The organism is Microbacterium sp. KHB019 (assembly GCF_037285405.1).
In the GTDB taxonomy this organism is placed as follows: domain Bacteria; phylum Actinomycetota; class Actinomycetes; order Actinomycetales; family Microbacteriaceae; genus Microbacterium.
In genome coordinates this window covers 1-57,275 of record NZ_JBBDHF010000002.1, presented here as the reverse complement: position 1 = coordinate 57,275, position 57,275 = coordinate 1, and the positions used below count along the sequence as shown (strand labels likewise).

At 68.0% G+C, this 57,275-nt stretch carries 52 protein-coding genes (1 of these 52 running past the window's edge); 33 read left to right on the top strand and 19 right to left on the bottom strand.

From position 1 onward, the window contains the following. Window positions 1-598: the 5' portion of a MurR/RpiR family transcriptional regulator gene (locus KHB019_RS06665; protein ID WP_230101488.1), read on the bottom strand. 269 nt of this gene lie to the left of the window's left edge; 598 of the gene's 867 nt are visible here — the first part of the coding sequence; the start codon lies at window positions 596-598; the stop codon falls past the left edge of the window. A gap of 149 nt (window positions 599-747) precedes the next feature. Between KHB019_RS06665 and KHB019_RS06660 the strand changes: the two genes are divergently transcribed. From KHB019_RS06660 to KHB019_RS06630, 7 genes are all read left to right on the top strand, one after another. Further along, on the top strand, window positions 748-2,025 hold the full coding sequence (locus KHB019_RS06660; RefSeq protein WP_230101487.1) for an ABC transporter substrate-binding protein: 1,278 nt from the start codon (window positions 748-750) through the stop codon (window positions 2,023-2,025). A gap of 68 nt (window positions 2,026-2,093) precedes the next feature. Next, a complete protein-coding gene (locus KHB019_RS06655) occupies window positions 2,094-3,053 on the top strand; it encodes a carbohydrate ABC transporter permease (RefSeq protein WP_230101486.1) in 960 nt (319 codons plus the stop codon). Further along, a complete protein-coding gene (locus tag KHB019_RS06650) occupies window positions 3,053-3,973 on the top strand; it encodes a carbohydrate ABC transporter permease (protein WP_230101485.1) in 921 nt (306 codons plus the stop codon). Before KHB019_RS06655 ends, KHB019_RS06650 begins: the two co-directional genes overlap by 1 nt. 16 nt (window positions 3,974-3,989) lie before the next feature. After that, window positions 3,990-5,021, top strand: a complete 1,032-nt coding sequence (locus KHB019_RS06645; protein ID WP_337458435.1) for a serine hydrolase domain-containing protein — start codon at window positions 3,990-3,992, stop codon at window positions 5,019-5,021. Window positions 5,022-5,111: 90 nt separating this feature from the next. Continuing rightward, window positions 5,112-5,936: a transporter substrate-binding domain-containing protein gene (locus KHB019_RS06640; protein WP_230101483.1), complete on the top strand. Its 825-nt coding sequence runs from the start codon at window positions 5,112-5,114 to the stop codon at window positions 5,934-5,936. Window positions 5,937-5,973: 37 nt separating this feature from the next. Next, the gene (locus KHB019_RS06635) at window positions 5,974-6,771 is read left to right on the top strand and encodes an amino acid ABC transporter permease (protein WP_337458434.1); all 798 of its coding nucleotides are present in this window, start codon (window positions 5,974-5,976) and stop codon (window positions 6,769-6,771) included. After that, window positions 6,768-7,523: an amino acid ABC transporter ATP-binding protein gene (locus KHB019_RS06630; RefSeq protein WP_230101481.1), complete on the top strand. Its 756-nt coding sequence runs from the start codon at window positions 6,768-6,770 to the stop codon at window positions 7,521-7,523. The genes KHB019_RS06635 and KHB019_RS06630 overlap by 4 nt, the downstream gene beginning before the upstream one ends. Before the next feature lie 13 nt (window positions 7,524-7,536). On the opposite strand, the gene KHB019_RS06625 is transcribed toward KHB019_RS06630, so the two are convergent. From KHB019_RS06625 to KHB019_RS06605, 5 genes are all read right to left on the bottom strand, one after another. After that, window positions 7,537-8,622 (bottom strand): ABC transporter ATP-binding protein, encoded by a 1,086-nt coding sequence (locus KHB019_RS06625; RefSeq protein ID WP_230101480.1) that lies wholly within the window; start codon window positions 8,620-8,622, stop codon window positions 7,537-7,539. Then, window positions 8,619-9,413 (bottom strand): ABC transporter permease, encoded by a 795-nt coding sequence (locus tag KHB019_RS06620; protein ID WP_337458433.1) that lies wholly within the window; start codon window positions 9,411-9,413, stop codon window positions 8,619-8,621. Before KHB019_RS06620 ends, KHB019_RS06625 begins: the two co-directional genes overlap by 4 nt. Then, window positions 9,410-10,336, bottom strand: a complete 927-nt coding sequence (locus KHB019_RS06615; protein ID WP_443193195.1) for an ABC transporter permease — start codon at window positions 10,334-10,336, stop codon at window positions 9,410-9,412. Before KHB019_RS06615 ends, KHB019_RS06620 begins: the two co-directional genes overlap by 4 nt. Beyond that, window positions 10,333-11,478, bottom strand: coding sequence for an ABC transporter substrate-binding protein (locus tag KHB019_RS06610; RefSeq protein ID WP_230101478.1), 1,146 nt, complete (start codon window positions 11,476-11,478; stop codon window positions 10,333-10,335). The genes KHB019_RS06615 and KHB019_RS06610 overlap by 4 nt, the downstream gene beginning before the upstream one ends. A 137-nt stretch (window positions 11,479-11,615) precedes the next feature. Beyond that, on the bottom strand, window positions 11,616-12,131 hold the full coding sequence (locus KHB019_RS06605) for a GNAT family N-acetyltransferase (protein ID WP_230101477.1): 516 nt from the start codon (window positions 12,129-12,131) through the stop codon (window positions 11,616-11,618). Window positions 12,132-12,179: 48 nt separating this feature from the next. Between KHB019_RS06605 and KHB019_RS06600 the strand changes: the two genes are divergently transcribed. Continuing rightward, window positions 12,180-13,013, top strand: coding sequence for a sulfite exporter TauE/SafE family protein (locus KHB019_RS06600; RefSeq protein ID WP_337458432.1), 834 nt, complete (start codon window positions 12,180-12,182; stop codon window positions 13,011-13,013). Between the two features lie 111 nt (window positions 13,014-13,124). Here the strand turns inward: KHB019_RS06600 and aspS are convergent, their stop codons facing one another. Next, window positions 13,125-14,906 carry an aspartate--tRNA ligase gene (aspS, locus tag KHB019_RS06595; RefSeq protein WP_325470826.1) on the bottom strand — a complete coding sequence of 594 codons (1,782 nt, stop codon included), beginning with the start codon at window positions 14,904-14,906 and terminating at the stop codon, window positions 13,125-13,127. A 139-nt stretch (window positions 14,907-15,045) separates the two neighbouring features. On the opposite strand from aspS, the gene KHB019_RS06590 reads away from it, so the two are divergent. Both KHB019_RS06590 and KHB019_RS06585 read left to right on the top strand, forming a co-directional pair. Beyond that, complete coding sequence (locus KHB019_RS06590; RefSeq protein WP_325470827.1) at window positions 15,046-15,411, top strand: DUF5684 domain-containing protein; 366 nt, start codon at window positions 15,046-15,048, stop codon at window positions 15,409-15,411. Next, complete coding sequence (locus KHB019_RS06585) at window positions 15,412-16,035, top strand: histidine phosphatase family protein (RefSeq protein WP_230101473.1); 624 nt, start codon at window positions 15,412-15,414, stop codon at window positions 16,033-16,035. It abuts the gene before it with no gap. 7 nt (window positions 16,036-16,042) lie between these two features. Here the strand turns inward: KHB019_RS06585 and KHB019_RS06580 are convergent, their stop codons facing one another. Continuing rightward, window positions 16,043-16,942, bottom strand: a complete 900-nt coding sequence (locus tag KHB019_RS06580; protein WP_337458431.1) for an NAD(P)/FAD-dependent oxidoreductase — start codon at window positions 16,940-16,942, stop codon at window positions 16,043-16,045. 52 nt (window positions 16,943-16,994) lie between these two features. Here KHB019_RS06580 and KHB019_RS06575 point away from each other — a divergent pair, with 52 nt between their 5' ends. From KHB019_RS06575 to ccsB, 5 genes are all read left to right on the top strand, one after another. Then, a complete protein-coding gene (locus KHB019_RS06575; RefSeq protein WP_325470829.1) occupies window positions 16,995-17,399 on the top strand; it encodes a helix-turn-helix domain-containing protein in 405 nt (134 codons plus the stop codon). 98 nt (window positions 17,400-17,497) lie between these two features. Next, the gene (locus KHB019_RS06570) at window positions 17,498-18,079 is read left to right on the top strand and encodes a TlpA family protein disulfide reductase (protein WP_325470986.1); all 582 of its coding nucleotides are present in this window, start codon (window positions 17,498-17,500) and stop codon (window positions 18,077-18,079) included. Continuing rightward, a complete protein-coding gene (locus tag KHB019_RS06565; protein WP_230101470.1) occupies window positions 18,076-18,828 on the top strand; it encodes a cytochrome c biogenesis CcdA family protein in 753 nt (250 codons plus the stop codon). The genes KHB019_RS06570 and KHB019_RS06565 overlap by 4 nt, the downstream gene beginning before the upstream one ends. Window positions 18,829-18,865: 37 nt before the next feature. Next, complete coding sequence (resB, locus tag KHB019_RS06560) at window positions 18,866-20,551, top strand: cytochrome c biogenesis protein ResB (protein ID WP_337458430.1); 1,686 nt, start codon at window positions 18,866-18,868, stop codon at window positions 20,549-20,551. A gap of 9 nt (window positions 20,552-20,560) precedes the next feature. Beyond that, complete coding sequence (gene ccsB, locus KHB019_RS06555) at window positions 20,561-21,562, top strand: c-type cytochrome biogenesis protein CcsB (protein WP_337458429.1); 1,002 nt, start codon at window positions 20,561-20,563, stop codon at window positions 21,560-21,562. 6 nt (window positions 21,563-21,568) lie between these two features. On the opposite strand, the gene KHB019_RS06550 is transcribed toward ccsB, so the two are convergent. From KHB019_RS06550 to KHB019_RS06540, 3 genes are all read right to left on the bottom strand, one after another. Continuing rightward, on the bottom strand, window positions 21,569-22,156 hold the full coding sequence (locus tag KHB019_RS06550) for a 2'-5' RNA ligase family protein (protein WP_230101467.1): 588 nt from the start codon (window positions 22,154-22,156) through the stop codon (window positions 21,569-21,571). Window positions 22,157-22,251: 95 nt separating this feature from the next. After that, a complete protein-coding gene (locus KHB019_RS06545) occupies window positions 22,252-24,216 on the bottom strand; it encodes a YhgE/Pip domain-containing protein (protein WP_337458428.1) in 1,965 nt (654 codons plus the stop codon). Continuing rightward, a complete protein-coding gene (locus KHB019_RS06540; RefSeq protein WP_337458427.1) occupies window positions 24,213-26,990 on the bottom strand; it encodes an efflux RND transporter permease subunit in 2,778 nt (925 codons plus the stop codon). The genes KHB019_RS06545 and KHB019_RS06540 overlap by 4 nt, the downstream gene beginning before the upstream one ends. A gap of 149 nt (window positions 26,991-27,139) precedes the next feature. On the opposite strand from KHB019_RS06540, the gene KHB019_RS06535 reads away from it, so the two are divergent. Then, on the top strand, window positions 27,140-27,772 hold the full coding sequence (locus KHB019_RS06535) for a TetR/AcrR family transcriptional regulator (RefSeq protein WP_230101464.1): 633 nt from the start codon (window positions 27,140-27,142) through the stop codon (window positions 27,770-27,772). A 26-nt stretch (window positions 27,773-27,798) separates the two neighbouring features. On the opposite strand, the gene KHB019_RS06530 is transcribed toward KHB019_RS06535, so the two are convergent. Both KHB019_RS06530 and KHB019_RS06525 read right to left on the bottom strand, forming a co-directional pair. Continuing rightward, complete coding sequence (locus KHB019_RS06530; RefSeq protein ID WP_337458426.1) at window positions 27,799-28,776, bottom strand: o-succinylbenzoate synthase; 978 nt, start codon at window positions 28,774-28,776, stop codon at window positions 27,799-27,801. 37 nt (window positions 28,777-28,813) lie between these two features. Next, entirely contained in the window at window positions 28,814-29,830 is a 1,017-nt protein-coding gene (locus KHB019_RS06525) for a GNAT family N-acetyltransferase (protein WP_337458425.1), read from the bottom strand. Between the two features lie 74 nt (window positions 29,831-29,904). Between KHB019_RS06525 and KHB019_RS06520 the strand changes: the two genes are divergently transcribed. From KHB019_RS06520 to KHB019_RS06475, 10 genes are all read left to right on the top strand, one after another. Then, window positions 29,905-30,246 carry a PadR family transcriptional regulator gene (locus tag KHB019_RS06520; protein ID WP_230101461.1) on the top strand — a complete coding sequence of 114 codons (342 nt, stop codon included), beginning with the start codon at window positions 29,905-29,907 and terminating at the stop codon, window positions 30,244-30,246. 2 nt (window positions 30,247-30,248) lie between these two features. After that, window positions 30,249-31,247, top strand: coding sequence for a permease prefix domain 1-containing protein (locus tag KHB019_RS06515; protein ID WP_337458424.1), 999 nt, complete (start codon window positions 30,249-30,251; stop codon window positions 31,245-31,247). A 38-nt stretch (window positions 31,248-31,285) separates the two neighbouring features. After that, the gene (locus KHB019_RS06510; RefSeq protein WP_337458423.1) at window positions 31,286-32,185 is read left to right on the top strand and encodes a 1,4-dihydroxy-2-naphthoyl-CoA synthase; all 900 of its coding nucleotides are present in this window, start codon (window positions 31,286-31,288) and stop codon (window positions 32,183-32,185) included. Between the two features lie 18 nt (window positions 32,186-32,203). After that, window positions 32,204-33,340: an AMP-binding protein gene (locus KHB019_RS06505; RefSeq protein WP_337458422.1), complete on the top strand. Its 1,137-nt coding sequence runs from the start codon at window positions 32,204-32,206 to the stop codon at window positions 33,338-33,340. 66 nt (window positions 33,341-33,406) lie between these two features. After that, window positions 33,407-34,198, top strand: a complete 792-nt coding sequence (locus KHB019_RS06500) for a class I SAM-dependent methyltransferase (protein WP_337458421.1) — start codon at window positions 33,407-33,409, stop codon at window positions 34,196-34,198. A 70-nt stretch (window positions 34,199-34,268) separates the two neighbouring features. Then, window positions 34,269-35,510, top strand: a complete 1,242-nt coding sequence (locus tag KHB019_RS06495; RefSeq protein WP_337458420.1) for a sensor histidine kinase — start codon at window positions 34,269-34,271, stop codon at window positions 35,508-35,510. Continuing rightward, window positions 35,507-36,142, top strand: coding sequence for a response regulator transcription factor (locus tag KHB019_RS06490; RefSeq protein ID WP_337458419.1), 636 nt, complete (start codon window positions 35,507-35,509; stop codon window positions 36,140-36,142). Before KHB019_RS06495 ends, KHB019_RS06490 begins: the two co-directional genes overlap by 4 nt. A 95-nt stretch (window positions 36,143-36,237) precedes the next feature. After that, window positions 36,238-36,999, top strand: a complete 762-nt coding sequence (locus tag KHB019_RS06485; protein ID WP_230101454.1) for an ABC transporter ATP-binding protein — start codon at window positions 36,238-36,240, stop codon at window positions 36,997-36,999. After that, window positions 36,996-38,474, top strand: coding sequence for an ABC transporter permease (locus KHB019_RS06480; protein ID WP_337458418.1), 1,479 nt, complete (start codon window positions 36,996-36,998; stop codon window positions 38,472-38,474). The genes KHB019_RS06485 and KHB019_RS06480 overlap by 4 nt, the downstream gene beginning before the upstream one ends. A gap of 139 nt (window positions 38,475-38,613) precedes the next feature. Further along, complete coding sequence (locus KHB019_RS06475; protein ID WP_337458417.1) at window positions 38,614-39,270, top strand: 2-phosphosulfolactate phosphatase; 657 nt, start codon at window positions 38,614-38,616, stop codon at window positions 39,268-39,270. A 155-nt stretch (window positions 39,271-39,425) separates the two neighbouring features. On the opposite strand, the gene KHB019_RS06470 is transcribed toward KHB019_RS06475, so the two are convergent. Continuing rightward, entirely contained in the window at window positions 39,426-40,553 is a 1,128-nt protein-coding gene (locus tag KHB019_RS06470; protein ID WP_337458416.1) for a Gfo/Idh/MocA family protein, read from the bottom strand. Beyond that, window positions 40,550-41,392 carry a sugar phosphate isomerase/epimerase family protein gene (locus tag KHB019_RS06465; RefSeq protein ID WP_337458415.1) on the bottom strand — a complete coding sequence of 281 codons (843 nt, stop codon included), beginning with the start codon at window positions 41,390-41,392 and terminating at the stop codon, window positions 40,550-40,552. Before KHB019_RS06465 ends, KHB019_RS06470 begins: the two co-directional genes overlap by 4 nt. A 60-nt stretch (window positions 41,393-41,452) precedes the next feature. Here KHB019_RS06465 and KHB019_RS06460 point away from each other — a divergent pair, with 60 nt between their 5' ends. Then, a complete protein-coding gene (locus tag KHB019_RS06460; protein WP_230101449.1) occupies window positions 41,453-42,064 on the top strand; it encodes a TetR/AcrR family transcriptional regulator in 612 nt (203 codons plus the stop codon). A 168-nt stretch (window positions 42,065-42,232) separates the two neighbouring features. Here KHB019_RS06460 and KHB019_RS06455 read toward each other — a convergent pair whose 3' ends face one another. From KHB019_RS06455 to KHB019_RS06445, 3 genes are all read right to left on the bottom strand, one after another. Then, window positions 42,233-42,721, bottom strand: a complete 489-nt coding sequence (locus KHB019_RS06455) for a SprT-like domain-containing protein (RefSeq protein WP_230101448.1) — start codon at window positions 42,719-42,721, stop codon at window positions 42,233-42,235. 34 nt (window positions 42,722-42,755) lie between these two features. Then, window positions 42,756-43,283 carry a hypothetical protein gene (locus tag KHB019_RS06450; RefSeq protein WP_337458414.1) on the bottom strand — a complete coding sequence of 176 codons (528 nt, stop codon included), beginning with the start codon at window positions 43,281-43,283 and terminating at the stop codon, window positions 42,756-42,758. 77 nt (window positions 43,284-43,360) lie between these two features. Further along, window positions 43,361-44,221 carry a spermidine synthase gene (locus tag KHB019_RS06445; protein WP_230101446.1) on the bottom strand — a complete coding sequence of 287 codons (861 nt, stop codon included), beginning with the start codon at window positions 44,219-44,221 and terminating at the stop codon, window positions 43,361-43,363. A gap of 160 nt (window positions 44,222-44,381) precedes the next feature. Between KHB019_RS06445 and KHB019_RS06440 the strand changes: the two genes are divergently transcribed. The 6 genes from KHB019_RS06440 (at window position 44,382) to rpoC (ending at window position 56,689) form a co-directional block, all read left to right on the top strand. Further along, entirely contained in the window at window positions 44,382-45,677 is a 1,296-nt protein-coding gene (locus tag KHB019_RS06440) for a sugar ABC transporter substrate-binding protein (RefSeq protein ID WP_230101445.1), read from the top strand. Window positions 45,678-45,756: 79 nt separating this feature from the next. Then, a complete protein-coding gene (locus tag KHB019_RS06435; RefSeq protein WP_230101444.1) occupies window positions 45,757-46,740 on the top strand; it encodes a carbohydrate ABC transporter permease in 984 nt (327 codons plus the stop codon). Beyond that, on the top strand, window positions 46,737-47,570 hold the full coding sequence (locus KHB019_RS06430) for a carbohydrate ABC transporter permease (RefSeq protein WP_337458413.1): 834 nt from the start codon (window positions 46,737-46,739) through the stop codon (window positions 47,568-47,570). The genes KHB019_RS06435 and KHB019_RS06430 overlap by 4 nt, the downstream gene beginning before the upstream one ends. After that, the gene (locus KHB019_RS06425) at window positions 47,567-49,036 is read left to right on the top strand and encodes a glycoside hydrolase family 3 protein (protein WP_337458412.1); all 1,470 of its coding nucleotides are present in this window, start codon (window positions 47,567-47,569) and stop codon (window positions 49,034-49,036) included. Before KHB019_RS06430 ends, KHB019_RS06425 begins: the two co-directional genes overlap by 4 nt. A 220-nt stretch (window positions 49,037-49,256) precedes the next feature. Further along, on the top strand, window positions 49,257-52,757 hold the full coding sequence (gene rpoB, locus KHB019_RS06420) for a DNA-directed RNA polymerase subunit beta (RefSeq protein WP_337458411.1): 3,501 nt from the start codon (window positions 49,257-49,259) through the stop codon (window positions 52,755-52,757). 56 nt (window positions 52,758-52,813) lie between these two features. After that, window positions 52,814-56,689, top strand: coding sequence for a DNA-directed RNA polymerase subunit beta' (gene rpoC / locus KHB019_RS06415; RefSeq protein WP_337458410.1), 3,876 nt, complete (start codon window positions 52,814-52,816; stop codon window positions 56,687-56,689). Between the two features lie 55 nt (window positions 56,690-56,744). Here the strand turns inward: rpoC and KHB019_RS06410 are convergent. Further along, window positions 56,745-57,275 (bottom strand): integrase core domain-containing protein (locus KHB019_RS06410; RefSeq protein ID WP_337458409.1); only part of this gene is annotated, 531 nt, incomplete at its 5' end.

Here is a 57,275-nt window from a genome sequence, read left to right as displayed (position 1 = left end):
CGATCTCGAGTGTCCGGCCCGAATGCGAGATGGCGATCGCGACGTCGTGCTCGGTCAGCAGAGCGGCGCCGGTGAGGGCGAGGTGCTGATCCGTGCGCGCCTGCGCGACGAGTCCTGCGCGGTGCAGCTTCTGCTCCAGGTCGTGCGCGGCCAGGCCGCTGGACGCCGTGCCGTAGATGTCGATGCGTCTGGCCGTCCTGATCGCGCGGACGCAGCGTTCGAGGTCCTCCACGTCGATCTGCCTGGCCGTGCGCTCGATCGCGGATGCCTCGGCGAAAGCGATCTTGCGGATGGTGGTGACGGCGTCATCGTCTCGGCTGACATCGCCCGCGGACACCTGGAAGCGTTCGCGATCCGACTCCGTCCTGTCGAGCTCCGTGGCCAGGGCGAGACGGAAGTCCGGGTACCCGGCGAAGCCGAGGCTCTGAGCGAACCGCGCGATGCTCGCAACGGACGTGCCGCTGGCCGAAGCCAGCTGAGTGATGGACTTCTCGACCACGCGGTGGGGCTCGGCGAGCACATGCGTGGCGATCCGCTGCTCGGTCGGCGTGAGCGCGGACCGCCGCTGATGGATCGCGGTCATGGCACTGGTGGGCACGCGCCCATCATGTCAGAAATTGTTTCCAGTCTGTAACTAATTTTCGGAAAGGCTTGATATCTTGGAAGTCATTGCCCAAGGTGGGGGAATGCACGACAGCGTTGTCGCCGCCGAGCTCCAGGCGGTGCTTCATTACCGAGAGGAACCTCATGCGTAATCGCCCGATTCGCCTCGCGTTCACCGCAGGCCTGGTCGTCACGGGTCTCGCCGTGGCCGGCTGTGCACCGGCATCCGATGCCGGCGAGGATGACATCACGCTGAAGATCTGGTCATGGCAGGCCTCGTCGTCGCCCAAGTGGGAGGCGGTGTTCGACGTCTACGAAGAGGCCCACCCCGGTGTGACCATCGAGTTCGAGGGGTTCCAGCCCACCGAGTACAACCAGATCCTCGCCACAGGACTCGAGGGCAGCGACGGCCCTGACCTTGCCATGCTCCGCGCCTACGGCGGCGTGCAGGCGGCGATCCAGTCGGAGCAGCTGGTGCCGATCGATGACATCGTCGATGGACTCGACCAGTTCGACCCCACCGTGCTCCGCGCGGCCCAGGGACGTGAGGACGGCGCCACGTACGGCGTTCCGTTCGCGTACCAGACGATGCAGATGTTCTACAACAAGACCATGTTCGATGAGATGGGTCTTGCGGAGCCGACCGACTGGGACGAGTTCATCGACCTGCAGGAGACTCTGCTCGACGAGGGCGTGACGCCGATGGCGCTCGGCGCTCGCGAGGACTGGGTGCTTCCGATGTTCCACGACATCGTCGGCTCGGCGCGCTACGGCGGCGCCGACTTCGAGGAGAAGGTGCTCAGCGGAGACGTCGATTTCACCGACGCCGACTACGTCGCCTCGCTGCAGATCGTCAAGGACATGCAGAAGTACCTCGACAAGAACGTGAACGCCATCGCCGTCGCAGACGCCGTGCTGCAGTTCACCTCAGGCCAGGCCGCTCAGTGGCCTGGTGGATCGTTCGACCTGCCGACCTTCCAGGATTCCGCTCCCGACACCGAGTGGGGCGTCTACGAGGTGCCGCCGGCGCCCGGCAGCGTCCTCGACCACGCCGTCACCCCCGGCTACGCCGACGGCAGCTTCGGCATCAATGCATCCAGCGACCAGCAGGATGCCGCGGCCGAGCTGCTGAACTGGATGACCACGGCGGAGTTCGGACAGCTCGTGGCCGACGAGGTCGACCAGTTCTCCGCACTGCCCGGCGTCAAGTACTCCGACCCGCTGATGCAGGAGATGAACGAGCAGTACACCGCCAACCCGGCTCCGTACCTGCTGCTCGTCGACTTCCGCTACGGCGACCCGACGGGTACCGCCGTGCTCGGCCCTGACGTCCAGGCGATGTTCCTCGGCGACAAGACACCCGAGCAGCTCGGCACCGACCTGCAGTCCGGTGTGTCCACCTGGTTCACTCCAGGATCCTGATCGACTCCGCATCCTGACCGTTCCCGGTGGCGCCGCTCGCGGCGCCACCGGGAACCGAAAGACATCCCATGGCTCTGACACTCCCTGTGCGCCGGCGTGAGAAGGCAGGGCGAACCCGCACGGGCATCGCTCTGACGACTCCGACGGCGCTGCTGTTCGTCCTCCCGGCCGCTGCCCTGTTCGCGGTGCTCATCCTGTACCCGATGCTTGCCGCGCTGAGCTACTCGTTCTTCGACTGGCAGGGGACGAAGCAGGGCGGGTTCGCCGGCATCGGCAACTACATCACGCTCCTCACGAAGGAGCCGTACGCGTCGGAACTCTGGAACGCGTTCGGACACAACCTGCTGCTGTTCGCCGGCGCCATCGTGTTCCAGAACTCGCTGGGGCTGGGCATCGCGACGCTCCTCCACCGACGCGGCCGCTCGAAGCGGTTCTTCCAGACGATCTTCGCGTTGCCGTACCTGGTCAGCCCGATGGTCATCGGCTACCTGTGGTCGCTGATGCTGTCTCCGCTGTTCGGACCCGTCAACGCGATCCTCCGCGGCGTCGGGCTCGAAGGCTTGGCGCTGCCGTGGCTGGGGGATCCGAACCTCGCCATCTGGGTGATCGTGCTCGTGAGCGCCTGGCAGTGGATCGGCTTCCCGATCCTCCTGTACGGGGCGGCTCTGGGAGGGATCCCGGAGGAGATCGAGGAGGCTGCTTCGTTGGACGGCGCGACGGCCGCTAAGCGATTCCGCTACATCACGCTGCCGATGCTCACACCGACGATCGGCATCATCACCGTGCTGACCTTCATCGGCAGCATGGAGTCCATGGCGATCCCGTTCGCGCTCGCCGGATCCAACGGAGCACCCGCCGGTTCGACCGACGTCATGATGCTGCTGTTCTACCGGACCGCGTTCGAATCGGGGAACCCGAACTCGATCGGCGTCTCCTCCGCTCTCGCGACCGTGCTGTTCATCTTCATCATGGTGATCTCGGTCGTGATCACCTCCTCCATGCGCCGAGCCGAACGGAAGCTGTTCTGATGAGCACCGTCACCGCCACCGCCGTCGACGACGCGACGACCGAAGCCATCGTCTCCGGACGCCCGCCCGCACCGCGTCGACGCCGCCGCGTCCGTTCGGACACGCCGCTCATCGGCCGTGTCTTCGCCAACGTGTTCCTGTGGGCCTACGCGCTCGTCGCGATCGGGCCGCTCCTGCTCATGGTGAACAACTCTCTGCGCAGCCAGCAGCAGATCGCCTCCGAACCGCTGGGACTGCCGTTCCCCGCCACCTTCACGAGCTTCCAGAAGGCCTGGGTCACCGCATCCTTCGACACCTACTTCATCAACTCGATCACCGTCACAGTCGGATCGGTCATCGTCACGACCGTCGTCTCGGTGCTCGCGGCGTACGCATTCGCCCGCGCGAGGGCGAAGTTCTTCCGCGGGATCGAGGCGGTATTCCTGTCCGGGCTCATGCTGCCCGTCCACCTGGCGATCCTGCCGCTGTTCTACTTGCTGGACTCGCTCAAGATGACCAGCAACGTGTTCAGCCTGGTCCTCGTCTACGGCGCTCTCGGCATCCCGTTCACGACCTTCGTGCTGACAGTGTTCTTCCGTGCGCTGCCTATCGAGCTCGAAGAAGCGGCCCGCATCGACGGAGCAGGGCCCCTGCGCACCTTCATCATGATCCTGCTGCCGCTGATCCGCCCGGCGCTGGCGACGGTGATCGTGTTCCGCTTCGTCCCGGTGTGGAACGACTTCTTCTATCCGCTCATCCTGCTTCGCGATCGCGACTCGTACACGCTGCCGGTGGGTCTCACCCGCTTCTTCGGCGAGTACTCGACCGACTGGCCGCAGCTGTTCGCCGGGCTCACGATCGCGACCATCCCGCTGGTGGTGCTGTTCCTGCTCGCGACAAAGCAGATCATCAACGGGCTGACCTCAGGCATGAGCAAGTGACCACGGAGCGTCGGTCATGGTGAACGGCGCGCCGGGGTCGGCATGGGCATCGGTGCGCGTCGTCCGCGCCGGCGCCGAGGAGCAGCGGATGCTCGCCGGTGCGCCGTCTGCGCATGACGCCGGTCCGCTGCGACCGGACCACCTGTTCGACCTGGCGTCGCTGACCAAGGTCTTCACGACCGTGGCCGCGCTGCGGTTCGTGGAACAGGGGCTCATCGATCTCGACGCACCGGTATCCGAGATCGCCGCCGTGGGTTCGGGATCGGATGCCGCTCGCGTCACGCTGCGGCACCTCCTCACGCACTCTTCCGGCCTCCCGCCCGAGTGCTGGCTCTGGCGCGACGGTCTCCTCGGAGACGAGCTCAGGGCGGCAGCGCTGCGCACGGAACTGCGCGCCGTGCCGGGGGAGGAGCACTGCTATTCGGATGTCGGATTCATCGCCGTCGGCGAGATCCTCGAGCGTGCGTCCGGTCGGTCGCTGGAGGAGATCGTCGCCGAGGTCGCCGTCGCGCTCGGCGCCGACTCGCTCACGTGGCGACCGGAGCAGGAGAGGGCGGTCGCCACGGAGGAGCAGCCGCATCGCGGACTCATCCGCGGCGAGGTCCACGACGAGCTCGCGCACGCGCTCGCCCGCCCGTCAGGACACGCAGGGCTGTTCGGCAGCGCGGATGACGTCGCAGCCCTGGCCAGGATGGTCCGCGACGACGGCGATGGTCCGCGCTCGCGCGTGCTGACCTCGGCGAGCGTCAGGCTGATGTCGGCACCGGTCATCCGGGCCGAGGCGGGGTACGGACAGGCGATCGGACTCCGAGTGCGAGACCGTTCGTGGATGGGCGAGGTGGATGCCGTCGGCCACACCGGATTCACCGGGACCTGCTTCGCGGTCGATCGCGACTCGGGCGGTTTCGGCGTGCTTCTGCTCAACCGGGTGCACCCCACCCGGGAGGGAACCGACGTCAGCCTCATTCGCAGAGATTTCCTGCGACCGATCGGCTCCGATGGCGGTGAGAGCATCCGCACCACGGCGGGGAGCGAAACGGAAACGTAACCCGCAAGGTGGGAATTCTGGTCTGCTCCGTGTCAGGATGATCTGCATACCCGTAAGCGGGCCCCACGGCCCCGTCAGTCTGGAGCGGTCATGACCCGTCGCCGTCACCTCGTCCTCGGCCTCGCCCTCGCGGCGACGGCCGCCCTCACCCTGTCGGGCTGCGCCGGCGCGGGCAACGATGCGGGAGGCGACGACGCCCCGGCATCCGGTGGTGACGACTACGGACTCGTCGAGGCGGGCACGCTCACCATCTGCTCTGACATCCCTTACGCGCCGTTCGAGTTCGAGGGCGGCGACAACGGCACCGGATACACCGGCTTCGACATCGATCTGCTCGATGCGATCTCGAAGAAGCTCGACCTGAAGCTGGCTGTGCAGGACGTCGGCTTCGACGCGCTGCAGTCGGGCACCACGCTCGCATCCGGCACGTGCGACCTCGGCGCATCCGCGATGACCATCACCGATGAGCGCAAGGCGAACCTCGACTTCTCCGACCCCTACTACGACTCGCTGCAGTCGCTGCTGGTCCCCGCCGACTCGGACATCAAGACCATCGACGACCTCGATGGCAAGATCGTCGGCGTCCAGCAGGGCACGACCGGTGAGGCGTACGCGACCGAGAACGCGCCGGGCGCGGAGCTTCTGCAGCTCCCCTCCGACGGCGAGCTGTGGCCGGCGATCCAGGCCGGCACCATCGACGCGATCCTGCAGGACCAGCCGGTAAACATCGAGCACGAGAAGGCCGACCCGAACTACAAGATCGTCGAGGAGTACGACACCGGCGAGTCCTACGGCTTCGCCTTCGCCAAGGGCGAGAAGACCGCCCTGCTCGACGCCGTCAACACTGCGCTGCAGGAGCTCCGTGACAGCGGCGACTACGACACGATCTACGACACGTACTTCTCCGCCAACTGAGTTTCGCGCAGGACGGTAGATCGGGAGGACCTTGCCGATGGCGTTGAGGCGCACTCAGAAACAGAAGCTGTACCGCTACACGGTGTACGCGATCCTCATCGCGCTTGCGGTGTGGGCGCTGGCGACAGCCAACTGGGCGCGGCTCGGTCCGCTCTTCTTCAACCCCGAAGTCGCGCTCAAGATGCTTCCGGGCATCATCACCACCGGGCTGGTGAACACGCTGTGGTTCACCGCTATCGCGTTCCTCGGCGGGTTGCTGCTCGGCGTCGTGCTGGCGCTGATGAAGCTCTCCGTGATCGCGCCTTTCCGGTGGATCGCGACGGTGTGGATCGAGCTGTTCCGCGGCCTTCCAGCACTGTTGACGATCTTCGCGATCGCGTACATCCTGCCCATCGCCATCGGCGTGCGCAATCAGGATCTCGGCGGTCCGGTGGTGCTCGGGCTCGTCGGCCTGATCCTCGTCGCCTCGGCGTACATGGCCGAGACGATTCGCGCCGGGCTCCAGGCCGTGCCGAAGGGGCAGACCGAGGCCGCGCGGTCGCTCGGCATGTCGCCGATGAAGACCACGTTCTGGATCGTCATCCCGCAGGGCTTCCGCATCATCATCCCGCCGCTGACGAACGAGTTCGTGCTGCTGCTCAAGGACACCTCGCTGCTGTTCATCGCCGGAAGCTTCATCTGGTCGAAGGAGCTCACGACCTTCGCCCGTGACGCTACGACGCAGAACGGCAATGGCACCCCGCTGATCATGGCAGCGCTGCTGTACCTGATCGTGACCATCCCCCTCACGCGATTCAGCGCGTGGCTCGAGCGACGAATGGCGAGGCAGCGATGAGCACGGATCTGATCGACGTCCACGCCCCGGCCATCGAGGTCCGCGGGCTGGTCAAGAGCTTCGGCGACAATGAGGTGCTCAAGGGCATCGACCTCACGGTCACCGGCGGCGAGGTCGTCTGCGTGATCGGGCCGTCGGGTTCTGGCAAGTCGACGCTGCTGCGTTCGGTGAACATGCTTGAAGAGCCCACCGGCGGCAGCATCCTCGTCGAGGGCATCGACATCACCGACGAGGACATCGACATCGACCGCGTGCGCACCCGCATCGGCATGGTGTTCCAGAGCTTCAACCTGTTCCCGCACCTCGACGTGATGGGCAACCTCACGCTCGCGCAGCGGCGGGTGAAGAAGCGCTCGAAGGCCGAAGCCGAGCGGGTCGCGCACGAGATGCTCGCGCGCGTGGGGCTCAGCGAGAAGGCCGACGCGTACCCCGGCCACCTCTCCGGTGGTCAGCAGCAGCGTGTCGCGATCGCGCGTGCGCTGTGCATGAACCCCGACATGATGCTGTTCGACGAGCCGACGTCTGCGCTCGACCCCGAGCTCGTCGGCGAGGTGCTGCAGGTCATGCGCTCGCTCGCGGATGACGGGATGACGATGCTCGTCGTCACGCACGAGATGGGCTTCGCCCGCGAGGTCGGATCCCGCCTGATCTTCATGGACGGCGGACACATCGTCGAGCAGGGCGACCCGCGCGAGGTGCTCGCGAACCCGCAGCATCCGCGCACGCAGGACTTCCTCTCGCGCGTGCTCTAGCGCCGTCTCGCGGTCAGGCGCGCGGGCGGACGGCGACGGGGACCGGCTCGATTCCGAGCCAGACCCGGTCGCCGAAGGCTGGATGCTGGTGCGCGTCGTGCTGCACGCGGACCAGTTCGCCGGTGTCGGTCTTGACGAGCGTGCGGCGGATGCTGCCGAGGAACGTGCTCTCCTCGACGACGCCTCCGGTCGCGGCATCCGCCTCGCCGGTGAACCGCAGGTTCTCGGGGCGCAGGTGCACCTCGACCTCACCGATCGCGGGAGTGTTGACGGGGAGTGCGCGTCCCCACACCGTGACCGTGTCGCCGGAGGCCGTGCCCGAGACGACGCTCGACAGCCCGACGAACGCGGCGACGTGGGCGGTCGCGGGGCGCAGGTACAGCTCCTCGGGGGAGTCGATCTGGTCGATGCGCCCGGCATCCATCACCGCGATCCGGTCGGAGACGGCCAGCGCCTCCTCCTGGTCGTGCGTGACGAACACGGTCGTGATGCCCAGACGCAGCTGGATGCGGCGGATCTCGTCGCGCAACTGCACGCGCACCTTGGCATCGAGCGCCGACAGCGGCTCGTCGAGGAGCAGCACCCGCGGCTCGGTGACGAGGGCGCGGGCGAGAGCGACGCGCTGCTGCTGCCCGCCCGAGAGCTGGTGCGGGAACCGGTCGGCGAAGCCGTCGAGGCCGACGAGAGCAAGCGCGTCCAGCGCTCGGCGGCCCGCCGCGGCCTTGCCGACACCCCGGCGACGCAGGCCGAACGCCGTGTTGTCGGCGACGCTGAGGTGCGGGAACAGCGAATACGCCTGGAAGACCATGCCGATGTCGCGCTTGTTGGTGGGGACGCGCGAGACGTTCTGGCCGCCGAGCAGCACGGCCCCGGCATCCGCGTTCTCGAGCCCGGCGAGCACGCGCAGGGCGGTGGTCTTGCCGCATCCGGACGGCCCCAGCAGCGACACGAACTCGCCGGGTGCGATGTCGAGATCGACGCCGTGCAGCACGCGGTTCGAGCCGTAGCTCTTCTCGATGCCCTCGAACTGCACTCGGGTCCCCTCGCCGGCCTCGGCGAGCAGCTGGTTGTCCTTGGTCGCGGGGAGCGCGGTGGTCATGATGAGGCCTTTCGGTTGCCGCGGGCGGCGCGGCCGATGATGAGCAGCAGCAGGAAGCAGAACAGCAGCGCGAGCAGCGTGAAGATCGCGGGCGCGTAGGCGTCCTGCTTGCCGACGACGACCATCGCCGTCTGGAACACCTGCCGGTTCAGGAGGGATGCGATCGTGAACTCGCCGAGCACGACGGCGATCGAGATGAGGGATGCAGACAGCAGCCCCTGACGCAGGTTCGGTGCGAGCACCCTCAGCACGACGGTCGGCCAGCTCGAACCGAGCGAACGGGCGGCCTCGGACAGCGTGCGCAGATCGGCGGCGTCGATGGATGCCTGGATCGAGCGGTACGCGAACGGCAGCACGGTGATGCCGTAGGCGAAGGCGAGCGTCCACGTGCCTGTGCCGAACGCGCGACCGATCTGCAGGTAGATCGGCGAGAGCCCGACGACGAGCACGATCGCGGGGATCGAGATCGGCAGGAGAGCTGCGAACTCGAAGACCGGCTTGAGCGTCGGGAACCGCAGGTTCACCAGGATCATCGTCGGCGCGAGCAGAAGCAGGACGATGACGACCGTGACGAGGGCGAGGATCAGCGAGTTGCCGAGGCCCGTCCAGATCGGCTTGATCGCCGCGGATGCCGCCGGGTCGATCAGTGCGGCCCAGCGCTCGAACGAGAGCCCGCCGTCCTTCCCGCGCAGCGTGTACAGGAACGTCGAGACCAGGGGGATCGCGAAGAAGGCGCCGATCACGATGCCGATGACCCAGCGCGTCACGCGAGAGGGGGCGAGCTTGTTCATGACTGCCACCTTGCAGCCCGCCGCTGGATCAGCGAGTACAGCGCCATCACGACGCCGACGATCACGATCATGCCGAGCGCAAGGGCGCCGGCGAGATTCTCGCGGCCGAGCACGGTCTCGCTGGTGAGCGCGGCGCGGATCTGCAGCGGAACGATCTGCGAACCCTGACTGGCGAGGGCGGCCGCGGTCGCGTACGACGAGAACGCGTTGGCGAACAGCAGCAGGAGGCTCGCGAGGAACGACGGGGCGAGCACGGGGATGCCGATGCGGGTCCAGAAACCCAGACGCGTGCCGCCGAGAGTCAGATTCGCCTCGGACCACTGCGGCTTCAGCGCCGCGAGCGCCGGCATGAACGTGATCACCATGAGCGGCACCTGGAAGTAGATGTAGGGGAAGATGAGCCCTGGCACCTCGTAGAGCCACATGCCGTTCTCGAAGATGTTGAACCCGAACGAGTCGCGCAGCAGCACCGTGATGACACCCTGGGCGCCGATCGTCGCGATGAACGCGAAGGCGAGCATGACGCCACCGAACTGTGCGAGGACGCCGGCTGTGGCGTCCACGCTCTGGCGCACAGCGCCCTGCGGGTTCATGCCGAGCATGGCGTAGCAGACGAGGGCACCGGCGACCGCGCCGATCACGGCCGTGAGCAGCGAGACCCAAGCGGAGTTCGCGAAGGTGGTCAGCACGACGGGGTCGACGAGGGCTGCGACGTTGGTCCACGTGAAGGCGCCGTCTCCGCCTGCGAATCCGGAGCCGATCGCGAGGATCGTCGGTACGGCCAGGAACAGCAGGACGTACGCGCCGAACGGCACCAGTCCCAGCCATGCCCAGGAAAGGCCGGACCGCCGGACCGGTTGATCCGGCCCGGCGGTGGTGGGGGCGGATGCCGCAGCATCCACCCCCTGGATCAGAGTGGTCACTGGACGGCCGCGGCCCACTTCTCGCCGAGCAGGGTGCCGGCTGCCGTGGACTGCGCCTCGGTCGGGACGACCGTCTCGGCTGGGACCTCGGGGAGGGCCGCTGCGAGGTCGGCGTCGATCGTGCCTGCCTCGGTCATGGCCTCCATGCGAGCCGGACGAGCGCCGCCCTTCAGCCACAGGTTCTGCACGTCGTCGCTGTAGAGGAACTCCTGCCACAGGCGGGCCGCCGCCGGGTTCGGGGCATCCTTGTTGATGGCCTGGTTGTAGTACGAGGCGTAGCCCGTGCCGTCCAGGACGACGACCTTCCAGTTCTCGTTGTCAGCGCCGGCAGCGGCGTTCAGGTAGTCCCAGTCGAAGACGACAGGGGTCTCGCCGCTGGTGATGGTGGCGGGCGTGACGTCGACCTTCAGGAAGTTGCCGGCCTTCTGCAGCTCCCCGAAGTACTCGATGCCGGGGGTGAAGTCGTCGAGGTCGCCGCCGGACTGAACCGCCGCGAGGCCCACAGCACCGAAGGCGGAGCCGGCCTGCGTCGGGTCGCCGTTGATCGCGACGGCGCCCTTGAAGTCGGCACCCTTGAGATCGTCGAGCGAGGTGGGCTCGTCGAACTTCGAAGCGTCGTAGCCGATGGACATGTACCCGCCGTAGTCGCCGACGAACAGGCCGGTGGGCTCCTTGAGCGCGTCGGGGATCTCGTCGAAGTTCTCGACCGTGTAGGGCGCGAACATGTCGGTGTTCGCCAGCGCGACCGCGAGGCCGAGGTCGAACACGTCGGGCGCGGTGTCCAGGCCCTGGTTCGTCTCGGCGGCCGTGATCTCCTCCTGGCTGGAGACATCAGGGGAGGCCTCGTTGATGGTGATCTCGGGGTAGCGCTCGGCGAACAGGTCGAGGATCTCGCCGTAGTTCGCCCAGTCGCGGGGCAGGGCGATCACGTTCAGCGCGCCCTCGGCCTTGGCTGCGGCCTCGAGGTCTTCGAACGTGCCGAAGTCGGCGAGTGAGGTGGCGGATGCGGCGTCGACGGCGTCGCCGCCGTCCGTGCCGTCTCCTGCGCTGCTGTCTGCCGCGCAGGAGGTCAGTGCCAGGGCGGCGGTGGCTGCCAGGGCGATGCCGGCGACGAGACGCGAGCGGCGGGTAATGGTTGCCATCAGGGTGGGTTCCTCTCGGTGTCCGGCGCGGGCGCGCCGGAATTCGGGTTGCGTCAGGACGCTACGGTGCGAGAGTTACCGGATCGTCCGGCGACGGTGAACGAGAGGTGACGCGGGCGCGAACGCGACGCCAGCGGTCAGTCTCGCGGGACGTTGTATTTGAAGCCCACGTGCGAGCCGACGTATCCGAGGCGCTCGTAGAACCGGTGCGCCTCGGTGCGTGCGGCGTCCGAGGTGAGCTGCACGAGTACCGCGCCGAGAGCGGGAGCCGCGGCATCCGCTACCCAGTGCATGACGGCCGAGCCGATGCCGGATGAGCGCAGGTCGCTGCGCACTCGCACCGCCTCGACGAGCAGGCGGCGCGAGCCGCGTCGCGCCATCCCGGGAATCGAGGTGAGCTGCAGTGTGCCCACGACCGCGACGTCGATCTCGACGACGAGCAGATCATTCGACGGATCGGCGAGGATCTCCTCCAGCGCGGTTTCGTAGGCATCGCGGTCGGTGTCGGATGCGACGTCGCCACGTGCCGCGCTGATCGGGTCATCCGCGAGCAACGTGATCAGTGCGTCGATATCACCGCTCGTCGCGCGGCGCAGGGTCGCGGCGCCGGCGCGGCGATCGAACGGATGCGGCAGCGGAAGAGCGTCGAGCATGATTCCAGTCTGTCATCGCCGATCGCACGTGCGAGGGATACTGGAGGGATGGAGATCGGTGAGCTGCTCGGGCTCGAACAGCTCACCTGGGGGATGCTGATCTTCGTCGTCCTCGCGGCGTTCGGCGCCGGCTGGATAGACGCCGTCGTCGGGGGCGGCGGGCTGCTGCAGCTGCCGGCCCTGCTGCTCATCCCCGGCATCGCGCCGGTGCAGGCGCTCGCGACGAACAAGCTCGCCTCGGTGTTCGGCACCGCGACCAGCAGCGTCACGTACTACCGCCGCGCGAAACCCGACATCCGCACGGCCCTGCCGATGGCAGGAATCGCACTTGCCGGGTCCTTCGGCGGAGCAGCGGTGGCTACCGTTCTGCCGCCGGCAGCCTTCAAACCGATCATCGTCGTGGCGCTGCTGGCAGTGGCGATCTTCACGGTGTTCAAGCCGGAGATGGGGGCGGCGACCAAGCTGCGCTTCGCCGGGCACAAGCACCACATCATGGCTGGTGCTGCCGGCCTCGTGATCGGGTTCTACGACGGGATGATCGGGCCGGGCACCGGCACGTTCCTCGTCATCACGCTCGTGGCGCTGATGGGCTATGACTTCCTGCAGGCGAGCGCCAAGGCGAAGATCGTCAACCTCGCCACCAACGCCGGCGCGCTGCTGCTGTTCATCCCGCACGGATCCGTGCTGTGGCTGCTGGGCGGCATCCTCGCCGTCGCGAACGTCGTGGGCAGCTACCTGGGCTCTCGTATGGCGATCGCGCGCGGCGCGACGTTCATCCGCGTCGTGTTCTTGATCGTCGTCGTGGCGCTCATCGCGAAGCTCGGTTTCGACGTATGGAACGAGAACATCGTGCCGGGGCTCGCCCTGCTCGCGGAGCACTGACCCACCTGCTGAGCCCCCGTCTTATCGCCGAGACCCCGTCGTAGATGCGCGAATACGACGGGGTCTCGACAGCAAGACGGGGGCTCGGCGTGAGAGCTCGGGGAACGAGGCTCAGGCCTCGGCATCCTCCGGTACGAAGTCGACGCCGGCCTCGGCGCGCTGCGCATCCGTGATGGGCGCGGGCGCGCTGGTCAGCGGGTCGAAGCCGTTGCCGGTCTTCGGGAACGCGATGACCTCGCGGATCGACTCGGTCTTCGTCAGGTGCTGCAGCACGCGGTCCATGCCGAGCGCGATTCCACCGTGCGGCGGTGCGCCGAACTTGAACGCGTCCAGCAGGAATCCGAACTGCTCGTTCGCGACCTCGTCCGAGATGCCCATGACCTCGAACACGCGCTTCTGCACATCCTCGCGGTGGATGCGGATCGAGCCGCCGCCGAGCTCGGAGCCGTTGCAGACGATGTCGTACGCGTAGGCGAGCGCCGACCCGGGGTCGGTGTCGAAGGTGTCCGCGAACTCCGGCTTCGGGCCGGTGAAGGCGTGGTGCACGGCCGTCCAGGCGCCGGCGCCGACAGCGACGTCACCGGATGCCACGGCATCCGCCGCAGGCTCGAACATCGGAGCATCCACGACCCACGTGAACGCGAACGTGTCGGGGTCGAGCAGACCCTGGCGGCGCCCGATCTCGACGCGCGCCGCACCCAGCAGCGCACGCGAGTCCTTGGCGGAGCCGGCCGCGAAGAAAACGCAGTCACCCGGCTCGGCGCCGGTGAGCTCGGCCAGACCCGCCTGCTCCTTCTCGGACAGGTTCTTGGCGACGGGGCCGCCCAGAGTTCCGTCCTCGTTGAACAGGACGTAGGCGAGGCCGCGGGCACCGCGCTGCTTCGCCCAGTCCTGCCAGGCGTCCAGCTGCTTCCGCGGCTGCGAGGCGCCGCCCGGCATCCGTACAGAGCCGACGTACTCGGCCTGGAACACGCGGAACGTCGTCTCGGAGAAGTAGTCGGTGGCTTCGACGAGCTCGAGTCCGAAGCGCAGGTCGGGCTTGTCGGAGCCGTACTTCGCCATCGCGTCGGCGTAGGTGATGCGCGGCAGCGGGGTCTGCACCTCTACGCCGATCGTCTTCCACATCGCGGTGATGACGTCTTCCATCATCTCGATGACGTCTTCCTGGTCGACGAAGCTCATCTCGATGTCGAGCTGCGTGAACTCCGGCTGACGGTCGGCGCGGAAGTCCTCGTCGCGGTACGAGCGAGCCATCTGGTAATACTTCTCGATGCCGCCGACCATGAGTAGCTGCTTGAACAGCTGCGGGCTCTGCGGCAGGGCGTACCAGCTGCCGGGGTGCAGACGAGCCGGCACGACGAAGTCGCGCGCGCCCTCCGGCGTGGATCGGGTGAGCGTGGGCGTCTCGACCTCGACGAACTCGCGGGCGTCGAGAACCTCGCGGACGGCCCTGTAGACCTTCGAGCGCAGGCGAAGAGCCGATGCCGCGGACGGGCGTCGCAGGTCGAGGTAGCGGTACTTGAACCGAACGTCCTCGCCGATCATCTCGCTGTCGCCGAGGCCGGTGGAGACCTGGAACGGCAGGGGAGCGGACTCGTTGAGCACCTCGACCTCGGTCGCGATGACCTCGATGTCGCCGGTGGGCAGGTTCGGGTTCGCGTTGCCCTCGGGGCGGCGAGAGACCGAGCCTGTGACCTTCAGTACGAATTCGCTGCGCAGCGGGTGGGCCACCTCTTCGTCGCGGATGACGACCTGGGCGATCCCAGAGGCGTCACGAAGATCGATGAAGGCGACTCCTCCGTGATCACGACGACGATCGACCCAACCCGTGAGGGTGACGGTCTGACCGATGTGGTCGGCTCGCAGCGAGCCGGTCGTGTGAGTGCGAAGCACGGAGATTCCTCCAGTTCAGAAAAGGGAACTCCGCCATTCTACGGGGGCGCGGCCGGGGATCCGCGGGGCGCTGGATGCCGATGGATAGACTCGGCCGCGATGGGCCGTGCCGGACGGCCGCGCGAACAGGGAGTGCGCCGTGGACTGGAATCTGATCAGCGACCAGATCGCCACGACGACGTCCATGTGGCTGTCTCTCGCCCTGTACGTGCTCTACGCCATCACCATGTGGCGGGTCTTCGTGAAGGCCGGGTATGCCGGCATCCTGGCGCTGATCCCGATCGTGAACTGGTTCTTCCTCGTGAAGATCGCCGGTATGTCCGCTTGGCTCGGGCTGCTCTACCTCATCCCGATCGTGAACATCGTGTTCGCGATCATCGTCGCCGTGAAGGAGGGCGCGAACTTCGGCAAGGGCGTCGTGTTCTCGTTCTTCCTGCTGTGGATCTTCCCCTTCATCGGGCACCTCATCATCGGCTTCGGGTCGGCGACCTACCGGAAGGTCTGAATGCCTGCCGAACGACTGCACCTCGTCCGCCACGGAGAGGTCCACAACCCTCGCCGCGTTCTCTACGGGCGGCTGCCGCACTATCGACTGAGCGAGGACGGCCGGCGGATGGCGCGTGCCGCAGCCGAGTACGTCCAGGGGCTCGAGCGGCCAGTGACGACATTGCGCAGCTCGCCCCTCCAGCGCACGCAGGAGTCCGCCGAGCCGTTCAGCGAGATCTTCGGGCTCGTCCCAGCACTCGACGAACGCGTCATCGAGCCGACGAACGTGTTCGAGGGCACGCGGATGAGCCGGTCGCTGCGCGATCCGCGCAACTGGTGGCACCTGCGCAATCCTTCCGTGCCGACCTGGGGTGAGCCGTACCAGTCCATCGCCGTGAGGATGGAGGAGGCGATGAACAGCGCCTGGAACGAGACGGAGCGCGGGGATGCCGTGATCGTTTCGCACCAGGCGCCGATCTGGATCACGCACCTCCACGTCGCGGGCCTCCGCCTTCGCCACGATCCGCGCACCCGGCGCTGCGCGCTCTCGAGCGTCACGTCCTTCGAGCGGGTCGGCGACGTGTGGCGCGAGGTCGGCTACGCCGAGCCTGCGGCCGCCGGCATCGACCTCGGCGCCGTGTAGCAGCGGTTCACGACGACGCGAACTCTTGCACGATTCGCGCCGCGGCCATCTGCCCTGCCGCAGCGGCCTGGATGACGGAGGCCACAGGCCCCGGCAGCGAGGCGCGGTGGGCCAGGTCGCCGGCCGCGAGGATCCCCGGCTCAGAGGTCTGACCGAAGTCATCGATCTCGATGGCGCCGGAGGGCAGCATCCGCAGTCCGCGATCGGCGGCGAAGGAGGCCCGCTGCCGCACGGTTCCTGCTGCGACGAACAGGCCGGCGACGGCGACGTGCGCAGCGGTCGTCGTGACACCCGCACCGTCAGCCTCTGCGGCGACGGACCGCACGAGGCCAGAGTGGATGTCGGCACCCGCCGCCTCCAGCGCCGCGCGGTCCTCATCCGTCGGCTGCTCGTCGAGCGCGAACACGGTGATGCTCCGGACGATGGGGGAGAGCATCGCGACCAGGTGGACCGTGCGCGCGGCCGCCCCGAGGATTCCGATGTCTCGTCCGGCGAACTCGTGGCCGTCGCAGAACGGGCAGGTGAACGCGCGCAGACCCCACAGACCCGCGAGGCCGGGAACGCCTGGGAGGTCGTCCGCGACGCCGGTCGCGAGCACGATGCGGCGCCCGCGCACCGTCGACCCGCCCTCCAGTTCGACGGTGAAGTCGTCGACGACGCCCTCGATGCGCTCGACTCTGGCGTCACGGGCCTCGACGGTGGAGTACTCCGCGAGCTGAGCACGGGCCGTCGCCCGGAACTCCGCCGGCGGGGTGCCGTCGGAGGCGATGATGTTGTGCATGTGCTCAACGGTTCCATTGCGGTACTCCCCGGAGTCGAGCAGCAGCGCTGTGCGGTGCATCCGGCCGAGAGTGAGGGCGGCTTGCAGGCCGGCGGGGCCGGCTCCGATCACGATCGCGTCGTACATGGTGGATCCTCCTGATCTTGCGTTCTCGACCAGTGTGTGACTTCATGTCAACATGAAGTCAAGCGCTACGCATCCCTGGTCCGTCGGCGATGTCGCCGAGCGGTTCGATCTGCCCACGAACGTGCTCCGGCATTGGGAGACAGTCGGGCTGCTGCATCCGGAGCGCGACTCCGCCGGACGTCGCCGGTACGGCGAGGATGAGGTCGTCCGCATCGCGATCATCCAGCGGAGCAAGCGCGCAGGCATGACGCTCGAGCAGATCGGCGTGCTCCTCGACGACGGACGCTCGGGCAGGCACGAGGTTCTGCACGCGCACCTGGACGATCTCGACAAGCGGATGCTGGAGATGCAGCGCTCCCGTGAGATGACCGAGCATGCACTGCGCTGTCGTGCCCACGACATCACGACGTGCCCGCGATTCCGTGCCGGCGTAGATGACGTGCTCGCCCGTTTCTGACGGTGCGCGGGCGCCGGGTTCCTTCCAGATCACCCATAGAAACCCCTGCGTAGACTGGGAATGTGCCCGCTTTCTCGCCGAACCGACGCGCCCGTCGGATGCTCGGAACCGCGCTCGCCGCGACGATCGCCTTCTCTCTGACGGCGTGCGGAACCGACCCCGTCGCCGAGCAGTATCTTTCCGGCGACGGAAAGGGCTACATCTCGGCGGACGGCGCGGTCGAGGAGATCCCCGTCGCGGAGCGCGGTGAACCGGTCGTCTTCAGCGGCGTGACCGAGAACGGCGACGACTTCGACAGCGCCGACATCGCCGGCGATGTCACCGTCGTGAACTTCTGGTACGCCGGCTGCGCCCCGTGCCGCGTCGAGGCCGGTGACCTCGAGAAGGTCTGGCAGCAGTACGAGGCCGATGACGTCTCGTTCGTCGGCATCAACATCTACGACCAGGCCGACACCGCGAAGTCGTTCGCCAAGACCTACGGCGTGACCTACCCCAGCATCATGGACGTCGACAGCGGCGCCGCGAAGCTCGCCTTCGCCAACGCCACGCCGATCCAGGCCACGCCGACCACGCTCGTGCTCGACAAGCAGGGGCGCGTCGCCGCTCGCATCATCGGGCCGGTCGACGGCGCCAGCATCCTCTCGACGCTCGTCAAGGATGCTCTGGCGGAGACGGCGTGAACACGAACGAGCTGATCGGCTCCGGCGCTCTCTGGCTCGCGATCCCGGTCGCGATGCTCGCCGGTCTCGTCTCGTTCCTCTCGCCGTGCGTGCTGCCGCTCGTTCCCGGATACCTCGGGTTCATCGGCGGGGCCGTGGCGCCGAAGACGACGACGGACGCCGCGGCACCGGCGCGCGGCCGTCTCGTGTTCGGCGTGCTGCTGTTCATCCTCGGCTTCAGCGTCGTGTTCATCGCGTTCACAGCGATCGGCGGGGCAGCCGCGGTGTTCTTCCTGCAGTGGGGCGATCTGATCACCCGCATCCTGGGTGTCGTGATCATCGCGATGGGGCTGGTATTCCTCGGGCTCTTCGGCTTCGCGCAGCGCGAATGGCGCATGCACGTCACCTCCAAGACCGGTCTCATCGGCGCACCCCTGCTGGGCTTCGCTCTCGGCATCGGGTGGGCGCCGTGCATCGGCCCGACGCTCGCCGCGATCACGGCGGTGTCGTGGACGCTCGGCGATCCGTGGCGCGCAGGATTCCTCGGCCTGGCGTACAGCCTCGGCCTCGGCATCCCGTTCCTGCTGGTCGCTCTCGGCTTCGGCTGGGCGACGAAGGCGATCGGCTTCCTGCGTCGCCACATCCGCATCGTGAACATCATCGGCGGCGCGCTGCTCATCGCACTCGGCATCCTCATGGTCACCGGCTTGTGGACCGACATCATGTCTCGACTGACGGCGGTGATGGGCAGTGTCATCCTCCCGCTCTGATCCCCGCCCCGATCCTGATACCTCCCAGAAGGATGCCGTGACGAGTTCCGATCCGCTCCGTCCCTCCGACCACATCGACGGCGACGGTGGCTCGATCGCCCAGCCCCGCCTGGACTTCGTCGGCTGGCTGCGCTGGGGCTGGCGTCAACTGACGTCGATGCGCACCGCGATCATCCTGCTCCTCGTGCTCGCGATCGCGGCGATCCCCGGCTCGATCTTCCCGCAGCGGATGGCCGACCCCAACGGCGTGACGCAGTGGCAGACCGACAATCCCGACCTGTTCCCCGTGCTCGACGCGATGGACCTGTTCGACGTGTACCTGTCGCCGTGGTTCTCGGCGATCTACCTGCTGCTGTTCATCTCGCTGGTCGGCTGCGTCGTTCCGCGCATCAAGCACCACATCAAGGCGCTGCAGTCGCGCCCGCCGCGGACGCCCGCGCGTCTGAAGCGGCTCGAGGACTTCCGGGAAACCGTTCGAGAGACGACCGACGCGGATGCCGACGCCGAGGCATCCCGCTCGATCGACATCGCCCAGAAGCAGCTGAAGGCGCTCGGCTACCGCGTCGAGCGCTACGACACCGCAGCCACGTCCGGCCGAACGTACTCGGTGTCCGCCGAGCGCGGCTACTGGCGCGAGACAGGAAACCTGATCTTCCATCTCGCGCTCGTCGGCGTCCTGATCAGCGTCGGGCTCGGCGGCAGCTTCGCCTACACAGGGCAGCGCGTGGTCGTCGAGGGCCAGACGTTCGTGAACACGCTGCTGGACTACGAGTCGATGAACCGCGGACGCTTCGTCGGCGACGACGCGCTCAGCCCGTATTCGATGACCCTCGACTCGTTCGATGTGACCTACCAGGAGTACGGCTCCGCGGCATCAGGGCAAGCGGGCGACTTCTCGGCGAACGTGACCGTTCGCGAGAACGGCGAGTCCCGCGAGGATGCCGTCCGGGTCAACCACCCGCTGGACATCGCCGGCGACAAGATCTACCTGCTCGGCAACGGCTACGCCCCGACGATCACCGTGCGCAACTCCGACGGCGATGTCGTCTACAGCAACTCGGTGCCGTTCCTGCCGCAGGACAACGCGCTCACCTCCCTCGGCGTCATCAAGGTCACCGACGGAATGCCGGAGCAGCTCGGCATCGCCGCTTTCTTCTATCCGAGCGCGGCGAAGCTCGAGAACGGCGCCTACGCATCCGCCCACGGCGATCTGCTCGCACCGCTGCTGACGCTCCGGGTGTACGAAGGCGACCTCGGCATCGACGAGGGCACGCCGAAGTCGGTGTACGTACTCGACACCGAGGAGCTCACGCCCATCGTCGGCGACGGCAGCGATGCCCCGTCGATCGAGCTCCAGCCCGGGGAGTCCGCCGATCTGCCCGACGGCCGAGGATCGATCACCTTCGAGGACGAGTCCCCGGCCGGAGCCGTGGACTTCACGCAGTCGGTCAAGCGGTTCGCCTCGCTGCAGGTGCACCACGATCAGTCGGCCGTGTGGGTGCTCGTCTTCGCGTTGAGCGCGCTGGGCGGTCTCATGCTGGCCCTGTTCATCCCGCGTCGTCGCATGTGGGTCAAGGCGACCGCCGCGGAGGGCGAGGTGCGCCTGGAGTACGCCGGTCTCGCTCGCGGCGAGGATCCGACGCTGAAGGCCGCCGTCAACGATCTGGCCGACGGTCACGCCCGGCTGCTGGATGCCCCTTCCTCCCGAACCACCCGAAAGTAGACTGGGACAATGCCCGACCTCGACTCCCTCTCGATCCTGTTCATCTGGACGGCGATCGCGATCTACGCGGCAGCCTTCGTGGCATACGCGTTCGACCTCGCCCGTCGCTCCGAGGTGAGCGCGGACGCGCGACTGGTCCGCGAGCGCGACGCGATGCTGGTCGGGGCAGGTGCGCCCGCCGCCGGATCCGGCGGCCCATCCGGTGCGGATGCTGCGGACGCGGCATCCGATCTACAGAAGCGGCCCCGTTACGTCATGGCGCGCGTCGGCACGGCGCTGACCGTGCTGGGCTTCCTGTTCCAGCTCGCCGCGACCATCACGCGCGGCATCGCGGCAGAACGCGTGCCGTGGGCGAACCTGTACGAGTTCGCGATGACGGGCACGCTCCTGGTCGTCTTCGTCTACCTGCTGGTGAACACCCGGATCGACTTGCGGTTCCTCGGCACGTTCATCACCGGTCTCGTCGTGATCCTCATGGGCGCCGCGGCGATCAGCTTCTACGTCGGCATCGTGCCGCTGATGGACCCGCTCAAGAGCGTCTGGCTCGTCATCCACGTCTTCGTCGCATCGCTCGGCACGGCGTTCTTCGCCCTCGCATGCGCGCTGTCGGTGCTGCAGCTGATGCAGTCCCGTCGCGAGCGCAAGATCGTCGAGGCCGCCGAGAAGCAGGGCCCCCGGTTCCTCGCCACCCTTCCGGACGCCGACCGGCTGGAGGGCATGGCCTTCCGCTTCGCGATCGTCGGCTTCATCTTCTGGACGTTCACGCTCATCGCCGGTGCGATCTGGGCTCAGGACGCCTGGGGCCGCTACTGGGGCTTCGACGTCAAGGAGACCTGGACGTTCATCATCTGGGTGCTCTACGCCGGATACCTCCACGCGCGCGCGACCCGCGGTTGGCGCGGCAACCCGTCGGCGTGGCTGTCGATCGTGGGGTTCACCGCGGTGATCTTCAACTTCACGATCGTGAACGTGTTCTTCAAGGGGCTGCACGCGTACAGCGGCCTGAGCTGAGCCGCTCTACCCGAGGGGAATGACCTCGGCGTGCTCGACGCCGTCTTCGTACCAGACCAGTTCGGCTTCGGCCACGGTGCAGCGCGGCTGGTCAGCGAGGTCACGTCGTGACGCTCGCTCGAGATCGGCCCAAGCCTCCGGAGCGAGGGTCTTGCCGTAGACGACGGACAGATGGAAGATCCAGTCGTCGAGGGAGAGTTCACCGAGACGGCGGAAGTCGGTTCGGTCGAGCGCGGCCGTGAGAGACGCGTAAGCATCGATGAGGGACGCCGTCCGCGCCAATCGCATGATCACGATCTGCCACGGCGCGGGGAAGGTGTCGATCGCGTCGGCGACGATGTCGATCGGATGCTGCGCCGCAGCCCAGTCGCGAACGAGCGCGGCGACCTCGTCGCGTCGCTCCGGCTCGTAGAATCCCCGCAGCGTGACGTGCTCGGTGTGCGGATGCTTCGTCCCCGACGGAAGAAGCTTCAGCAGTTCGCGTTGCGTCGCCCGGTACTCGCCGGCAACCGGACCCGTAGGCCGCAGCACCAGGTACTGCTGGCCGTCGAGTGAGGCCAGCTGATCGGGGTGGGTCATGAACGGTCGTCGCATCCTCCGACGGTAGCGCGCGCGGGGAGGTGTCGCGTTGTGTCGCGTCATGCGCCCCCACGCGGCGCGAAGGGACACCTCCCGACGGCGAGCGGATGCTACGCCGCGGCGAGCACCGCCTTGGCCGAGGTCGTCCGGCGCAGCGCCACCACGATCGTCGTGACGATCAGCGACAGTACGCCCCACACGATGAGACCTGCGACCGCCGAACCGTTCGCTGCGATCAGCCCGGTGAACGCCAGCGCCGTGGGGAGCGCCGCCCCGATCGAGGCCAGCCAGCCCGGCACCGTCGAGATGAGTCCTGTCGCGATCGCGACGACGCCGACGAGCGCGCTCACCCAGCGCCCTGCGCCTCCGAACACCGCGACGAGTGCCTGGTTGACCGCTGCGAACGCGACGCCGGCGACGATCGCGGTTCCCGCGAACGCCCACCAGGTCGATGCGTCGTAGGAGGCCACGATCTGCACGATCAGCGCGACGAGGACACCCTGTCCTGCTCCGATCGCCGCGGCGGGCCAGAAGCCGCCGAGCGTCAGCCAGGCGGACGAGCGGCGCGACGTCAGCGTGCGGGCAGTGTGTGCGCGCATCACGAGGAATGACGCCAGTCCGCCGAACCACAGCACCACAGCCGCGAGCAACGGGATCGCCGTCGGGCCGAAGATCGTGTTCGCCTGTGCGTTCGAGGTCACCGGGTCGGCGATCACGGATGCCAAGGACGTCGACTCCTGATCGCTGAACGACGGCAGCTGATCGGTGGCCTGGTGCAGGCCGCCGGCGAGCTCCGTGTTCCCATCGGCCAGGTCGCCGAGGCCGGAGGCGAGTTCGCCTGCGCCATCGGCCAATGCCGTGGCGCCCTCGCTCAGCCCGGTCGCCCCAGTGCTGAGCTGCGCTGCTCCGGCCGCCGATTGGTCGACACCGCCGGCGAGCTGGTTCAGGCCGCCCGCGAGATCGCTGGCACCCTGGCCTGCGGTGCGCAGTTGACCGGCCATCGTCTTCGTCGCCTGCGTGTCGAATGCGGAGAGTCCGGTCGCGGTTCCGGCAGCAGCCTGCGAGGCCATGCCGGCCGCGCCCTGCAGCTCGGGCATCCCGTCGGCCATCTCCTGCAATCCGACGCACACGAGGTCGGTGGTCTCTCGACCGACGCAGGCCGCGAGCAGACCGTTCATGCCGGCTGCGAGCTCGTCGACACCCGTCTTGACCCCTGCGGTCGCCTGCTGTGAGCCGTTCGCGGCGGTGAACAGCTGATCGGGCACCAGTCCGGATCGCTCGAGCGCTGCAGCCCCGCTGGTCAGCCCGCCGCCGAGCTCGGCCGCGCCGTTCGCGGCATCCCGCGTCCCCGAGGCGATCGTTCCGAGTCCGGATGCGAGGTCGGAGGCACCGGAGCCCAGCTGAGCTGCGCCGTTCGCGAGCTGCGTCGCGCCGTCCGGGAGCTCGGCGGCCCCGTCGGCCGCCGAGCGGGCGCCGTTCGCGAGCTCGTCCGCGCCGTTCGCCGCCTCACCGATCTGGTCGCCGATGGTCGTGAACCCGACGAGCACGTTCTCCATGGTCGCCTCTGACAGCATCGTGCCCATGGTGTCGGCTGCGACCGAGGCGATCTGCGACGTGATGAGGTCGTCGGCGACGAGACCGTCATCGGGCGTGGTCACCTGGATCGTCGCCTGCTCGGGTGTGCCGCTGCCGCTCGAGATCCGCTGACCGGCCGATGTCGCCGCGGCGGAGAACTGCGACGGGATCGTCACCACGGCCTGATAACTGCCGTCGGCAAGCCCTTCTGCGGCGTCATCCTCGTTGGAGATGACCCAGGTCAGGTTCGAGTCCATGTCATCCGATCCGTCGACCAGGCCGGCGGCGAGCTGACGACCCAGCGGCGTGTACTGGTCGTCGATCGTGACCGGTTCATCGTTGTTCACGATCGCGGCGGTCATGGTGTCGAGTCGCTCGGTCGGGTTCTGCAGTGCCGCGACGAGGATGCCGCCGATGATGGCCGGCAGCAGCAGCACGCCGAGAACGGTCAGCAGGGTGATGGGCTTGCGGGCGCGCGCCCGCTCGATGGAGAGGTTCATGCGTTCACCTCGCGGTTGGAATCGGACGCGGTGGAGTGGTGTGCGGGGGAGAGATCGATGGTGCCGGTGTCGGGCCAGGCGGCCTCGGCGAGGATCGCGCGGGCCACACTCGCATCGGATGCCGTCGCGAACACCGCGAGGGGGCGGGATGCAGCGGCGTGCTGCAGCATGGTCGTCGCCTGATCGCGCTGCCCGCCGGTGAAGCGGTCGATCCCGTCGATCACGACGAGTGCGGATGCTCCGCGCAGAGCCTCGTGCAGGTCGAGGAGCGCGGCATCCGCGTCATCCACCAGCACGGTGCCGACGTGGCGACGAACCCAGGCTGCACGTCCCGGCAGCAGGTGGCCGGCGACGCGGAGCTTTCCGGCATCCGGAGTCAGGCGGCCGGCGATCGCCAGCGCGACCGCGCGGCGCACACGGGCGTCCTGACCGGTCGCGATGACCGCCTCGCCTGGTGCGAGACGCAACGACAGACCCTCGACGATCGGCGCATCCGCGCTGAGCACGATCTCATCCGCGGCCACCACCGAGTCATCGCCCGGCCATGCGGCGAGGTGGCGTTCGCGCTCGACGGCCTCACCCTCGATGTCGACACTGGGCAGGATCTTCTCCAGCCACCTCGGGATCTCCCACGCGCGCTCGCCGAGGATCGCCATGAGGGCGGGAATCAGGGTCATGCGGACCAGGAAGGCGTCGATCGCGATGCCGGCGGCGAGCCCCAGGGCGATCGGCTTGAGCGATGAGTCGCCCTCGGGCACGAAGGCCACGAACACGGCGAACATGATGAGGCCGGCGGCCGTGACGACCTTGGCCGAGCCGGTGAATCCCGAGCGCACCGCGCGCAGCGCCGCTGCTCGCCGTTCTGCACGTGTCGTCGACTTCGACTGGGGGTCGTGCACGAAGTCTTCGCGCATTCGCGAGACGAGGAACACCTGATAGTCCATCGCGAGGCCGAAAAGCACGCCCATGAGGATGATCGGCATGAAGCTGATGATCGGGCCGACCTTCGCCACATGCAGGGCGTCGGCGAGCCATCCCCACTCGAACACGGCGGCGACGACGCCGAACGCGGCGATGATCGACAGCAGATAGCCGAGGGCGGCGGTGATCGGCACCCAGATCGAGCGGAACACGATCGTCAGCAGGATCAGCGACAACCCGATCACGAAGACGCCGAACGGCAGCAGCGCGCCGCCGAGCTGGTCGGAGATGTCGATGGCGACGGCGGTGAAGCCGGTGACCTTGATGTCGATGCCGAACTCGTCGAGCCATTCATCGTGGTGCGAACGCAGCTCGCGGACGAGGTCGCTCGTGGCAGGGTCGTCGGGTGCGGTCTCGGGGATCACCTGCACGATGCCCGTGTCTGCTGTCTCGTTAGGGACGGCCAGAGCGACTTCTTTCACCCCGGGGACGTCTGCGACGGCATCCCCGAGGTCTTCCATCAGCGTGAGCGGGTCGGTCGACGTGACGATCGTTCCGGTCAGTACGAGGGGGCCGTTGAATCCGGGGCCGAACTGCTCGGCCGTGAGGTCGTAGCTCTGGCGCGCCTCGTCATCCGGTGCGAGCACGCCAGCATTCGGGAGCGCGAGATCCAGGCTGAGCGCCGGCACGGCGACGACGCCGAGCCCGACGATGACGGCGAGGGACGTGACGATCGGATGCTTCGTCACCCCGCCGACCCAACGGGAGCTGAAGCCGCGGCGGGGCGCCTTGCCCTTGCGGCCCTTCGACAAGCTCAGGGACCGAGCCGGTCGCCCGACGATGCGGCCCTTCAGGAACCCGAGCACCGCGGGGGTCAGCGTCACGGCGATCGCGACGGCGACGGCGACCGCGACGGACGCCGCGATGCCCATGGTCGTCAGGAACGGGATGCCGGCGAAGCCGAGCCCGATGAGCGCGATGAGCACCGTGATACCGGCGAACACCACGGCCGAGCCGGCTGTGCCGACGGCTCGTGCGGCGGATTCCTCCGGATCCACGCCGTCCCGCACCTGATCCTGGTGCCTCGCCATGATGAACAACGCGTAGTCGATGCCGACCGCGAGGCCGAGCATGAGGGCGAGCAGCGGCGTCGTCGATGACACCGTCGCGAACGCGGTGGCCGCGAAGATCCCGGCCATCGAGATGCCGACGCCGAGCACCGCGGTCAGCAGGGGGAGCCCGGCCACCACGAACGACCGGAACGTCACGATCAGCACGAGCAGCGCGATGACCAGGCCGACCGCCTCGGTGAGCGTCACACCGGGGATCGACATCGCGAACAGGTCGCCGCCGAGCTTGAGCTGCGTGCCGTCCGGCAGCTCGTCGCGCAGGTCGTCGACCATTGCGGTGAGCTCGCTCTTGGTCTCGTCGGACACGTCGGTGGCCTGACCGTCGAACTGCATCTGCACGATCGCGGCCGTGGCGTCCTCGTTCACCATCCCCTCGACCATCTCGTCATACGGAGAAGTGGCGGCGAGCACGCCATCGAGGTCGCCGAGATCCGCGACGGCATCCTCGATCGGCTTCCTGTAGTCGGCATCCGTCACCGCGTCGCCATCCGCTGCCACGACGATGAACTGCGCGTTCGTTCCGCTGACCTGGGGGAAGGAGCGCGAGAGCTGCTCGAGCCCCTCCTGCGCCTCCGTGCCGGGGATGCTGAACGAGTTGTCCGTGCCCTGCTGAAGGACGGCCGCGCCGCCACCGGCCGCGGCGAGGATGATCAACCAGGCGACGAGAACCCGCCACGGGTGACGGAACGACCAGCGTCCGAGCGACGACAGGAGTGTGGACACAGGATCCTCCGAGAGACGCGGATGGGAGAATGGATACAGAGATGTATCCGATACACATGTGTATCCTACGGTGAGTCGAAGGGGCGAAACTGTGCGCCGGATGTGAACATTCGACAGGCGCAGTGCAAGAGTGGGAGGAGGAGGATTCGATGTCGATTCCGTTGACGAGACGCCGTGAGAACACGCGTGCGCGATTGCTGGATGCCGCAGCACAGGTATTCGCCGAGGTCGGCCTCGAGGGCGCCAGCGTCGAAGCGATCTGCGAGCGGGCCGGATTCACCCGCGGAGCCTTCTACTCGAACTTCGAGTCGAAGGACGAGCTGTTCCTCGAACTCGCCTCGACGGTCGCCGAGCGACGTCTGGCTTCCGTGCGCGACCGCATCGACGAGTTCGTCGCCTCCGGAGTGCTCGGCGGTGACGCCGACCCGATCGAGCTCGTGCAGAAGGTCATGGACTCGGGTATCGACGACCGCCTGAGCGTGCTGATGATGAGCGAGATCCGCATCCGGGCGCTGCGTGACGAGACCTTCGGGAAGGCGTATCTCGCCCAGGATCAAGCGATGACCGCGAGCATCGAGGGGATCATCCAGGGCATCGTCGACTCGGGGCTGTTCGCGCTGCGCGTCGACGTGCCGAGCGCAGCGCAGATGCTCATGGTCCAGTGGGAGGGCTGCATGTCTCGCGCCGCCGTGTCCGGATGGGACGGTGAGAGGCTGCATCGCGCCGGCGCCGAAGCGCTCGGCCAGCTCGTCGAGCTGATCATCGCACCCGCCGAGCGCTGAGCTGCAGGACTGCTGAGCGGCAGGAGTCAGGATGCCGCAAGCAGGGCGTGGCAGCGGCGGATGCGTTCGAGCCACCAGTCGCGACGGTTGGCCGGTGCTGCCAAGCGGTCGAGTCGCGCGGCATCCGGCGTGACGCGGCCCACGGGGATCGCGCCGTCGATCGGAGAGAGGTCGGCGACGTCTTCGAGAAACAGCGCCCCGGTGCCTAGGCCGCAGTCGTAGTCGAGCTCGGGCAGGGCGGCCGCCAGGGCCGCACCCTGGCTGAGCCCGATGGCGGTGTCGAGCGCGCTGGAGACGACGGCGGGGAGTCCTGCCTCCGCCACGATGTCGAGCGCTCGCCGGATGCCGCCCAGCGGCTGCGCCTTGATCACGACGAGGTCGGCGGCGCCGGCGCGGGCGACGGCGATCGGATCCTCGGCCTTCCGCACGCTCTCGTCCGCGGCGATCGGGATGCCCATGTACTTCACGCGGGCGCGCAGTTCGGCGAGCTCGTCGACGGTCGCGCAGGGCTGCTCGGCGTACTCGAGGTCGAACTCGGCCAGGGCGTGCAGGGCCCGCTCCGCCTCGTCGACATTCCAGGCGGCGTTGGCGTCGACCCGGATGCGTCCCTCCGGTCCCAGCGCCGCGCGCACCGCGCGGACGCGGGCGACGTCATCCGCCAGCGAATGACCCGGGTCTGCGACCTTGACCTTCGCGGTGCGGCATCCGGGGAAGCGGGCGAGGATCTCGGGCACCTGCGCTGCCCCGACGGCGGGGACGGTCGCGTTCACGGGGATGCGGTCGCGCAGCGGAGCGGGTTGCGGGTTGCAGGCGTAGTCGATGGATGCCGCGAGCCAGACGGATGCCTCGGCATCCGCGTATTCGACGAACGGCGAGAACTCCGCCCACCCCTCCGGGCCCTCGAACAGCACCGCCTCACGGACCGTCACGCCGCGGAAGCGCGTCGTCATCGGCAGCGCGACCACCCGCGCCGTGCTCAGTAGGTCGTTCAGGTCCGGCGTCATGCTGCCATTCTGCCCGTGTCGGCACGCGACGCGAACGTCAGAGCTTCTTCTGGAACTCGCCCATGTGCTCGGACGGGGCGAAGCCGAGAGCCCGGTTGATCGACAGCATGTGCTCGTTCACGCCGGCGTTGTACGTGTAGACCGAGCGGACGGCCGCGGCGTGCTGCTGGAGCATCCGCAGATTCGCGATCTTCACGGCGGCCCCGAGGCGGTGCCCGCGGGCCTCGCGCCGCACGAGCGTGCCCCACTGGTACGCGTTGCCGTCGTCACCCGAGACGACGAGCTGCGTGTAGGCGACGACGCGTCCGGTGCCGTCCAGCGCGACCGTGCCGTAGCTGCGGCGGTTCTGCTGGGCCAGCAGTGCCTCGTTCGCGCGGATCTCGTCGACGTCGACCGAGGTGGGTTCGATGTCGAGGTCGCCGATCGGCGCCTCGGTCTCGACGGCGGCATCCAGTTCGGCCCAGCCGCGTACGACGGCGGTCGGGACGCTGCCGATCCACGAGCGCAGCGTGTAGCCGGTCGAGTGCGCGCGCGCCTGGGTCTCGAGGTCGTCGAGGAGCTCGGCGTCGACGGGCAGGCGAAGACGGCTCTGCACATCTCCGAGCGCCAGGTCGTAGCCATGGCGGCGGGCGAATTCGCGCCCCGGGATGCCGGTGCCGTCGTCCCCTGCCTCGTACGGCCATGATGCGCTGGAGGTCAGGATGCTGCGACCGGCGTCGCGCGCGGCGGACTCGAGTGCGTTGAGCACGGCCGTTCCTGCGCCTCGGCGCCGCAGTTCGGGTGCGACGTGCACGCCGAGGCTCGCGGTGCGGACGTTGTCGCGCAGGGGGAGTGCGAGTCGCGCGCTGGCGACGATCTCGCCGTCGAGACGTGCGAGGTAGGCCCGGCGTTCGATCGTCTGGCTGCGCTGCTGCAGCTCATGCCGTGATTCGTTGCGCGTCCACACGGCGGTTTCAGCGCCGCGGTCCGCGCGCTCAGCCGCGGCGTAGATGTCCCACCAGAGGTCCACCGCCGGGATGTCGAAGGGATCGACCTGGGTGAGTTCGAGCATCATGCAACCGTACCCCGAACGCCCACCCATTAATGGCTCATTGACAATAGTGTGTGTCGCACAGTAATGTGATCGACATGGACGAGACGCTCGAGATTCATCTGCAGGAGGTGCGGCGCGGCACGGTCGTGCTCGCCTGCCTGCAGCTGCTGCGCACGCCCGGCTACGGCTATGGGCTGCTGGAAGACCTCGAACGCCACGGGTTCGCCACAGATGCGAACACGCTGTATCCCCTGCTGCGCCGTCTGGAGAAGCAGGAGTACCTCACCAGCGAGTGGAACACCGACGAGGCTCGGCCCCGCAAGTTCTACCGCACCTCAACGGCGGGCATGAGCCTCGCCGACACCCTCACTACAGAGTGGGCCGCGCTCACCGAGGCGATCGCGTCCCTCACCGACACACCCGAGCAGGAGAGCTGACCATGGCCGGCACACTCACCGAGCGCTACATCGGCGCCGTCACGCGGTCGCTGCAACCCGACGCGCAGAACGACGTGCGCGCCGAGCTCGAGGCATCCATCGCCGACGCCGTCGAGGCGCGCGTCGAGCAGGGCGAGAACCAAGCGGATGCCGAGCACGCCGTCCTCACGGATCTCGGCGACCCAGCGGTGCTCGCGGCCGGCTACGCCGACCGTCCGCTGCACCTGATAGGGCCGGCCTACTACCTCACCTGGTGGAGACTGCTGAAGCTGCTGCTGTGGATCGTTCCCGCCACCGCGATGGTCGGCGTCACCATCGCGAACGCGATCGCGGACAAGCCGATCGGCGAGATCATCGGCCAGGCGGTCGTGGTCGGCATCACCACGATCGTGCACGTGGCGTTCTGGACGACGATGGTCTTCTTCATCCTCGAGCGCACCGGCGCCGACACCGGCGTGAAGTGGTCGGTCGACTCGCTGCCCGAGGCGCAGGAGGACGGCGTCGGGCGCCGGGACCTCATCGCATCGCTCGTGTTCCTCGGGGTGGCCTCTGCGGCCATCCTCTGGGATCGCTTCATCGGATTCGCCCTGTTCTCGGGCGATAGCATCGACGTCGGTATCGGACTCGGGTCGCAGACGATCGCTGTGCCGATCCTGGACCCCGACCTGTGGCCATGGTGGACCGGCGGAGCACTCGTGCTCATCGGGCTCGAAGCGCTCCTGGCGATCGCTGTCTACGCCGGTCGCGGATGGCGCCCTGCGCTCGCCGCAGTCAACACGGTGCTGGCGATCGCGTTCGCTGCGGGGGCGGTCTACCTCGTGGGCACAGGGCAGCTGCTGAACCCCGACTTCCTGGAGTTCACGCTCTACCGCGACGATGTGCCCTCCGACGTCGGTCGGATCCTGTCGGTCCTGCTGATCGTCGGCATCGTCGGCGTGGCCGTCTGGGACATCATCGACGGCTGGCTGAAGACGCGGCGCGCACGGCTCGGGATGCGGTGATCGAGGTGCACGCGCAGCCCGCGGAATAGGCTGGAGCCATGGTCTCCGATCTCTTCGACCCGGCCGAATGGGTGCTCGCACCAGGCGCCGATGCGTACACCGACATCACCGCGCACGTCACGCACGACGGCGGCATCGCGCGCATCGCGTTCAACCGGCCGGAGGTCCGCAACGCCTTCCGCCCGCATACGGTCGACGAGCTGTATCGGGCGCTCGACATCGCCCGTCAGGACCCGAGGATCGGCGCCGTGCTGCTCACCGGCAACGGGCCGAGTGCGAAGGACGGCGGTTGGGCGTTCTGCTCCGGCGGCGACCAGCGCATCCGCGGACGCGACGGGTACAAGTACAGCGACGACGAGACATCGGTCGGCGACCCGGCCCGTGCCGGCCGCCTGCACATCCTCGAGGTGCAGCGCCTGATCCGGTTCATGCCGAAGGTCGTCATCGCCGTGATCCCCGGCTGGGCTGCGGGCGGAGGACACTCGCTGCACATCGTCTGCGACCTGTCGATCGCATCGCGCGAGCACGGCAGGTTCAAGCAGACGGATGCCGACGTCGGCAGCTTCGACGCCGGATACGGCTCGGCCTACATGGCGCGCCAGACCGGCCAGAAGATCGCCCGCGAGGTGTTCTTCCTCGCCGAGGAGTATTCCGCACAGCGCGCGTACGAGATGGGCTCTGTGAACAGGGTCGTCCCGCACGAGGATCTGGAGCGCGAGGCGCTTTCGATGGCGCGAACGGTGCTGACGAAGTCGCCGACGGCTATCCGCATGCTGAAGTTCGCCTTCAACGCCGTCGACGACGGGATGGTCGGACAGCAGGTGTTCGCCGGCGAGGCCACCCGCCTCGCCTACGGCACGGATGAGGCCGTCGAGGGCCGCGATTCGTTCCTCGAGAAGCGCGACCCGGACTGGTCGTCGTTCCCCTGGCACTTCTGACGCGGGAAGGACAGCCGAATGACCCGCCTCGTGACCACTTCGGCGGATGACGCCGCGCAGCTGCACAGAGAGCTCGAACGCGCGCTCGGCGGCGGCCCTGCGATCGGACTAGGGATGCTGGGCGAGCAGCCCAGCGAGGTCGCCGACGGCACGGCCGTGGTGATCGGGACATCCGGATCGACCGGCATCCCGAAGCGCGTCATCCTGAGTGCGGAGGCGCTGCGCTCGGGCGCCGAGGCGACAGCCGAACGGATCGGGTCCGGCCGGTGGCTGCTCGCGCTGCCTGCGGGCTATGTCGCCGGTCTCCAGGTGATCGTCCGATCGATCGTCTCGGGCACCAGCCCGGTCGTCCTCGACGGCGGGTTCTCGCCGCGCGCGTTCGCCGAGGCGACGCTGGCGATGCTTCCCGGCGGCCCGCTGTTCACCTCGCTCGTACCCGCGCAGATCTCGACCCTGCTCGACGCCGCGGACGACACCGCCGTGCTCGCCGCACTTCAGGCGTACGAGGCGATCCTCGTCGGAGGCCAGGCGCTGCCGCAGCCGGTGCGCGATCGTGCGACCGAGGTCGGCGCGAAGCTCGTGCGCACCTATGGCTCCACCGAGACCAGCGGTGGATGCGTGTACGACGGTATCCCGTTGAACACCGTCGCGGTTCGCGTCGAGAACGGCGAGCTGCAGATCGCCGGCCCGATGCTCGCAGACGGCTACCTCGGCGACCCGGCGCTCACCGCCCGCACGTTCACGCGTGACGAGCACGGCATCCGCTGGTACCGCACCGGCGACCTCGGGATCGTCGAGGACGGCGTGGTTCGGGTCCACGGCCGCGCCGACAACGTGATCGTCTCCGGCGGCATCAACATCTCGCTCGACCGCGTCGAACGGATCGTCCGCGCGATCCCCGGCCTCACCGGCGCCGTGGTCGTCGGGGTCGACGATGCGCAGTGGGGCGAGGCATCCGTCATCGTCGTGCAGCGCGGCGAGGCGCTCCGCCGCAGCGAGTCCGAGCAGCTCGAGCATGCACGCGCGGCCGTCGCCGACGAGATCGGCAAGCCGGCGCGGCCGGCCCGTCTGATCCTCGTGGACGAGCTGGCCACTCTGCCCTCGGGCAAGCCCGACCGTGAGGCGATCCGCCGCATCGCGACCGAGCTGCGCTGAGCACGAGCGGGCCTCGCCCGCCGCATCGCCGCATATCTCGCTTCGCGCAGGTGCGAAACTGGGGCGATGGCCACCTACACCCACGGACATCACGAGTCCGTGCTGCGTTCGCACAGCAACCGTACGATCGCGAACTCGGCGGAGTACCTGCGACCGCACTTGCACACCGACGCCCGCCTGCTCGACGTCGGCGCGGGGCCGGGAACGATCACGATGGACTTCGCGGCCCACGTCGCCCGCGTCACCGCGACCGAGATCGGCGACGCAGAGCTGGCGCTCTCGCGTGCGCTCGCCGCGGATCGCGGCATCCAGAACGTCGATTTCGCGGTCGAGGACGTGCATGCGCTGAGCTTCGCCAACGACTCCTTCGACGTGGTGCACGCGCACCAGGTGCTGCAGCATGTCGCCGACCCCGTCCGGGCGCTGCGCGAGATGCGCAGGGTCGCGAAGCCGGGTGGGGTCGTCGCGGCCCGCGACGCGGACTACGCCGGCTTCCACTGGTTCCCGCTGCTGCCGGAGCTCGATGAATGGCTGCGGTTGTACCTCGAGGCAGCGCGCGCGAACGGCGGAGAGCCGGACGCAGGACGGCGCCTGCTGTCCTGGGCGCGGGCTGCCGGCTTCGAGGAGGTCACGGCGACGGCATCCACGTGGTGCTACGCGACGCCGGAGGAGCGCGCCTGGTGGGGCGGGATGTGGGCCGACCGCATCCTCGACTCCGCGCTGGCGCGCCAGCTCGTCGACGCGAACATGGCGACGCGCGCCGAACTGCAGGGCATCAGCGACGCCTGGCGTGCGTGGGCGGACGACGGCGACGGCTGGTTCCTCGTGCCGCACGGCGAGATCATCGCGCGGGCCTGAACGCCGTCGATCGAGGGGGATACATCCCCAGACGGATGCCGCGCCGGGGACCCTCACGTAACGTGAGAGGGTGATCCGCCCGCTGTCCCGCACCGCGCTCGTCCTCGACATCGTCGGGGCGTTCGTGCTGTTCGCAGTCGTCATGCCCACCTCGCTGGCGTTCTACGCTCCTGGCAGCCTCAGCCCGCTCGTCGCCGAACCGGTCGGGATCGCGGCGGCGCTCATCGCGGGTGTGCTGCAATGCGGCGCTGTCGCGATCGGTCGGCTCTCGCCCGGGCTCGCGCTCGCCGTCGCGTGGGTCGGTGCGCTCGTGCAGATGTCTGCTGGGCTCGGTCCGCTGCCGATCAACATCGCGATCCTGGGGGTGCTCTACGCCACGGCCGCGTGGGGTGGAACGAGGACATTCTGGGCGGGCCTCGCCTCCGTGCTCGTCGGAGGTTTCGTCGCCGGTGGGTACATGGTGCTGGTCAACGGTCTGCTGGCCGGAGTCAGCACCCTCAGCAGCATCCTCAACATCGTCCTCTTCGGTGTCATCAGCACGCTCGTGCTCGGCGCCCCGTGGCTCGGCGGCTTCGGATGGCGCATGATGCTGCGCTGGCGGTCGACCCGTGACGCCCAGGCGCGCGCGGAGGTCGCAGCGGCGGAGGAGCAGGAGCGCGTGCGCATCGCCCGCGACATGCACGACGTCGTCGCCCACTCGCTCGCGGTCATCATCGCTCAGTCAGACGGAGCACGCTACGCCGCGGCATCCGATCCGCGGATCGCCACCGAGACCCTCGGCACGGTCTCGCAGACGGCGCGCGCTGCGCTGTCGGACGTGCGGATGCTGCTCACCCAGCTCCGCCACCGGCAGGGGGCGGGCCCGCAGCCGACCATCGCCGACCTCGAGCAGCTGTTCGAACAGGTGCGGCAGTCGGGTGTCGAGCCCCGGGTGACGGTCGACCCGATGCCGCCCGGCGAGCCACCGGCCGCGGTGCAGCTCGCGGTCTACCGGATTCTGCAGGAGGCGCTGACCAACGCGATCCGGCACGGCGCAGGGGGAGTGGTCGACGTGCGTCTAGCCTGGTTGGCCGACCGTGTGGACATCGAAGTGCGCAACGTCGCCCGTGACGCCGAGGGGACGCCTGCGACCCACGGCGGACACGGCATCGTGGGCATGCGCGAGCGGGCGCAGCTCATCGGCGGGACGCTCGGTGCTCAGCGCGAGGGCGGCGACTTCGTCGTCCGTGGGACACTTCCGATCGGGAACGGCGGGCCGATCCGGAGCGGCGCTGTCGCTCCGGTGACGATCGAATCGCGAGGAGACGCATGATCAGGGTGCTGCTGGTCGACGATCAGGCGCTGTTCCGCGCCGGCATCCGCATGCTGGTCTCGTCACAGCCCGACATGCAGATCGTCGGCGAGGCCGGCAATGGGCAGGAGTCGCTGGCTGCCGTCGCGACGAGCCGTCCGGACGTCGTGCTCATGGACATCCGGATGCCGGTGATGGACGGGCTCACCGCGACCGCCGAGATCCTCTCGCGGCCGGAGCCGCCGCGGGTCGTCATGCTCACCACCTTCGACCTCGACGAGGCCGCGGCGCGGGCGATCAGGCAGGGGGCGAGCGGATTCCTGCTGAAAGACGCCGACCCGGAGTTCCTGCTCGCTGCGATCCGCACCGTGCACGCGGGGTCGAGCGTGATCGCGGCATCCGCCACCCGCGAGCTGTTCGCACATTTCACGGCCGAGACTCGTCCCGTGCCGGAGTCGTTCGCGGCGCTCACCGACCGCGAGCAGGAGATCTTCGCGCTCGCCGCCCGCGGGCTGTCGAACGCCGAGATCGCCGGACGCGAGTTCCTCAGCGAGGCGACCGTGAAGACGCACATCAGCCGCATCCTGACGAAGCTCTCGCTCCGCGACCGCGTGCAGCTGGTCGTCTTCGCGTTCGAGCACGGACTGGCCTGATCCGCCTCGCGGCCCCGCGGATCATCCTTGCGATGTAGGCGGATGCTACGCACGGGCGATGCGGTGCGGCATCCGCTCTTCATAGCGTGAGAAGCATGGAGATCACGACCAGCGACCTCGGGCTCGCAGCCCGCGTCCAGCACCTGACCAAGACCTACGGCGCGGGTGACGGCGCGGTGAACGCACTCAGCGACATCAGCGTCGGCATCCGCCGCGGACAGTTCACGGCGATCATGGGGCCGTCCGGCTCCGGCAAGTCGACGCTCATGCACATCATGGCGGGGCTGGATGCTCCGACCCAGGGGCGCGCGTGGATCGGCGACACCGACATCACGGGTCTCGGCGATCTCGAGCTCACGATCCTGCGGCGCCGCCGCGTCGGCTTCATCTTCCAGGCGTTCAACCTCGTCCCCACGCTCGACGCGCTCGGCAACATCCTGTTGCCGTTCGAACTCGACGGCCGCCGCCCGAGCGCGATCGAGCGCGCACGCATCGACGGCCTCGTCGAGCGCCTGGGCCTCGCGACGCGACTGAGCCACCGGCCGCACGAGCTCTCCGGCGGACAGCAGCAGCGCGTCGCGATCGCCCGAGCTCTCGCCACCGCCCCCGACCTCGTCTTCGCCGACGAGCCGACCGGAAACCTCGATTCGCGCAGCGGACGCGAGGTGCTGCAGCTGCTCGCCACCGCGAGCCGTGAGCACGGGCAGTCGATCGCCATGGTCACGCACGACGCGATCGCGGCGAGCCACGCCGACCGGGTGCTGTTCCTCGGCGACGGCCGCATCGTCGCCGACCACCCCCGCCAGAGTGCGGAGCAGATCGCGGCGTACATGCTCGCCGCCGAGGTGGCGGCATGAGCGCCGTCGCGACGCCTGGCATCGTGTCCGGCATCGTCCCGGAGACGGCGGCCACGGGGCCTCGACTCGGCTGGTTGCGCGACCGCGGCATGGGGGCGAGTATCCTCGTCGCTGCTCTCTCGTCGGCGTTCGGCGTGGTCCTCGTCGAGGCGACCGCCTACATCGGTGCGATGCTGAAGTCAGACCCGTACATCGGCGACAGCGGCACGCTCGCCGTCGTCGTCGCGATCCTCTCGGTGCTGCTGATCGGCGTCGCGCTGTACGTGGCCGCGATCGTCACGGCCAACACGTTCTCCACCATCGTCGCCGGTCGCACGCGGCGCATCGCGCTGATGCGACTGATCGGTGCGACGGCGCGCTCGCAGCGCACCGAGGTCGCCGGGCACGGCTTCATCGTGGGGACGCTCGGCGCCGCCATCGGCCTGGTCGCCGGTCTCCTCGTCGCGACGTCCGGCATCCAGATCGCCGGTCAGTTCCTCGGTGAGGTCGCCGACTTCACGCTCGTGCAGCCGGCGATCCTGATTCCGGCGGTCGGCGTCGTGCTGACGACGTGGGCCGCGGCATGGGTCGGTTCGCGCCGGGTGCTCTCGGTGACACCGCTGCAGGCTCTGGGCGGTTCGGTGGAGCGTTCGCATGAGGATGCCGCGGCACGCCCCGCCCGACACGTCGGCGCCCTGATTCTGCTGATCCTGGGTGCTGCGCTGCTCGCGTTCGGCGTGCTCGTGGGGCTCGTCACCCCGCTCGGCGTGATCATCGCGTTCTTCGGCGGACTGCTGTCCTTCACGGGAATCTCGCTCGCCGCCGTGCTCGTCATGCCCCCGCTGCTGCGTCTGGTCGGGCGTCTGTTCGGTCGTTCTGCGACGGCGCGTCTGGCCGCCGAGAACGCGCTGCGCTACCCGGAGCGCTCGAGCCGCATGGCCATCGGCGTCGTGATGGGCGTGACGCTCGTGACGATGTTCGCCGTCGCCCTCGAGTCGGTGAAGGTGCTGCTGACCAAGGCCGCCGGCGGGGAGCTCGACTCCGAGTTCGCGACCATCATGGACAGCTTCGCAGCCGTGATGATGGTGCTCGTCGGAATCTCGGCCGTCATCGCCGCCGTCGGGTTGGTGAACCTGCTGACGATCGGCGTGGTCCAGCGCCGGCGAGAGCTCGGACTGCTGCGCGCAATCGGCCTGTCGAACGGGCAAGTGCGCCGGATGATCCTGCTCGAAGCGCTGCACATCACCGTCACCGCCACGGTCACCGGGCTGCTTCTGGGGGTCGTCTACGGCTGGATCGCCGCGCAGTCACTGCTCGGATCGGTTCGGATGCCGCCGTTCTTCGAAGAGACCGCGGGGCTCGTGGCGCCTGCCGTGCCGTGGATCCCCGTCGTCGTCATCGTGCTCGCGACGGCCGTGCTGACGCTGGTGGCGGCTGCGGCTCCGACGCGACTCGCGACGAAGGTCGCGCCGGTCGAGGCCCTCGCAGTCGACTGAGCGCCACGCTCGGCCGGCGTCGCCCCCTCATTGCGCCGATCCCCCGCTTTAATACCGAGGCCCCGTCCTGCGCACGTGATCATGACGGGGCCTCGACATGAAGACGGGGGCTCGGCGATCGCGGTCATAGGCTGGAGCAATGCCCCAGCCGTTCGATCAGTCGTCGTACCAGGTCCGCTTCGAGTGGGGAGTCGCAGGGCTCGAACGCCTTGCGCCCGCCGACATCGTCGTGGTCGTCGACGTGCTGCGTTTCTCGTCGACCGTGACGGATGCCGTGGCAGCCGGCGGCACGGTCTCACTCGCGGATGCGACGGCCTGGTCGCGCAACGGAGCCGCCGTCGCCGCAGCGGCAGGAGAGGCTACCGTGCTCATCGGTTCGCTCCGCAACGCCTCGGCCACGGCGCGGACGGTGCTGGAGATCCAGAACCGGCGCCAGCAGCGCACCTCGGTCGCCGTGATCGCGGCGGGCGAGCTGACGGATGCCGGTGACCTCCGCTTCGCCGTCGAAGACCTGCTCGGCGCCGGCACGATCATCGCCGCGCTCAGCGATCTCGGGGCCGACCACACCTCGCCGGAAGCCGCCGCTGCCTGCGAGTCGGCGCGGGGACTGCGCCGGGCGATGAGGCACCTGCTCACGGCATCCGGATCGGCCAAGGAGATCGCCGAGGGCGTGGCGGCGACCGCCGAGATCGAGGCAGCCGGGCTCGTCCCCGCCGACGCGAAGGCGGCCGCCGAGGTCGACGCGACCGACGTCGTGCCGGTGCTCGACGGAGGCGTGTTCGTCGCGTTCGTCTGACGGGCGGGCGGGAAGGCTTCGACTTGGCTCGTCCGCTCAACGACCCGCGGGGGCAGGTGCTGCGGGTCGTTGAGCGCAGCGGCCGGGGGCCGCGAAGTCGAAACGGCTTGAGCGAGGAGCGGAGCGACGAGTCGAAAGCGCCCCGCGAGGACCACCTACAGTGTCGCCGCGAACGGATCGAAGTCCGCCGGCATCGGCTCGACCACGAGGGCGGAGCTCTCGATGCGCACGAATTCGCCGCTGGCGGCGGACTCCTCGGCCCCGAGCAGGGCGTCCAGCACGTGGAAGCCGAGCGCGCCGGAAGCGCGGTGCGGGCGGTCCTCCGCGATCGCGCGGACCATGTCGAGCACGCCGAGACCGCGTCCGGTGACGACGCCGGTCTGCTCGAGCTCGATCCACGGCTGATCCGTCGACATGCCGTCGCGCAGCATCCCGAGCGGCTTCACGTACGCCGACCGTCCCTCGAACATGTTCGGGTCGGGGATCACGAGCGAGCCCTCCGTACCGTGGATCTCCACGACGCCGTGTCGCTCGAGCGCCGAGTCGAAGCTCAGCGTGCTCTGCGCGTGCTGCCCGGCCTCGAAGGCAGTGAGCACCTGCATGGTCGACGGCGCCTCGACGGGGAACAGCGTGCCGGCATCAGGCCCGGTGTGGACTCGGCGGTCCTCGGCGGCCTTCGAGCCGACCGCCGCAACGCGATCGATCGTGCCGAACAGGCTCACGAGCGCCGAGAAATAGTACGGCCCCATGTCGAGGAGCGGGCCGGCGCCGCGCGCGAACAGGAATGCCGGGCTGGGATGCCAGAGGTCGGGCCCCTGCGTCTGGAACGACGTCTGCGCGAACAGCGGTGTGCCGATCACGCCCTCGGCGATCGCGCGCTTCGCAGTCTGGAAGCCCGGTCCGAGGATCGTGTCTGGCGCCGAGCCGACGCGGACGCCTGCTGCCTCGGCATACTGCAGCAGCTGCCGGGTGCTCTCCCGGTCGAGTCCGAGCGGCTTCTCGGTCCAGACGTGCTTGCCCGCCTGCACGGCGCGCGACGAGATCTCGACGTGCGCGCTCGGGATCGTCAGGTTGACGACGACCTCGACGTCGGGGTTCGAGAGCACGTCGTCGGCGGTGCCCCACGCCGGCACACCGTACTTCTCGGCCTGCGCCCGCGCTCGATCCACCAGCAGGTCGCCGACCGCGACGACACGGATGTCGGGGAACGACGTGAGGTTCTGCAGGTACGTGTCGCTGATGACGCCGGCCCCGATGAGCGCGACGTTCACTGGTCCGGTCATGCGACGAACCCTCCATCGCGCAGGAACGCGTAGCCGGCAGCGACGTCTTCGAAGACGTCGCCCGGTGCGTGGTCGTACTCGATCACGGCGAAGCGGATGCCGGTACCAGCGCGCAGCGACTCGGCGAGCGGCACGTCTCCGGCGCCCGGGTGCCGCTGATCGAGGCTGTCGGAGGCGAAAGAGCCCTCGCCCGGTGCCCACGGGTTGGTGGCGGGGACGACCCCGTCCTTGACGTGCACGGCGACCAGACGGGATCCGATGCGCTTCACGAGCGCGGGAAGATCCTGTCCGCCGGTCAGGGCCCAGAAGAGATCGAGCTCGATCGCGACCCGCTCGTCGGTGAGGGACAGGAACCGCTCGTACGCCGTGACTCCGTCGAAGGAGGCGACGAACTCCTGCGCGTGGTTGTGGTAACCGACGGTCAGGCCGAAGGTCGATGCGACGTCGGCTGCGCGGTTGAGGCGCTCGGCGATGTCGGCCACGCCGTCCTCGGTGCGCCAGCGTTCGGGTTCGACGAACGGGTCGATGACGGTGGTCATGCCGATGGCGGCCGCGGCCTCGAAGACGACCTCGGGTGCGGGGGTCGGGATCGAGCCGTCCGGCGTCCACAGTTCGTCGGACAGCAGCGGTGCGTGTCCGGTGGGGGAGGCGAGGCCCGTGGCATCCAGAGCCGAGCGGATCTCGGCGGGGCGACGGACGAAGTCGAACGCCTCGACGTTCTTCAATCCGATCGCAGCGAGGCGCTCGAGTGAGCCGTGCATGTCGGCCGAGAACTCGGTCGCGAGGGAGTACAGCTGAACGGATGCTTCCGGAAGAGCGGAGCTGGTGGGATCTGTCATGGCGAACACAATACCTCCATGTGGAGGTTTACTCCAGAGTCAGCGCGATACAGTGTCCACGTGGACCCCGAACAGCACGCGCCGACGCCGTCGATCGGGCGGCGCGGCTCGTATGCCAAGGGCGTGGCCCGACGCACCGAGATTCTCGACAGGGCGATCGAGGTGTTCCGCGAGCGCGGCGCGGACGGCACCTCGCTGCGCAGCATCGCAGCGGCCATCGGCGTATCCCACGCGGCGCTCCTGCACTACTTCGACTCCCGCGAACAGCTGCTGATCGCCGTCTACGCGCACCAGGGGGCGGGCTCGGATGGGGATGCCGCCGTCGACGCCCAGCGCACCGCCGTCGACGTGATGGTGCATGCGGCGAGCGAGAACGTCAGGGTCCCGGGGCTCGTGAAGCTCTACTCGACTCTGGTCGCCGCGTCGCTGGAGAGCAGCAGCGAACTCGGAAAGGCGTACTTCACCGAACGCTTCGAGCGTCTCCGGCTCGACCTGGCCGAGCGACTGCGCGCCGAGCAGCGGCAGGGCACGGTGCGGACGGACGTCGATCCGATGCAGATCGCGGCTCTGATCATCGCGGCATCAGACGGTCTGCAGATCCAGTGGCTGCTGGAGCCGTCGATCGAGCTGGAAGACACACTCCGGGTCCTCGCGACGCTGCTCGAGCCCTGACGTGGGCGAGCCGCACGTCGCGCGGCCAAAATACGCTCACGCTGCAGAAGTATCTGCAGCGTGGACAGGGAACAGCAGCGCGAACCAGGGAACAGCAGCGTGGACAGCAACGCGAACCAGGGAACAGCAGCGCGACGGCGACAACCCGGGGGGACGAGGCGTTCAGCGTCAGCGCGGGGTGCGCGCGGCCAGGCGCACGGCGGACGAGATCTCGCGGCGGACCCAGGCGAACTCGAATCGCGGGTCGTAGGCCTTCGAGCACTTCGCACATGACGTCGCCCGGCTCGGGCGGCGATGACGGTAAGTCACGTGCCCGGCCGGGCATGTGCCGACCCACGGCGCGAGCTCTTCTGCGGTCTCGCCGTGATGCGTGGTTCCACCGATGTACCCGAGATCGCGGGCGACGCGGCGCCACGCAGGACCGTGTGCTGCCCGGTGCCCGGCGAGCGCATGAGCCACCTCGTGCAGCAGCACCTGATGGATGTCGTCGTCCTCGAACCGCGCCGCGAGATACCGCGACACCGTGATCCGCTTGGTGCGGAAGTCGCACTGCCCAGCGCGGCGCTTGGCGTTGTCGAACCCGAACGACCACGTCTCGTCGAGGTGCAGCCGGATGAGCGCCTCGGCCCACACGCGCACGCGGTTCAGATCGGACATGCTCCCACGCTAGATCAGGCCGGCGACATCCGGCTCAGCCGGCGACGAGCTGACCGCTGCGGCGGCGCTCAGCCGCTTCGATCGACAGCAGCACGCTCTTGAGCTCCGCGTCGGACGCCCCGGCCTCGCGGCGCAGGAACAGCGCCTGCTTGAAGCTCTCGCGCGCCTGATCGAAGTCGCCGGCTTCAAAGGCGTTGCGACCATGGTTCTGGTGCGCGAACGCGGCGATCCCTGCCCACCGCTGACCTTCGGCCTCAGCGGCGCAGGTCTGCAGCTCCTGCTCGGCGGCGGCGTGCGCTCCTCGGTACTGCAGGATGGTCGCGTGCAGCACGCGGGACCGCAGGACGTCCTTGCGCGTACCGGCCATGCGAGCCACGCGCACCGACTCGTCGGACAGCGTCAGAGCCTCGTCCAGCCGGTCCAGAACCTTCAGCAGCCACACCCGCTCGAGCATGGCAGGAAGACTGCGCTGCTCCTCGATCTCGGCGAGCCGTGCGGCGCATTCGGCCGTATCGACCTGCTCGCGAAGAGTCTCTGAGTCGTAACCCTTGATGTAACCCACGTGCTCTCCTCTCGCAGCATCCTCAGTCTGCCTCCGACTCCGGCAGACGGCGGCTCGGCGCGCCCCGGAGGACGATTTCAGCGCAGGAAGATGGACGCGTCGGGCTTGGGGGATGCCACGGCATCCGCATCGGTGACGATGCTGGCGCCCTTCGCGAAGGCCGCGACCTCGGCATCCTGGGCGATCTTCGCCGGATGCGGACCTGCGGCCAGCATCCGCGGCAGCCACTCGGTCGGCAGGGGAGCGGCGGATGCCGCGATCACGAGGTTGCCGAACCGGCGGCCCTTGAGCACCTGCGTGTCCGCCAGCAGCGCGACCTCGGGGAGCACGTGCGCGATGGTCGCGACCTGGCGCCGGGCGAACGCGAGACCTGGTCCGTCGGCGACGTTCACGAGCAGCACGCCGCCGGGGGCGAGCAGCGCAGACAGCTCACGGTAGAACTCCACGCTGGTCAGGTGCGCCGGCGTCTGAGCTCCGGAGTACACGTCCGAGACGACGAGGTCGCAGGACCCGACCAGCGCGCCAGGCAGCTTCGCAACACCGGCCCTGGCATCACCGATCCGGATGCGGATCGACGCCCCGCGGGGCAGCGGCAGGTGCTCGCGGACGAGAGCCGCCAGCGGCGCCTCGAGCTCGATGACCTGCTGCCGGGAACCCGGTCGCGTGGCCTCCACGTAGCGCGGGATCGTCAGCGCTCCGGCGCCCAGATGCACGGCGGTCAGGGGTCCCACAGGAAGCTGGTCGATGACGGCGCCCATGCGCACGATGTACTCGAAATGCAGGTGGGTCGGATCGTCGAGATCGACGTGCGACTGCGGCGTGCCGTCGACGACGAGCTCGAAGCCCGACGTGAAGTCCGAGGGGATGACCGTCGCCACACCGCCGTGCTCGAGGCGTGCCTCTGGATGCTCGGCATCCCGAGCGCGTGTGCGTCCCACGGCTCAGAGCCTACTTCCGGCGGGCGGGCGGAGCGCGTGTTACGGCTCGATGACGATGCGCAGGATGAGTTGCGTCTAGTTTGTTAGTGGTGAATACTTTTTCCAATCGCCCCCTGCAACCCCTGCAGCATGCGGCAGTTTCAATGAGGAGATTCACCTGATGAAGAAGCGCATTCTTTCGATCGTGGCGCTCGGCGTCACGGCTTCGCTCGGCCTGGCCGGCTGCGCTGCCGGAGGCGGCGACAACGGCAACGGCGGCACGGACGGAGAGGGCCAGACCCTCAACGTCTGGATCATGAAGGGCACCAACCCCGACGCGACCGCGTTCTACGACGAGGTATCGAAGGCGTTCGAAGAGGAGACCGGTGCCAAGGTCGAGATCGAAGAGGTCCAGTGGGCTGACGCGCACGACCGCTTCGTGACCGCGATCGCCGGTGGCACCACCCCCGACGTCGCCGAGACCGGCACCACGTGGACGGCCGAGTTCGCCGATGCCGGCGCACTGCTGCCGATCGACGAGTACGTGGACGGCGAAGACGGACTCCGCGACGACCTCGTCGAGGGCCTCGAGGTCGCCGGCACGTACGACGAAGAGCTCTACGGCATGCCCTGGTACGCCGGTGTGCGTGCTCTCGTCTACCGCACCGACATCTTCGAGGAGCTCGGCCTGGAGGCCCCGAAGACCTGGGATGACATCATCACCGCCGGTGAGGCCATCAAGAAGGCGCACCCCGAGATGATGGCCTTCCCCGTGCCCGGCGACGCCGAGTTCCAGGTCTACCCCTGGGTCTGGGGCGCCGGCGGCGAGATCGCCACGAAGGACGGCGACACGTGGACCAGCGAGCTCGACAGCGCCGAGTCGCAGGAGGGCATCCAGTTCTACACGGATCTCGCCACGAAGCACGGCTTCTCCTCCGCAGGTGCCACCACCTGGAAGGAGACCGACCTCAGCGACAACTTCGCGCAGGGCAACGTCGCGATGATGCTGTCGGGCTCGTGGACGCCCGCTTCGCTCGTCGAAGCCGGCCCCGACCTCGAGGGCAAGATCGGCGCCGCGGTCATCCCGGGCAAGGACGGCGGCATCGCTCCGTCCGTGCTCGGCGGCTCGCACCTGTCGATCTTCAACACCACGAAGAACGCCGACCTGGCTTGGGAGTTCACCAAGATGATGACCACCGGCGAGTTCGCCGAGAAGTGGGCATCGCAGACCGGTTACTTCCCGGGTGTCGCCTCGGCGATGGAAGAGGCTCTCGCCTCGACCGACCCGCTGGTCGCCCCGTTCGCGCAGCAGATGGTCGAGGGCGGCGCTTCGGTGCCGGTCACGCCGCAGTTCGGTGCCGTCCAGGCGAAGAAGACCACGAACGCGATGATGCAGTCGATCCTCAGCGGGCAGAAGGACGTCGCCACGGCGACGAAGGATGCCGCGGCCGAGATGACCGAGCTGCTCAACCAGTAAGACCGGTCGTTCAGGCGAGACTGGGATCATCGGCCGTGCCGGTGATCCCAGTCTCCGAGAAGTTAGGCAGTACCACTTGATGTCGACGGTGCACGCACCGCTGCCGACGGGCACGGAACCGGGGAGCGCAACCCCGGCGTCCGTACCGGGCGGCCGCCGATCCAACAGGTTCACCCTGCTCGCCGCTTCCCGGCCCTGGCTGCTGCTCGCGCCGGGCCTCATCATCCTCGCGGGGCTGATGCTGTGGCCGCTGGTGCAGGTGTTCCTCTACTCCCTGCAGGACTACGGCCTGCGCGAGATCAACACCGGTGAGAACAATTGGATCGGCTTCGCCAACTACATCGAGGCGCTCACCGACTCCACGCTCTGGACGATCGTCCTTCCGAACACCGTCGGCTTCGCGGCTGTCGCGGTGCTCGCCACCGTCGCCGTCGGAACGCTGGTCGCCCTGCTGCTGCAGCGCCTGGGCAAGACCTGGCGGCTCATCGTCTCCAGCTGCATCATGATCGCCTGGGCGATGCCCGCGGTCACCGGCACGTACGTCTGGACGTTCATCTTCGATGCCGACCGCGGCATCTTCAACAGCATCCTGCTCGATCTCGGGCTGATCGACGGGCCGGTCAACTGGTTCACCAACCAGTGGTCGTTCTACGCGATCGTACTGCTGAACGTCGTGCACCACGGCTTCCCGTTCGTCGCGATCACCGTGCTCGCCGGCCTCCTCGGCGTCTCGAAGGAGATGCTCGAGGCCGCGGCCATGGACGGCGCAGGAGCCTGGCGCCGGTTCTGGCAGATCGTCTTCCCGACTCTGCGCCCCGTCTTCTCGGTCGTGATCATCCTGTCGACCATCTGGGACTTCAAGGTGTTCGCTCAGGTGTACCTGATGCCGGGCGGCTCCGGTTCCAACCGCTCCGTGCTCAACCTCGGCGTGTGGTCGTACGTCGAGTCCTTCGGTCAGAACCGGTACGGCTTCGGAGCGGCGCTCGCCGTGCTGCTCACCCTCGTGCTGATCGGCATCACGATCGTGTACATCCGCTCGCTCATGAAGGAGGACGAACTGTGAATCCCAAGAAGTCCTTCCTCTCCCGCTTCGGCATCGGAGTCGGTGTCGTGGTGCTGCTGGCGTTCACCCTGTTCCCCGCGTACTGGATGGTCTCGAGCGCTTTCGACAAGAACGCCTCCAGCGGCGGCCGCTCGTTCATCCCCGCGGAATTCACGCTCGATCACTTCATCTTCGTCTTCAACGAGGGCGGCTTCGGCACCTTCCTCCGCAACTCGGCGATCGTCGCGCTCGTGACCGTGCTGGTCAGCGCCCTGGTGTGCCTGCTCGCGGCCGTCGCCGTCGCACGCTTCAAGTTCAAGTTCCGCACCACGATCCTCATGCTCATCCTCGTGGTGCAGATGGTGCCGCTCGAGGCGCTCGTGATCCCGCTGTTCCTGCAGGTCAAGAGCCTCGGGCTGCTCAACAGCATCATCGGTCTGATGATCGTCTACATCGCGCTCTCGCTCGCGTTCGGCATCTGGATGCTGCGCGGCTTCGTCGCCGCCGTCCCGGTCGAGCTCGAAGAGGCCGCATACCTCGACGGTGCGAGCTGGTGGCGGATGTTCCGTTCGGTGCTACTGCCGCTGGTCATGCCCGGACTCGTCGCGACGAGCATCTTCAGCTTCATCACCGCATGGAACGAGTTCATCTTCGCCATGACGATGCTCGGCGGCGCGGCGGATCAGTACACGGTCGCGATCGGTCTGAAGTCGTTCTTCGGTCTGCACTCCAACGACTGGGGCAGCATCATGGCGGCATCCACGATCATCACGATCCCGGTCATGATCTTCTTCGTGATCGTCCAGGGTCGCCTGGCGAGCGGCATGACGTCCGGAGCTGTGAAGGGATGACGGACGAGCTCACCCGCCTCGCAAGCAGCGTGCTGTGGCCGGGGTTCTTCGGCACGAGCGTCCCGGCCTGGTTGCGCGCGGCCCTCGAGGACGACCTCGCCGGCGTCGTGTACTTCGGACAGAACATCTCCAGCGACCTCGCGTCGCTGAGCGCCGAGATCCACGCCGCGAACCCGCACGCGCTGATCGGCATCGACGAGGAGGGCGGCAGCGTCACCCGCCTCGAGGTGGCGACCGGGTCGACGCTGCCCGGTGCCGCGCAGCTCGGCGCCCTCGACGACATCTCCGCCAGCGAGGCCACCGGTGCCGAGCTCGCCCGCCGCGCCCGCACGGTCGGCGTCGACGTCGTGCTCGGTCCCGTCGCCGATGTCAACACCGACCCCCGCAATCCCGTGATCGGAGTGCGATCCTTCGGTGCGGATGCCGCGCTCGTCGCACGGCACGTCGCAGCGACGGTACAGGGGCTGCAGAGCGGGGGAGCGGCCGCGTGCGTCAAGCACTTCCCCGGCCACGGCGACACGCACCTCGACTCGCATCATGCGCTGCCCGTCATCGCGCTCGACACCTCCGAGATCGAGAGCGTGCACCTCGAGCCGTTCCGCGCCGCGATCGCCGTGGGCGTCGACACGATCATGACCGCGCACATCGTCGTCCCCGCGTGGGGCGAGCAGCCGGCCACGCTGAACCCCGCCGTCCTCGGCCGCCTCCGGGAGCTCGGGTTCGACGGCGTCATCATCACCGATGCGCTCGACATGGCCGCGATTCGCGAATCGGTCGGGATCGGCGGCGGGGCCGTGCAGGCACTGGCCGCCGGAGCCGATCTGCTGTGCATCGGAAATCCGACCAATCCGGGGGATGCCGCGGCATCCGATCAGGACGAGCAGGACTTCCTCGCCGCCCGCGAGGCGATCGTCGCGGCGCTCCGCAGCGGCGCGCTCTCCCGCGAGCGGGTGGAGCAGGCGCGCGATCGGGTTCGGGCGCTGTCCGCGAAGCTCGATGCAGCGACGCCTGTCGAGGCATCGGCGTTCGACGGCGCCGCGATCGTGCGCCGCGCGCTGCGCGTCGCCGGCGAGCTGGATGCCGCGGCATCCGCTCTCTCGGTCATCGACGCGCGCCGCCGCTCGACCCTCGCCGTCGACAGCGCGGCCTCCTATGTCGCGGAGGCGCTCGCCGGCGACGGGTTCCGTGTTCGGCTCGACGTCGCCCGCGCGACGGACGAGGAGCGGGATGCCGCGCTCGCCACTGCTGCTGAGGCCGGTGGACGCCTCGTGCTGCTCATCGACCGCCCGGATGTGGACGCCGAACAGCGCGAGCTCGTCGAACTCGCCGCGCGCCGCGACCCCCGCGCCGTCGTCGTGAACGTCGGCCTCGCCGCGCAGCATCCGCTGCCGCTGCCCGTGGTCGAGGTGGGCGCGGCGAGCCGCATCGGCGCCGAAGCCGCGCGCTCTCTCCTGATCGGCCCCTGATCGCGAGTTTGGGGGATCGCGAGGGGGCTCATACCGCAGCATCCGGAATTGGTCAAGGATTCTGCTTGCCATGTCGTGAAATCCGACGTATAGTTGTTCTTTGCGCCTCCTTTCTCCCTGCCCTCATATGGTGGTCGGCAGATGTTGAGAATGCGAGTGCGCACTCCACCTGACGACAAAGGAATCGAGAAGCCCTGCGGGGCTCACGGAGGTTATTCCCTTGGCTGCTGCTCGCAACGCATCCACATCCACCACCAACAAGAACGGACGCGGAGCATCCCGCCTCTCGTTCGCCAAGATCTCCGACACGCTGACGGTCCCTGACCTCCTCGCGTTGCAGACCGAGTCCTTCGATTGGCTCGTCGGCAACGACACGTGGAAGACGCGTGTCGCCGAGGGCAAGAAGGCCGGCCGCAAGGACCTCAACGAGTTCAGCGGTCTGGAGGAGATCTTCGAGGAGATCTCCCCGATCGAAGACCTCAGCGAGACGATGCAGCTGAGCTTCACCAACCCGTACCTCGAGCCGGAGAAGTACTCGATCGACGAGTGCAAGGAGCGCGGCAAGACCTACGCCGCCCCGCTGTACGTCGAGGCCGAGTTCATGAACCACCAGACCGGTGAGATCAAGACGCAAACCGTCTTCATGGGCGACTTCCCGCTGCAGACCAGCAAGGGCACGTTCATCATCAACGGCACCGAGCGCGTCGTCGTCTCGCAGCTCGTCCGCTCGCCGGGCGTCTACTTCGACAAGACTCCGGACAAGACGTCCGACAAGGACATCGTCTCCGCTCGCGTCATCCCGAGCCGTGGTGCATGGCTCGAGTTCGAGATCGACAAGCGCGACCAGGTCGGCGTGCGCATCGACCGCAAGCGCAAGCAGTCCGTGACCGTGTTCCTCAAGGCCCTCGGCATGACCAGCGAGGAGATCCTCGCCGAGTTCAGCGGCTTCCCCTCCATCGAGGAGACCCTGGCCAAGGACACCATCCTCACCAAGGAAGACGCGCTTCGCGACATCTACCGCAAGCTTCGTCCGGGCGAGCAGGTCGCCGCTGAGGCTGCCCGCGCTCTGCTGGACAACTTCTACTTCAACGCCAAGCGCTACGACCTCGCGAAGGTCGGCCGCTACAAGATCAACCAGAAGCTGGGCCTGAACCAGCCGCTGGACTCCTCGGTGCTCACGGTCGAGGACATCGTGGCCACCATCAAGTACCTGGTGCGCCTGCACCGCGGCGACGAGACCTTCGAGGGTCTGCGCAGCGGCAAGAAGGCCGAGATCCGCATCGCGACCGACGACATCGACAACTTCGGCAACCGCCGTATCCGCGCTGTCGGCGAGCTCATCCAGAACCAGGTCCGCACCGGTCTGTCCCGCATGGAGCGCGTCGTCCGCGAACGCATGACCACGCAGGACATCGAGGCGATCACGCCGCAGACCCTGATCAACGTGCGCCCCGTCGTCGCCGCGATCAAGGAGTTCTTCGGAACCTCGCAGCTGTCGCAGTTCATGGACCAGAACAACCCGCTCGCGGGTCTGACCCACAAGCGCCGCCTGTCGGCCCTGGGCCCTGGTGGTCTGTCCCGCGACCGTGCCGGCGTCGAGGTCCGTGACGTCCACCCGTCGCACTACGGCCGCATGTGCCCCATCGAGACCCCTGAAGGCCCGAACATCGGTCTGATCGGCTCGCTGGCGACCTTCGCCCGCATCAACTCCTTCGGTTTCATCGAGACCCCGTACCGTCGCGTCGTCGACGGCGTGGTCACCGACGACATCGACTACCTCACGGCAGCCGAGGAGAACGACTTCAACATCGCGCAGGCCAACGCCCCGCTCAATGCGAAGAAGGGGTTCGTCGAGAGCCACGTGCTCGCACGCCCGAAGGGCGGCAGCGGCGAGGTCGACATGTTCGAGCCCGGCGAGATCGGCTACATGGACGTGTCGCCGCGCCAGATGGTGTCGGTCGCGACCTCGCTCGTGCCGTTCCTCGAGCACGATGACGCGCAGCGCGCGCTCATGGGCGCCAACATGCAGCGTCAGGCTGTGCCGCTGCTCCGCAGCGACTCCCCGCTGGTCGGAACCGGTATGGAGGGCTACGCGGCCATCGACGCCGGCGACGTCCTCACCGCCGACAAGGCCGGTGTGGTCACCGAGGTCTCGGCAGACCGCGTCGTCGTGCAGCTCGATGAGGGCGGCACGCAGGAGTACCACCTGCGCAAGTTCGACCGCTCGAACCAGGGCACGTCGTACAACCAGAAGGTCGTCGTCTCGGCCGGTGAGCGCGTCGAGGTGAACGAGGTCATCGCCGATGGCCCCGCCACCGAGAACGGTGAGTTGGCTCTGGGCAAGAACCTGCTCGTCGCGTTCATGACGTGGGAGGGCTACAACTTCGAGGATGCGATCATCCTCAGCCAGGACCTGGTGAAGGACGACACCCTCTCCTCGATCCACATCGAGGAGTACGAGGTCGACGCTCGCGACACCAAGCTCGGCAAGGAGGAGATCACCCGTGACCTCCCCAACGTCAGCCCTGAGCTGCTGAAGGACCTCGACGAGCGCGGCATCATCCGCATCGGCGCCGAGGTCCGCCCCGGCGACATCCTCGTCGGCAAGGTCACGCCGAAGGGCGAGACCGAGCTGTCGGCCGAGGAGCGTCTGCTCCGCGCGATCTTCAACGAGAAGAGCCGCGAAGTCCGCGACACGTCCCTGAAGGTGCCGCACGGCGAGCAGGGCACGATCATCGCGGTCAAGGAGTTCAACGCCGAGGACGGCGATGACGAGCTCGGCTCCGGCGTCAACCGCCGCGTCGTGGTCTACATCGCCCAGAAGCGCAAGATCACCGAGGGCGACAAGCTCGCCGGCCGCCACGGCAACAAGGGTGTCATCGCGAAGATCCTCCCGATCGAGGACATGCCGTTCCTCGCCGACGGAACTCCGGTCGACATCGTCCTGAACCCGCTCGGAATCCCCGGTCGAATGAACTTCGGTCAGGTTCTGGAGACCCACCTCGGGTGGATCGCCAAGCAGGGCTGGAAGGTCGAGGGCAAGCCGGAGTGGGCATCGACCCTGCCCGAGGTCGCCTTCGAGGCGGCTCCTGGCACGAAGGTCGCGACCCCGGTGTTCGACGGTGCCGAGGAGCAGGAGATCGCCGGTCTCCTCGACTCGACCCTGCCGACGCGCGACGGCATCCGCCTCATCGACCGCTCGGGCAAGACCCAGCTGTTCGACGGCCGCTCCGGAGAGCCGTTCCCGGCTCCGATCTCGGTCGGCTACATGTACATCCTGAAGCTCCACCACCTGGTCGACGACAAGATCCACGCCCGTTCGACCGGTCCGTACTCGATGATCACCCAGCAGCCGCTCGGTGGTAAGGCGCAGTTCGGTGGACAGCGCTTCGGCGAGATGGAGGTGTGGGCCCTCGAGGCCTACGGTGCGGCATACGCCCTCCAGGAGCTCCTCACGATCAAGTCCGACGACATCCTCGGTCGCGTCAAGGTGTACGAGGCCATCGTCAAGGGCGAGAACATCCAGGAGCCCGGCATCCCCGAGTCGTTCAAGGTGCTCATGAAGGAGATGCAGTCGCTCTGCCTGAACGTCGAGGTCCTCTCGGCCGACGGCACCGCTGTCAACCTCCGCGACACCGACGACGAGGCATTCCGTGCCGCCGAAGAGCTCGGTATCAACATCTCCAGCCGATTCGAGTCCGCCTCGATCGACGAGATCTGACGCGCGGCTCCGCCCAGCGTCTGATCACAGAAATTTATTGAGACACAGGAGAACTAGTGCTCGAGTCAAACACCTTCGATGAGCTTCGCATCGGTCTGGCCACCGCAGACGACATCCGCGGATGGTCCTACGGTGAGGTGAAGAAGCCCGAAACCATCAACTACCGCACCCTCAAGCCCGAGAAGGACGGTCTGTTCGGCGAGCAGATCTTCGGCCCTTCCCGTGACTGGGAGTGTGCATGTGGAAAGTACAAGCGCGTCCGCTTCAAGGGCATCGTGTGCGAGCGCTGCGGCGTGGAGGTCACCAAGAGCTCCGTCCGTCGTGAGCGCATGGGCCACATCGAGCTCGCCGCGCCCGTCACCCACATCTGGTACTTCAAGGGCGTGCCTTCGCGCCTCGGGTACCTGCTCGACATGGCGCCGAAGGACCTCGAGAAGGTCATCTACTTCGCCGCATACATGGTCATCTCGGTCGATGAGGATGCTCGTCACCGCGACCTGGCCACGCAGGAGAACAACATCCGCCTCGAGCTGAAGACGCTGGGAGATCGTCGCGACGCGAAGATCGCCGAGCGGATGACCAAGCTGGAGGAGGAGCTCGCGGCCCTGGAGGCCGAGGGGGCCAAGGCCGACGCCAAGAAGAAGGTGAAGGACGCTGCTGAGAAGGAGATGACCCTCACCCGCAAGGGCGCCGACGAGGCGATCGCCAAGCTCGAGCGCGTGTGGGAGGACTTCCGCACGCTCGAGGTCGGTGCACTCCGTCCTGAGGATGACGTCTTCCACGAGCTGCAGGACCGCTTCGGTCAGTACTTCGAGGCCTACATGGGCGCGGAGTCGATCCAGCGCCGCCTGGCCGCGTTCGACCTGAAGGCGGAGGCCGAGAGCCTGCACCTGCAGATCTCCGAGGGCAAGGGCCAGCGCAAGATCCGCGCGATCAAGCGCCTGAAGGTCGTCAACTCGTTCCTCGAGACCGGCATGTCGCCGGCATCGATGGTTCTGGACGTCGTCCCGGTGATCCCGCCGGAGCTGCGCCCGATGGTCCAGCTCGACGGTGGCCGCTTCGCGACCTCCGACCTGAACGACCTGTACCGCCGTGTGATCAACCGCAACAACCGTCTTCGTCGTCTGATCGACCTCGGCGCCCCCGAGATCATCGTCAACAACGAGAAGCGGATGCTGCAGGAGGCCGTCGACGCACTGTTCGACAACGGCCGCCGCGGTCGCCCGGTCACCGGTACCGGAAACCGCGCCCTGAAGTCGCTCAGCGACATGCTCAAGGGCAAGCAGGGTCGTTTCCGTCAGAACCTGCTCGGAAAGCGCGTCGACTACTCCGGCCGTTCGGTCATCGTCGTCGGCCCGCAGCTCCAGCTGCACCAGTGCGGTCTTCCCAAGACGATGGCGATCGAGCTGTTCAAGCCGTTCGTGATCAAGCGTCTGATCGACCTCGGCCACTCGCAGAACATCAAGGCCGCGAAGCGCTCCGTCGAGCGCATGCGTCCCGAGGTCTGGGACGTGCTCGAGGAGATCATCCGCGAGCGCCCTGTGCTGCTGAACCGTGCACCCACCCTGCACCGCCTCGGCATCCAGGCGTTCGAGCCGCAGCTCGTCGAGGGCAAGGCCATCCAGCTGCACCCGCTCGTCTGCGCGGCGTTCAACGCCGACTTCGACGGTGACCAGATGGCTGTGCACCTGCCGCTGTCGGTCGAGGCTCAGGCCGAGGCCCGCGTGCTGATGCTCGCGTCGAACAACATCCTGAAGCCGTCGGACGGCCGCCCGGTCACCCTGCCTTCGCAGGACATGATCATCGGTCTGCACCACCTGACCACGGTCAAGGACGGCGCAACCGGTGAGGGCCGTGCGTTCGGTTCGGTCTCCGAGGCGATCCTCGCCAAGGACGAGGGAACCCTCGACCTGCAGGCGAAGATCCGCATCCGCATCCCCGGTCTGTCCTTCCTCGAGGGCCAGGCTCCCGAGGGCTACGAGAAGCACGGCCTCGTCGACGCTTCGCTGGGTCAGGCGATCTTCAACGACACGCTGCCCAAGGGCTACCCGTTCGTCCGCGAGCCTGCCGACAAGGGCAAGCTGTCGCAGATCGTCAACAAGCTGGCCGAGGAGTACCCCAAGGTCGAGACGGCCGCGACGCTCGACCGCATCAAGGATGCCGGTTTCTACTGGGCGACTCGCTCCGGTGTGACCGTCGCCCTGAGCGACATCCTCACTCCTCCGAACAAGAAGGAGATCGTCGCCGGCTACGAGAAGCAGGCCGCGAAGGTCCAGTCGCAGTACGAGAAGGGCCTCACGACCGACGCCGAGCGTCGTCAGGAGCTCATCAAGATCTGGACCGAGGCGACCGACGAGGTTCAGGCCGCGATGCGCGCCAACTTCCCCGAGGACAACACCATCAACCGCATGGTGTCGTCGGGTGCTCGTGGTAACTGGCTGCAGATCCGCAACATCGCGGGTATGCGTGGTCTGGTGAACAACCCCAAGGGTGAGATCATCCCGCGTCCGATCATCTCCTCGTACCGCGAGGGTCTGTCGGTGGCGGAGTACTTCATCGCGACACACGGTACCCGTAAGGGTCTGGCCGACACCGCTCTGCGCACCGCTGACTCGGGTTACCTGACCCGTCGTCTGGTGGATGTCTCGCAGGACGTCATCATCCGCGAAGAGGACTGCGGCACGTCGAAGGGCCTCGAACTCCCGATCGCCGCTCCGAACTCGCAGGGCGAGCTGGTCCGCGACGCGAACGTCGAGAACTCGGTGTTCGCTCGTACCCTGGCTGCTGACGTGGTCAGCGAGTCGGGCGAGGTCCTGGCTGCTGCCGGTGACGACGTGGGTGACGTGCTCATCGACAAGCTCGTCGAGCTCGGCGTCGAGACCATCAAGGTCCGTTCGGTGCTGACCTGCGACTCGGCTGTCGGCGTCTGCGCGCAGTGCTACGGCCGTTCGCTCGCGACCGGCAAGACCGTCGACATCGGCGAGGCCGTCGGCATCATCGCCGCTCAGTCGATCGGTGAGCCCGGTACCCAGCTGACGATGCGTACGTTCCACACCGGTGGTTCTGCATCGGCGGATGACATCACCCAGGGTCTGCCCCGTGTGCAGGAGCTCTTCGAGGCTCGTACGCCCAAGGGCGCGTCGCCGATCGCCGAGGCCGATGGCCGCATCACGATCGACGAGACCGACAAGGCCAAGAAGGTCATCCTCACGCCCGACAACGGTGATGAAGAGGTCGTCTACCCGGTGCTGAAGCGTGCGACGCTTCTCGTCGAGGACGGCCAGCACGTCACGGTCGGTCAGCCGCTCCTGGTCGGCACGCTGGACCCCAAGGAGGTCATGCGTGTCATGGGTGCTCGCGAGGTGCAGCGTTACCTCGTCGGCGGCGTCCAGGGCGTCTACCGTTCGCAGGGTGTGCCGATCCACGACAAGCACATCGAGGTCATCGTCCGTCAGATGCTCCGCAAGGTCACCGTCGTCGATCACGCCGACACGACCCTGCTGCCGGGTGAGATGGTCGACCTCAAGCGCTACCAGGCGATCAACCGCGAGGCTGTCGCTGAGGGCAAGCGTCCGGCCTCCGGCCGTTCGGAGCTGATGGGTATCACGAAGGCGTCGCTTGCGACCGAGTCGTGGCTGTCGGCTGCGTCGTTCCAGGAGACCACTCGCGTGCTCACCGAGGCTGCCATGCAGGGCAAGCGCGACCCGCTGGTCGGTCTCAAGGAGAACGTCATCATCGGTAAGCTCATCCCCGCCGGAACAGGTCTCTCGAAGTACCGTGACGTCACGGTCGAGGCGACCGAGGAAGCCAAGAGCGAGCGCTACCCGAACCGGATCTTCGCATCCGACGGCGCGTACGCCGAGGGCGACTTCGGCTACGTCGACTTCGACGCGTTCTCGACGGATGACGTGACCCCTGGTACGTACAACTGACCCAGGTTCGATACGAAGGCCCCGCCCCTCTTCGGAGGTGCGGGGCCTTCGTCGCCTAGTTGTGATGTCCAGGCAGGTTGTTGATTCTGCTGACGGGCGCGGCTCCGACTGCGGAGTGGTGCCTGTGATGATTGTAGAAGTGCAGCCAGCCGGGTAGCGCGTCTCGGCGTTCGGATTCGGATCCGTAGAAGCGGGCGTAGGCCCAGCCGTCGGCGAGGGTGCGGTGGAAACGCTCGATCTTGCCATTGGTCTGTGGACGATAGGGGCGGGTGCGTTTGTGTCGGACGCCGAGCATGACGCAGGCATCGCGCCATGCGTAGGAGCGATAGGCCGACCCGTTGTCGGATAAGACACGCTCGACGGTGACGCCGCGGTCTGCGAACCAGGCGACGGCGCGTGTGAGGACGCCGATCGCCGTGTCGGCTTTCTCGTCGGTGCAGATCTCGGCGTAGGCAACGGGGGAGTAGTCATCGATGACGGTGTGCACGAATGCGGTGCCGATGTTCGGGTGACCTTTGCCGGTTCTTCCCGTGCGCAGTGCCGTCGTTGCCTTGTGCTTGTCCCCTTGCTGCTTGCCGACGAACCG

Bases quoted from the DNA above. Each gene is read 5' to 3' on its own strand.
- KHB019_RS06660 (WP_230101487.1), top strand. From the start codon at position 748: ATGCGTAATCGCCCGATTCGCCTCGCGTTCACCGCAGGCCTGGTCGTC.
- KHB019_RS06655 (WP_230101486.1), top strand. From the start codon at position 2,094: ATGGCTCTGACACTCCCTGTGCGCCGGCGTGAGAAGGCAGGGCGAACC.
- KHB019_RS06650 (WP_230101485.1), top strand. From the start codon at position 3,053: ATGAGCACCGTCACCGCCACCGCCGTCGACGACGCGACGACCGAAGCC.
- KHB019_RS06645 (WP_337458435.1), top strand. From the start codon at position 3,990: ATGGTGAACGGCGCGCCGGGGTCGGCATGGGCATCGGTGCGCGTCGTC.
- KHB019_RS06640 (WP_230101483.1), top strand. From the start codon at position 5,112: ATGACCCGTCGCCGTCACCTCGTCCTCGGCCTCGCCCTCGCGGCGACG.
- KHB019_RS06635 (WP_337458434.1), top strand. From the start codon at position 5,974: ATGGCGTTGAGGCGCACTCAGAAACAGAAGCTGTACCGCTACACGGTG.
- KHB019_RS06630 (WP_230101481.1), top strand. From the start codon at position 6,768: ATGAGCACGGATCTGATCGACGTCCACGCCCCGGCCATCGAGGTCCGC.
- KHB019_RS06625 (WP_230101480.1), bottom strand. From the start codon at position 8,622: ATGACCACCGCGCTCCCCGCGACCAAGGACAACCAGCTGCTCGCCGAG.
- KHB019_RS06620 (WP_337458433.1), bottom strand. From the start codon at position 9,413: ATGAACAAGCTCGCCCCCTCTCGCGTGACGCGCTGGGTCATCGGCATC.
- KHB019_RS06610 (WP_230101478.1), bottom strand. From the start codon at position 11,478: ATGGCAACCATTACCCGCCGCTCGCGTCTCGTCGCCGGCATCGCCCTG.
- KHB019_RS06605 (WP_230101477.1), bottom strand. From the start codon at position 12,131: ATGCTCGACGCTCTTCCGCTGCCGCATCCGTTCGATCGCCGCGCCGGC.
- KHB019_RS06600 (WP_337458432.1), top strand. From the start codon at position 12,180: ATGGAGATCGGTGAGCTGCTCGGGCTCGAACAGCTCACCTGGGGGATG.
- KHB019_RS06585 (WP_230101473.1), top strand. From the start codon at position 15,412: ATGCCTGCCGAACGACTGCACCTCGTCCGCCACGGAGAGGTCCACAAC.
- KHB019_RS06580 (WP_337458431.1), bottom strand. From the start codon at position 16,942: ATGTACGACGCGATCGTGATCGGAGCCGGCCCCGCCGGCCTGCAAGCC.
- KHB019_RS06575 (WP_325470829.1), top strand. From the start codon at position 16,995: ATGAAGTCAAGCGCTACGCATCCCTGGTCCGTCGGCGATGTCGCCGAG.
- KHB019_RS06570 (WP_325470986.1), top strand. From the start codon at position 17,498: ATGCTCGGAACCGCGCTCGCCGCGACGATCGCCTTCTCTCTGACGGCG.
- ccsB (WP_337458429.1), top strand. From the start codon at position 20,561: ATGCCCGACCTCGACTCCCTCTCGATCCTGTTCATCTGGACGGCGATC.
- KHB019_RS06550 (WP_230101467.1), bottom strand. From the start codon at position 22,156: ATGCGACGACCGTTCATGACCCACCCCGATCAGCTGGCCTCACTCGAC.
- KHB019_RS06545 (WP_337458428.1), bottom strand. From the start codon at position 24,216: ATGAACCTCTCCATCGAGCGGGCGCGCGCCCGCAAGCCCATCACCCTG.
- KHB019_RS06535 (WP_230101464.1), top strand. From the start codon at position 27,140: ATGTCGATTCCGTTGACGAGACGCCGTGAGAACACGCGTGCGCGATTG.
- KHB019_RS06530 (WP_337458426.1), bottom strand. From the start codon at position 28,776: ATGACGCCGGACCTGAACGACCTACTGAGCACGGCGCGGGTGGTCGCG.
- KHB019_RS06525 (WP_337458425.1), bottom strand. From the start codon at position 29,830: ATGATGCTCGAACTCACCCAGGTCGATCCCTTCGACATCCCGGCGGTG.
- KHB019_RS06520 (WP_230101461.1), top strand. From the start codon at position 29,905: ATGGACGAGACGCTCGAGATTCATCTGCAGGAGGTGCGGCGCGGCACG.
- KHB019_RS06515 (WP_337458424.1), top strand. From the start codon at position 30,249: ATGGCCGGCACACTCACCGAGCGCTACATCGGCGCCGTCACGCGGTCG.
- KHB019_RS06510 (WP_337458423.1), top strand. From the start codon at position 31,286: ATGGTCTCCGATCTCTTCGACCCGGCCGAATGGGTGCTCGCACCAGGC.
- KHB019_RS06505 (WP_337458422.1), top strand. From the start codon at position 32,204: ATGACCCGCCTCGTGACCACTTCGGCGGATGACGCCGCGCAGCTGCAC.
- KHB019_RS06500 (WP_337458421.1), top strand. From the start codon at position 33,407: ATGGCCACCTACACCCACGGACATCACGAGTCCGTGCTGCGTTCGCAC.
- KHB019_RS06490 (WP_337458419.1), top strand. From the start codon at position 35,507: ATGATCAGGGTGCTGCTGGTCGACGATCAGGCGCTGTTCCGCGCCGGC.
- KHB019_RS06485 (WP_230101454.1), top strand. From the start codon at position 36,238: ATGGAGATCACGACCAGCGACCTCGGGCTCGCAGCCCGCGTCCAGCAC.
- KHB019_RS06480 (WP_337458418.1), top strand. From the start codon at position 36,996: ATGAGCGCCGTCGCGACGCCTGGCATCGTGTCCGGCATCGTCCCGGAG.
- KHB019_RS06475 (WP_337458417.1), top strand. From the start codon at position 38,614: ATGCCCCAGCCGTTCGATCAGTCGTCGTACCAGGTCCGCTTCGAGTGG.
- KHB019_RS06470 (WP_337458416.1), bottom strand. From the start codon at position 40,553: ATGACCGGACCAGTGAACGTCGCGCTCATCGGGGCCGGCGTCATCAGC.
- KHB019_RS06465 (WP_337458415.1), bottom strand. From the start codon at position 41,392: ATGACAGATCCCACCAGCTCCGCTCTTCCGGAAGCATCCGTTCAGCTG.
- KHB019_RS06455 (WP_230101448.1), bottom strand. From the start codon at position 42,721: ATGTCCGATCTGAACCGCGTGCGCGTGTGGGCCGAGGCGCTCATCCGG.
- KHB019_RS06440 (WP_230101445.1), top strand. From the start codon at position 44,382: ATGAAGAAGCGCATTCTTTCGATCGTGGCGCTCGGCGTCACGGCTTCG.
- KHB019_RS06435 (WP_230101444.1), top strand. From the start codon at position 45,757: ATGTCGACGGTGCACGCACCGCTGCCGACGGGCACGGAACCGGGGAGC.
- KHB019_RS06425 (WP_337458412.1), top strand. From the start codon at position 47,567: ATGACGGACGAGCTCACCCGCCTCGCAAGCAGCGTGCTGTGGCCGGGG.